Raw genomic sequence first — 55,167 nt, forward strand, 5'->3', positions numbered from 1 at the left:
GACCTGAGCGGTGCCGACCTGGGCGGTGCCTACCTGCGCGATGCCTACCTGAGCGGTGCCGACCTGAGCGGTGCCGACCTGGGCGGTGCCGACCTGCGCGACCTTGCCGGCCTCTGGGGCGCCAGAGGCAACCTGCGCGAAATCAAGGCCATCCAGTGCGATACGTGGCCGGTCACCTACACCGCGACGCATATGCAGATCGGCTGCCAATTCCACGAACTGGAGCGCTGGTGGTCGTTCACCGATGAGCAGATCGGCCGGATGGATTCGTCGGCGCTGGCGTGGTGGCAGAAGTGGAAGCCGGTGCTGCACACGATCGTGACGATGTCGCCGGCCGTGCCTGGCGGCGAGAAGCCGGCCGAGCAGCAAGAAGCCGCCTGACCTTCCCCACCCGCCCCGGGTGCCGGGGCAAGGAGACCACCATGGAACAGCAAACCAAGCCGACGGCGACCGATGGCGAAGCCGTGCACGTCATGCGTCAGTACGGCGGTTCGTTCATCAAGCAGTTGGCGCAGTTGTGGCTGACGGCTGACCCGATCAATCAAGCCCGCGTGGCGGAGGCGTTCCGGCCGGAATTCGACCGTTACCGCGTGGATGCCGCGGCCCTGGCGCATTACCAGGGCCTGGCGCGTGAGGCTGAACTGGCGGGGAGGAACTGACCATGGGTGCCTATCACGCTGAACTGATGGACGACCTGCTGCGCGTGGCGCCGCCCTTCTCCCTGCCGCACGAGGTGGACCAGGACGCGCCGACGGTAACGAAGGCGCAGGCCGTCGCCGCCGTGGCGGCCTGCCTGGGCAATGACGAGCCGACCGCCTTCGGCCTGACGGCTGCCCAGTGGGCGGAATACCTGATGGACGAGCTGGCCGACAACCAGGGCGCGGTGCTGCTGGTGCTGCTGATCGGCTCGACCGTGCCGAGCGTGGGCGCGTTCCTGGCCGGGCACCTGGGCAACTGCATTGAGGCCGAGGCCAACCGCCTGCTGGCCGAAATGGACCCTGACGAAGCCGAGGCCTACCTGTGATCGTCCTCGTGATCCTTGGCGCTGTGGTGGTGGCGGACGCCCTCTACGACCTGTGGAAGACCCGCAAATGACCACCGCCCTTTTCATCCTGGCCGGCCTGTGCGCCGCCTACTTGATTGGCCGCGCGAGGTGCCCAATGATCCGCCGCCTGCTGAGCGACCGCGACAACCGCGTCGCCGCCTACGTGGTGGCCGGCCTGCTGACCGCGCTGATCTTCGGCTATGGCGAGCGCCAGCAGACCGACGCCCAGTCCACCCCCTACCCCACCTGCGAAGGCTGCGGCAAGACCGCCGTGACCGCCAAGGAATGACCATGCTCCGCATCTACCACGGCGGTCCCGGCGAGATTCCGCCCATTGACGAGCGTGTCCCCGCCGACGTCTTCGAGAACGCCATCCGCGCGTTCGGCGTCGTCGCCGCATGCGAATGGTTCGGCCACTCGCCGGACAGCCAATTCACTGCCGACACCATCCGCGAGCTGCGGTTGCGGTCGGGCATCCCCCAGGAATCAGCATGAACAACCTACAAGTCATCACCCAGGACATCTACGACAGCCGTGCGACCTTCGCCGCGGTGCTGACCGATCCTTCGATCAACTTCGAGAAGGAAGCCGGGTTCGCCATCCAGGTGCTGCAGAACAACGACTTCGCGCTGAAGGTCGCCACCGGCAACCGCCAGTCGGTGATCAACGCGGTGACGAACGTGGCCGCGATCGGCATCAGCCTGAACCCAGCGAAGCGCCAGGCGTACCTGGTGCCGCGCGATGGGCGCATCTGCCTGGACATCAGCTATATGGGCCTGATCGACCTGGCCGTGGCCACCGGCTCGATCCGCTGGGCCCAGGCCGAACTGGTGCGCGCTGGCGACAACTTCGCGCTGAACGGCTTCGACGGTCCGCCCACGCACGTTTTCAACCCGTTCAGCAAGGACCGCGGCGAGATCGTCGGCGCCTACGTTGTGGTCAAGACCGCCGACGGCGACTACCTGACCACGCCCATGAGCAAAGACGAAATCGACGGGATCATGAACCGGTCGCAGTCGGTGAAGTCCGGCAAGTCGTCGCCCTGGAAGACCGACTACGGCGAGATGGCCAAAAAGACGGTCGTGAAGCGCGCCTACAAGTACTGGCCGAAGAACGACCGCCTGTCGGAAGCGATCCACCACCTGAACACGGACGGCGGCGAAGGCCTGGCCACCACCGCCAGCGCGCCGGCCGACCCCGACCTGCTGCCGCGCCTGCGCAAGGCCGTCGACGCCGCCCGGGATGCCGTCGCCCTGGAACAGGTCTGGAAGGACGGGTTGGCCGAGGTGCGCGCCACCAAGGACATGGGCATCTACAACGCGTTCAAGGCCGCCGTGGCAGCGCGCGGCGCGGTGCTGCGCGGCGAGGCCGTTCCCACCGAAACGCCGCCGGACGACGGCAAGACCATCGACGAAGCGCCGGCCACCACCGCGCCGGCAGACGACGGCTTCGGCCGTGACGACAACAGGAGCGAATGATGCTGATCGTCAACTGCGAGCAGGGCAGCGAGGAATGGCACGCCGCGCGCGCTGGAGTGATCACCGCCAGCATGTTCTCGGTGGCCCGCAAGCGCGTGGGCGTGCTGGACGAGCGCCAGGCGCTGTACGTGGCCTATGTGAGGGCCGGCATGGACACCAAGGAAGCGGCGGCGAAGGCCGGCTACAAGTCGGCGCCGCGTGCCGAAGGCGTCGAGCGCGCCCTGGCCGGCCTGCCGGTGGGTAACTTCTCGGGCGAGGCCAAGGACTACGCGTTCCGCCTCGCGGTCGAGCGCATCGCTGGCCAGCCGCTGGACGAGGGCTACCAGAATTGGGCCATGCGCCGTGGGCACGAACTGGAGCCCGAGGCCCGCATGGAACACGAAATGCAGACCGGCCTGCTGGTCGAGCGTGCCGGCTTCGTGCTTACCGACGACCGCCTTTTCGGCGCCAGCGCGGACGGCCTGATCGGCGACCCCGGCGGCAGCGAATACAAGTGCTTCCTCGCTCCGGACAAGCTGCGCGCCTTCCACATCGACAACGATCCCAGCGAAGTAATGGACCAGGTACAGGGCTGCATGTGGATCACCGGCCGCGCCTGGTGGCACCTGGGCCTGTACTGCCCCGCCCTGGCGCCGATCGGCAAGCAGCTTTGGCTGCGCGAATTCAAGCGCGACGACGACTACATCGACCGCCTCGTTGACGACCTGATGCAGTTCGCCGGGCTGGTCGACCAATACGAAACCACCCTGCGCCGCAAGGCCGCCTGACGGAGAAACCTGTGTACATACCCTACGAAAACGAACGCGAGCTGTCCGTCTTGATCGGGCAGGTTCTGCTCGAAGTCGTCGCGACCGATAAGCAAATCGACTTCACGACCACCGATGGCAAGCAGTACCGCATGTTTCACAACCAGGACTGCTGCGAAAGCGTCTCCATCGAATCCATCGTTGGCGACCTGAAAGACCTGATCGGCGAACCAATTCTGGTGGCCGAGGAAGTCAGCAGCGAAGGCGTGCCGCCGCCCGAAAGCGAAGTCAGCGAATGGGGTGGGCCCGAGTCTTTTACGTGGACCTTCTACAAGCTCGCGACCCGCAAGGGCTACGTCGACATCCGCTGGTACGGCTCTTCCAACGGCTACTACAGCGAGAGCGTCGACTTCTACGAAATCCATCCCGAAGCCTAACCCTTCCCCAGCAGCACAACCTAGGAGACTGACGAATGTTCAGCCTGGAAAGCCAGAAAGTCACCCTCGCGCACCTGAACGTGCGCCCCGAGAACCACGGCGACGAGAAAGTCGGCGGCGCGGACCTGAAGATCGCCTTCACAGAGAGCAATGGCCTGCTGGCCATGTTCCACCCTGTGCTGCGCGATGCGCTGTATCGCCGCGAAGAGACGCCGCCTGAACAGGAAGAAATCTTCGAAGGCAGCCCGGCTGATGCGCTGACCGTGCGCAAGTTCGGCGACCTGATCGGCGCGCTGCGCCTCAAGCACGAACTGAAGGGTGCGCAGGTCGTGATCGGCTTTGGCCTGGGCGGCGCGTCCGACATCGACTTCGAGACGGCCGACGTTGACCACTTCTCGGTGGACCTGATGGAAGGCGGCAGCGCTCGCTATGGCTTCCGCGTCAAGTGCAACCCCACGGGCGAGCAGATCAAGCGCCTGTACGAGGTCCTGGGTGGCGAGGTCGATATCAGCGTCACGCCCGCCGTCGACAAGCAGGGATCGCTGGGCCTGAACCTGGAACCCGAAGCGGCGTAACCCCACGGCCGGCGCGGCGCTGCCCGCCGGCCACCTATACAGAGCACACGATGAGCAAACGGTACGGAAGGAATCAGCGGCGCCGCGCACGCGAACGCGTCGCGCAGCTGGAGCTATCGAACAGCATGGGCCAGGGCTTGCTTGAGCAAGCTCACCGCAGGCTTGCAGAGGCGGAAGCAGTGATCGACCACGCAAGAAGCGTTCTCGGCCATGACGTGGCGCTGCCGCCGGTCATGCGCGGCGATCACCCGAATCCGCTGGGTGGCGACTTTGTGCTGGCACAGCCGACCGCTATCAACGCGCTCCCCTACCTTGGCGACGAGTCGATGCCGCTGACCCTCGACATGAAAGTTATCCAGATGCGGCAGCTCTTGGCTAGCCTGGATTATCAGGACTACCGCGGCGCCTTGCACTTCCACGTGAAGCTAGATGACGGCCACGTGGCCTATGCGATTGACGAGCGAGCCTTCGCACAGATGCCCCGCGAGGCACTTGCCGCCACGCTGCACGGGCCTATCGCCAAAGCCCTGGCCAATTTGCTCGCCGTCCACCTGAAAGGACGTTGACCATGATCCCCGCCATGAACCGCCAGCAGCGTCGCATGCTCGAAAAGCAGCAGGCCCGCGTGCGCGCCACTCGCAGGCCGGACCGCCCGGCCCGCCTGCCGATGCTGATCAAGGCCCAGCAGACCCTGGCGCCGCTGGAAGCGATCATTGACCAGATCGAGCGCGACGGCACGATCACCACCGACGCCCGCGGCACGCCGATTTTCCACTGCGTCGCCGACGGCGAATGGTACGCCAGCGCGCCGGCTATCTCGGGCATGGCCGACTTCTTCGATATGTGGGCCACCCGCCACGGCAGCCCGTTCAAGGCCGCGGCGCTGCGCCAGCTGGCCAACCGCCTGGACGTGGGCATGCCCATCGACGGGCCCCTGATGGCCGCCCTGCAGGCCGAGATACCCGCCCTTCGCCGCATCGGCGCCGGCCTGACCCAGGCTGACGCGTCCGACCTGCTGCGCCAGACCCAAATCCTTGCTGAATTGGACGCCGCGCGCGCCACTGGAGCCTGACATGACCACCATACCCGCCGGCTGGAAGCTGGTGCCCATTGAGCCGACCGAGCCGATGCATGTTGCCGCGGTGCGTACCATCAGAAACTGCACCGGCAACGATGACTTCCCGCCGCGCGTCTACGCCGCCATGCTTGCCGCAGCCCCTGCTGCGCCGGCCGATGGCTGGCTGCCCATCGAGAGCGCGCCGAAGGATGGAACCCATATTTTGGCGTGGCGCGAAGATTGCGGCCAGTTCATCGCCAGCTACACGTCGGCGGACGGGTTCCCGCTGACGCAAGCCGAACTTGACGCCTACGACGAAGACACGCTGTTCCAAAAGGATTGGTTCACGCAGTGGCCCGACGCCACCCGCCTGGATGGCAGCGAGGTGCCCACGAAGTGGCAGCGCTTGCCGGCTGATCCCGGCGCCGCCCCCGCTGCTGGCGATGCGCTGGCCGATCCTGCGTTGCAGAAGCTGTTCGGCGACGCAATCACCGGCGCGCTGGGATTCGGCGCCCAGGGTGTGAACCCGCCGCCCGTAGGCCATTGGCTGGAACCATTCTGGAACATGGCACGGGCCGACGCTGCTTTGGCCGCCGGCCTGGCGCTGCTCGACCACCCCCTGTTGCGCGACGTCTTGGGCTATGTCGAGGATGCCGGCCCGGCTGATGTATGGGGCGCCGCTCAATCCTGGATGGGCCTGCGTGACGCCGCCATTGCAGCCCAATCCGGAGGAAAAGATGGCGATCACTAAAACCGGGGTGCACCTTCTTGAACTGGATGGCATCCGCATGCCCTTGCGCCACTTTGCCCGAGTGTATGGCATCCACGAAGCCACACTGCACGGCAGAATCAAGCGCGGCATGTCATTGCGAGCTGCGTTGGAGACGCCTGTTGATGCGGTCCAGTCACACAAGAACAAGCTCATGGTGGACAAACGCTGGAGGGGTATCCAGCAGCCAGAATGGTCGGATGGAAAGAAGCGCGCATACGCCACCCATGAATCCATGAAGCGCCGCTGCCTAGTCAGCACGTGCGCTGTATACAAGTATTACGGCGCGCGGGGCATAACGGTATGCGAGCGCTGGTTGGATTTCGCAAACTTCCACGCAGACATGGGAGACAGGCCGTTGGGCACAACGCTTGATCGGATCGACAACTATGGCAACTATGAGCCTGGAAACTGCCGCTGGGCTACGCACAGGGAACAAAGCCACAACAAGCGCCGGCAAGTCCTTTTCCTTGAATACCAGGGAAAGAAGATGACGGTCAAGGAATGGGCGGATGAACTTGGCTTTGACGTGACCACAATCAGGGACCGCATAAGAGGCGGCCATCCGATTGAGCGAGTTCTAAGCCGCGAACCGTTGAAGCCTAATTCTCGGCACCGCCCCATCCAATCGAGCGGCCAGGGCGCGGGGAGCAAATCATGAACTGGCTGCACTTCGCCATTGGCTTCGGTGTCGGCTGCGCTTACTGCTCGGCTGTCACCTTCATCAAGGCTTACCTCGAACGGCGAGACGACTTGCGCCAGCAGGGCGCGGGGAGGTGAGCATGATCGCCCCAAAGCCTGCACCCCTGCTGGCTCGCCTGCAAGCTGCTATCAAGTGCGCTCACCAGGAAGCCCCTGGCTGGCTTGCCCCCGTTATGCGTGAAGCCCGGGACGAAATCAAGCGTCTCCGCCGAGAACTGGCCGCCGAGAAGCGGCGTCCGAAAAGGAATGGAAAGACATGACCGACCAAAACAACGCCACCCAGCCCGTGCTGACGGATGACGAAATCAGGACTGCCGCGAAGGCAGCGATTCGTGACGCCAAAGAACAGGGACTAGCCAATGCCGGTCCGCACGAATACATCGCTGCCGGCGCCGCCGCCCTGCTGTCCAAGCTGCGCGCGGAGGGCGTGCCGGTGGACGATGAGGTAGTGCCCCCGCCGATAGCCCCGGACGATGAAGCAATCTCGGAATGCTGGATCAGCGCCAGCGACTGCGACGGCATCGCCTACGACGGGCCTTCCTTCCAGCGGGGCTACAGGGCAGGGGAAATCGCTGAACGTGATCGAGCGACCGGCGCCGCTCCCGTGGCAAGCGCCACTGCCGATGAGCGGGCGCTGACGACGGAGCAGCGGAAAGAATTCATTCGCCGCGCCAGCTTCATCAGCGAGGCCGACCACGACACCAGAGCGGCCTTCGTGGACGAGATTGCCAGCGCCACCCTGGCAAGCGCCCCTGTAGCCGGATGGAGCCTGCGTGGCCCGTCGGCCGGAAGTTGGCGCGGGGAATTTTCCCGCCGCGTGTACGAGAACTTGGCCGCCGCCGACAATCAGGACGTGCCGCTGGAAGAATACCCGGCGCGCATCCTGGCCGTGCTGGATGCCATGGGCGCCCCTGTAGCCGGGGAGCTTGTGACCGTTGAGGTCTACGTGTATCGAGAGGGCAATCGGTATCTGGCGAGTGCGCTTTTGCCTAACGACACGCCGTTGCGCCCCGGCCTGAATACGCTCTATGCCGCGCCCCAGGCCAGCGAGGCGGCGGCGGCCGTGCGCACGCTGCAAGCCAAGTGTTACACCTACCACGGCGGCGAACAGTGGAAACCGCCACTCGGGGATGCGGCTGCCACCGTGGCACGACTGGATAAGATCGACGCCTATCGCATCGAAGCGATGTACCTGCTGCGTGAGGCCGGTGCGCTGCTGCCGACCTTCACCACCGCCGAAGAAATCGGCGCCTGGCGGGAAAAGGTGCGCAAGTTCGGTGCCGGCGATGTCATCGACGTGCCGCCCCAGACCAGCGAGTACGAGCGCGGCCATGCTGCCGGCTGGGCGGCAGGATGGGATCAGGCTATCAAGCAGCCCCAGGCCAGCCAGGCGGTGCGCAACGCAGCCCTGGAGCTGGCGGCGGGGATTGTCGGTGGAACCTGCTGGGCTGGCTATCCGATGTGGGTCTCTGAACTGATCGCCAAACATATCCGCGCCCTCAAGCAGCCCCAGGCGGACAAGGACGGCGGGCAGCAGCACGCCAGGAATGTCGAGGCAGCGTGGGCGGAATGCCGCGCCGACGTCGGCACGGGAGGATGGACCGTGTCCGAGACGATCAACTATCACGGTTTCTTCTTGCACGGCTGGCGCGCCGCCCTTTCTGCCACCCAGACCGAACAAGGAGAGCGGGATGCGTGATTCAGCGATCCTCGATCCTTGCTGCGGCGGCCGCATGATGTGGTTTGACCGCCAGGACCAGCGCGCGCTCTTTGGCGACATCCGCAGCGAGGAACACACCCTATGCGACGGCCGGGCCTTCAACATCACGCCCGACCTGAACATGGACTTCCGCGCCATGCCTTTCACCGCCGACTCGTTCAGCCTGGTGGTGTTCGACCCGCCGCACCTTCGCCGCGCCGGCCGAGATTCCTGGCTCCGCGCCAAGTACGGAATCCTGGGTGACGACTGGCAGCAGGATCTGCGCCAGGGCCTGGCCGAGTGCTTCCGCGTGCTGAAACCTGCCGGCGTGCTGATCTTCAAGTGGGCCGAGGTCCAGATCCCGGTCAGCCAGATCCTGGCCCTGACCGAACATCGGCCACTGTTTGGCCACAAGTCCGGCAAGCGCGAAAAGACCCACTGGCTGACGTTCATGAAGCCGGCCGACACCGACAAGAAGGAGATGTGATGGCTTCCCCGTACCTCACGCCGGATGAGGTCAAGGCGCTGACCGGCTATGTCACGCGCGCCGCGGCCTGCCGGTGGCTTGAGCGCAACGGCTGGCCCTTCGCCCGCGCCGCTGGCGACGGCTGGCCGCGCATCCTGCGCGAGTACCATGATGCCCGGCTATCGGGCGAAGAGAAGCGGCGACCGAAAAGCGGCGCCGAGCCGAATTGGAGATGCGCGGCATGATTGCCAAGCGAACAAAGAACCTGAAACTGGGCCTCTTGCCTCGTATGGAGGCGCGGCCGCGCGCCAAAGGCGGTTGGACTTTTCGGTATTACACCTATGACCGGAAATACATCAACCTGGGGCACGACCGCGCCGAGGCCATCAAGCGCGTGCTGGAGATGGAACGCCGCGCACCGGACACCGGCACCGTCGGCGAGCTGATCCGCGAGTACATGGCCAGCGGCAGCTTCAAGAACGACCTGGCGCCGAAGACTCAGGACGACTACATCACAGCCAGCAAGCAGGTCCTGGAGCGCTTCTCGGCCATGCAGGTCGATGACATGAAGCCGCCGCACATTGCGCGCTATCTGCGTGTGGAACGCGCGTCAGCGCCGGTGCGAGCCAACCGTGAAATGGCGTTCTTGGCGTCAGCGTTTCAGTTTGGAATCGAGCAGGGCTATGCAACCGCCAATCCCTGCCGCCAGGTGCGCAGGAACAAGGAGCGCCCGCGATCGCGCTGTCCGTCCTGGGAAGAGATCGAGTCTTTCTGCGCCACAGCGGCAAAAAAAGGGCCGTCCTCGCACGTCATTGGCCTTATGGCCAAGTTCATCGCGCTCACCGGGCGCCGCCGCGTGGAATTTCTGGAGCTGCGAAAGGTCGACATGGGGCCGGCCGGCATCACAGTGGGCTTTGCCAAGGCCAAAGCCGGCGACGCGCTACGCAGGGGCTTGATCGAATGGACACCGGCATTGCGCCAACTCTTCGCTGAGCTCGCCCAGATGGATCGTCGCGCTCGGGATGGAAAGTCGGCCATCCCGGAATCCATGTTCGTGTTCACCAACCGTGACGGGCAACCGTATTCCGAGCAAGGCTTTAAGGCCCTGTGGTCGAAGATCATGAAGGATTGGATGGCTGTGCCAGGTCGAGAGCGCTTTACGTTTCACGACCTGCGCGCCTATTACGTCACGGTGTTGGTGGGCCGGGATGAGAACCCGGAAACGCATGCCAACCCAGCAACGACCAGGCGCGTCTATGACCGCCGGCGCGTGGTCAAGATCAAGGGCAGCGCCTGACGGTTGCCACCAATCCCGGTTCTTGCCACCATTCGGAAATGAAAAAAGGCACCCCGCTTTCGCGTAAGTGCCTGATTTCATTTGAATTCGGTGGGGTGGCTGATGGGACTCGAACCCACGACAACTGGAATCACAATCCAGGACTCTACCAACTGAGCTACAGCCACCACTGGTTTCTTTACTGCTGAATCATTGCTGCCTTCGCTTTCAAAGCACCCACCTTGCGAGTGTTTTTCCTGCGGCTTCAATGTGTTCAACAGCGAAGAGGCCGAATTCTAGCACGTTTTTTTCGCGTGTGTAAAACGGGCTGTTTGAATACCTGTTCTGTGCCCCTGCACTCCCGCCAGGCCCCCCGTTGCGGGCCCGCCAGCCTTGCTATCCTTGCCGCTTGGAACACCCCTTGGACCAACCCTTCGGAGGCCCGCCCGCGCTGGCGCTATGGATCGCATACACGAATTACTGATCGCCTACTGGCCGCACATGGTGTTCGGCGTCAGCCTGGTTGCCGGGGCCGGCGCGGCGGTGCATGCGGCCATGACCAAGCAGGATGTGCGCTCGGCCATCGGCTGGGTCGGGCTGGCGCTGTTTTCACCGCTGTTTGGCGCGCTGGCCTATTTCGTGGCGGGGATCAACCGGATCCGCAAGACCCGGATGACGCAGCAGCGCGACGAGGCGATGCTGGTGGATGCCGCCCTGGTGGAGACGCCCAGCGTGGATGTGGCGCCGATCTCGGGGCCGCAGTTCGCGTCGCTGAAGGTACTGGGCGACCAGGTCAGCCGCTTCCGGTTGCTGGGTGGCAATACCGTGCAGCCGCTGGCCGGCGGCGACGAGGCCTATCCGGCGATGCTGCAGGCCATCCGCGGCGCCCGCCATGCGGTGGCGATGCAGAGCTACATTTTCGACAACGACGCGATCGGCCGCGAGATGGGACAGGCGCTGATCGAGGCGCAGGCGCGCGGGGTGCAGGTGCGGGTGCTGATCGATGCGATCGGGTCCAAGTATTCGCACCCGCCGATCGTGCGGATGCTGGCGCGCGGCGGGGTACCGGTGGCGCGCTTCATGACCAACCCGCTGGGCGTGCTGCGCATGCCCTATGCCAATCTGCGCAGCCACCGCAAGGTGCTGGTAGTGGACGGGCGCATCGGCTTTACCGGCGGCATGAATGTACGGGCGGCGTTCGTGACGGCGCTGTCGGGCGCGGCGACCAATGTGGACACGCATTTCCGGGTGGAAGGGCCGATTGTGACGCAGCTGATGTCGGTGTTTGCCCACGACTGGAATTTCACGACGCACGAATCGCTGCCGGCCGCGCCCTGGTTCGACCCCAGCGCGCAGCCGCCGCACGGCAACGTGCCCATGCGCTGCGTGCCGTCGGGTCCGGACCGGGCGATGGGCAGCGCCCACAGCATCCTGCTGGGTGCGCTGGCGGTGGCGCAGCGGCACGTGCGCATCCAGTCGCCCTACTTCCTGCCCGACCAGCCGCTGATCGGCGCACTGGCCACGGCGGCGCGGCGCGGGGTAGTGGTGGACATCGTGATTCCCGGCAAGAACAACCTGCGGCTGGTGGACTACGCCATGACGGCGCAGCTGGACCAGGTGGTGCGCACTGGGTGCCGCGTGTGGCGCTCGCAAGGCATGTTCGACCATTCGAAACTGATGACGGTGGACGACGGCTGGGCCTATGTGGGTTCGTCGAACCTGGACCCGCGCAGCCTGCGGCTCAATTTCGAGCTGGATACGGAAATCTACGACCCCGCCGTGGCGCGCTGGATCGGCGCGAAGATCGACGCGCTGGTGGGCAACGCGCGCCGCGAAACACTGGAAGCCCTGCAGCAGGCGCCATTCGCCAAGCGCCTGCGCAACAAGGTGATCTGGCTGGCCACGCCGTATCTGTAGGCGTGCCCGATCAACCGTCCGACGTCGGCGTGGCCGCCTGACGCACGGCAAAGACCGCGCTGGCCTTGAGCACCAGGCGGTCGTCGACCTGCAGCCGGCAGGTGGCGTAGATCAGCCGCTTGCCGCGCTTGTCGATGGTGACGTGGGCTTCGAGCCAGTCGCCGGGCATGACGGCGTTAAGGTATTCCACCGACATCTGGGCGGTCACGACCGAGGCCTGGCACTGGTGGGCAATGACGAATCCCAGGGCGCTGTCGGCCAGGGTGGCCAGAAAGCCGCCGTGCGCCATGCCGTGCATGTTGCCGTGGACCTGGCCCACGCGCAGGGCCAGCACGTCGTCGGCCGCGCGCCGGTAGAAGCCGCTGAGATCGTCCAGGTGCTGCATGAAGGCGCTGCTGGGGCGCCAGGGCGCAAAGCCGGTAGGAATGGAATCGGTCATGGCAAAGGGGGAAATCCGCTGCGGAACCTGCAACGGTAGCGCAAACCGGCCGTGCCGCGCAGGCGCGGCGGCCGGGCGACCGGTGAACGGACAATATCGCCGCCGGCTGGCGCGGCCGTCGCGCCGGCGCTACAGTCTGGCCATCAACCGCCCGGCACCCAGTTTTACGCATGAACTCCATCAAGACCTACGGCATGGCCGAGCGCGCGGACTATTTCGATTTCGATATCCGCGCGCAGCAGGTGCGCGAGCCGCTCGAGCAGCCGCACCGCCACGAGTACTTCCAGATCCAGGTGAACCTGGACGGCGATACCCGCCAGACCATCAGCGGCACGGTGCGCCCGTTCAAGCGCGGTTCCTTGAGCTTTGTGCTGCCGTACCGGGTGCACCTGGTGCCGCATCCGCCGGGCGCGCGTTACGTGATCATCAATTTCGCGCAGCGTTTCCTGTGGCCGGAACTGACGGTGGACCCGCTGGACCTGGAAGAGGTGCCCGTATCGCAGGCGCCGGCGCTGGCACCCTTTCTGTTCCAGGAATACCTGGATTTCGAGCTGGACGACGCCGGTTTTGCGCAGGTGCAGGACCTGATCCAGCGCCTGACCGAAGAAAACCAGCGCCGCGGTTTTGGGTCGCTGACGACGATTCGCGGGCTGATCCTGCAATTGATCGGCCTGGTGTGCGAGCGCCATGAAACCGACCTGCTGCACATGGCGCGCCATCACGCGGGCAGCAGCCGCCGCGGCAGCGTCAAGCGCGTGCTGGCGCACATCGGCGCGCACATCACCGAGAACCTGACGCTGAACGATGCAGCCGCGGCCGCTTTCCTATCGCCCAATTACCTGGCGCATCTGCTGAAGAAGGAAACCGGCAAGACCTTCACCGAACTGGTGGCCGAACGCCGCATGGCGCTGGCCCGCGACCTGCTGGCGCATTCGGCGCGCAAGGTCAGCCAGGTGGCGCACGCGGCGGGCTTCGCGGACGAGGCGTACTTCTCGCGCCGTTTTCGCCAGCTGGAAGGCATCAGCCCCACCGAATACCGCGAACGCCTGCGGGCGGGCAACGCGGACGGGTGAGCCGGACGGCCGCGCCAAGCGTGGCCTCACGCGGACTCGGACGGCGCCGCCCTGCAAATCACGGAATCGTCCAGGGATTGCGTAATCGTCTCCAGTGCGCCGGGGCGCGGCCACCGTAAAGTGGCTGCAACCCTCGCAACCTTCAGGAGACCCGCGATGAACCCGCCCGTCCAGACCCCTTTTGCCGTGGCCCAGACCACGGTGCCCATCGCCGGCAGCGCGCAGCGCTTTCCGGTGCGGCGCATCTACTGCATCGGCCGCAACTACGCGGCCCACGCCATCGAGATGGGTTCGGACCCGACGCGCGAGCCGCCGTTCTTTTTCCAGAAGCCGACGGACGCGATCCAGGTGGTGCTGCCCGACAGCGTGACGGACCACCCCTACCCGCCCCTGACCCAGAATTACCACTACGAGGTGGAACTGGTGGCGGCGCTGTCCAAGGGCGGCCGCGACATCGCGCCGGAAGACGCGCTGCAATGCGTGTACGGCTACGCGCTGGGCCTGGACATGACGCGGCGCGACCTGCAGCGCGGCATGGGCGACCAGAAGAAGCCGTGGGAAATCGGCAAGAGCTTCGACCATGCCGCCCCCATCGGGCCGATCCACCCCGTGGCCCAGACGGGCCACTACCGGGAAGGCGAGATCTGGCTGTCGGTGAACGGCGAACGCAAGCAGCAGGCCACGCTGAGCCACATGATCTGGTCGGTGGCCGAGCAGATTTCGCGGCTGTCGCAAGCGTTCGAGCTGTTCCCTGGCGACCTGATCTATTCGGGCACGCCCGAGAACGTGGGGCCGGTGGTGCGTGGCGACGTGATCCGCGCGCATGTGGACGGCCTGCCGGAACTGAGCATCCGTATCGTCTGACGCGCAGGCGGTGCGGGCGGCCCGCCAGCCGCCTCGCGTATCGGCATCCCTGCCGCTGCCGCCGCAAATCTGAGAGTAAGATTTACGCCATAACAAACGCCCGTGAGGCAGGAGCAGTGGAAGATGGCGAAAATCGGTATGGTTGGCATCGGCCTGATGGGCCATGGCATTGCAAGCAATCTGGTCAAGCACGGTCACGCGCTGACCGTGCTGGAACACCCGGGCAACCAGCCCCTGGATGCCCTGAAGGCCGCGGGCGCCACCAGTTGCGCCGACGGCGCGGCGCTGGCGGTGCAGGCGGACGTGATCATCCTGTGCGTCACGGGCAGCCCGCAGGTCGAAGCCGTGCTGCTGTCGCCGGGCGGCGTGCTGGAAGGGCTGCGCCCGGGTACCGTCATCATTGATTGCTCGACCGCCATCCCGTCGTCCACCCTGAAGGTGGCCGAGGCGGTGACGGAACGCGGCGGCCGCTTCCTGGACGCGCCCATGACGCGCACGCCGAAAGAGGCCGCCGAAGGCCGGTTGAACCTGCTGGTGGGCGGCGATGCCGCGCTGTTCGCGGAATGCCGGCCGATCCTGGCGTGCTTTGCCGAAAACATCACGCATGCCGGCCCCATCGGCGCCGGCCACCGCATGAAGCTGCTGCACAACTACGTGTCGCTGGGCGCAATTGCGCTGCTGTCCGAAGCGGCCGCCTGCGCGCTGCGCGCGGACATCGACCCGGCCGTGTTCGCCGAGGTGCTGACCAAGGGCGGCGGCGGCGGGGTGGCGCTGGAGCGCCTGAAGCCCTACCTGCTGGAACAAGACCCGTCGTCGCTGCGCTTTTTCATGTCGAACGCGCAGAAGGACCTGTCTTACTACAACACCATGGCCGCGGAAACCGGCGCGGTGCGCGAGATCGGCGCGGCCGTGCTGCACACCTATGACCAGGCGGTGGACCAGGGCGGTGGCGACCGCTACGTGCCGGAACTGGTGTCGTTGCTGAAAGACCGCTAAGCGGAAAAGAACGGGCCCGGTCATCGACCGGGCCTGCATGCCGGCTGAACGCCGGCCTATGGGTCAAAGCCCGGACAGGGCCCGCCTAGGGCCGACCCGCCGCCATCGCCGGCACCACGCGCAAGGCGCCGCGGCGCGGCAGTTGCATCGAGATGATCGCGGCCAGCAGCAGCAAGGCGCCGGCCGCGCCGAACGCCACCCAGTGCGTGTGGAACCGTTCAAAGGCCCACCCGCCCAGCCACGAACTGATCATGCCGCCGACCTGGTGGCCCAGGTAGGTCAGGCCATACAGCACGCCCACCAGCCGCACGCCGTAGACGTCGGCGAGGATGGCGGACGACAGCGCGATACTGCCCGCCCAGACCACGCCGCCGATGGTGGCGGCCAGGTACAGTTCCCAGTGCGCGCCCACCATGACCAGCGCAAAGAAGCCCAGCCCGCGCACCAGGTAGATGGTGGCCAGGATGTTGCGGCGCTCGACCTGATCCGACATGCGGCCCAGCACCAGCGTGCTGAAGATCGCGACCAGTCCGATGAGGCCTATGCCCAGCGAACTGGTGGTGGCGTCAAAGCCATGATCCATCAGCATGGGCATGCCATGCGTGCCGAGCAGGTTCATGCTGAAGCCACAGGCGAACAGGCCCAGCGCCACCTGCCAGAACGGCAGCGTGCGCACGGCGTCGCGGACCTTGGCGTCGGGCGCCTTGGCGGCTGCTTTGGCCGAGGCCTTTTTCTCGACGATCTGGTGCGGCAGCAGGTCGGTGTGTTCAGGCGCCTGGTCGCGCATGACGAACAGCGCCACGGGCACGTTCAGCAGCGCGAACAGCACGGCAAAGCCCAGCAGGGTTTCCTGCCAGCCCACGGCCGAGATCGCAAAGGTGAGCGTGGGCGTCATCAACGCGATGCCCGCCATGGATCCGGTGGACAGGAAGAACAGCGCCATGCCGCGCTGGCGCGTGAACCAGCGGCTGATCACGGGGGTCAGCGCGACAGGGCTGGTGAACGCCAGGCCGATCGACAGCGCCACGCCGAAGGCGAGCAGGAATTCGATGGGGCCGCGCGCGAACACGGTCCAGATGGACGAGGCCACCACGATGGCCGTGCCGGTCAAGAGCACGAAGCGGGTGCCGCGCGTGCTGACCAGGTAGCCGGCCAGCGGCATGCCCAGGCCATAGCACAGCATGCCGACCGCGACGATGCCCGACAGCAGGCTGCGCGAAAAACCCAGGCCGTCGGCCATGGGCAGGAAAAACGGCCCGATGCCCATGCGCAGGCCCACCGTCAACAGGGTGAGCACCGTGGCGGCACCGACGATGTTCCAGCCGAAATACCAGCCGCCTGATTCTTGCTTCTCCACTTGCCTCGCTCCTTGATGTCTTTTTATTGGTGAATTCTTGTCGCCCGGGGCGCTTCAAGATTTCAGACATCGCAGGGGATGCGCGCAAACGGAAGCCGGCCGCCAGACGCGCCATATTACTCCCGGCTATATGGGCTGCGGGCGGCGGCGGCAACAAGCTGTCCGGTGACCGGTCGGCGGGCGCCGGGTTCGCAATTTTCGGCGGACCAAATATAATTGAGTGTTATTTTCATTACCAAACCCCTTCCCGAACGGCTGCCCTGGCGGCTCTTTTCCCACCCGCCTCTGCGCGTTTTCGATGCCCACGGCCGCGTCCCGCCCCGATCCCGACCTGCATGCCTGGTATGTCGACCACGGCGGCTGGCTGCTGGGCTGGCTGAAGAAGAAGCTGGGCTGCCCGCACAACGCCGCCGACCTGGCGCACGACACGTTTGCACGCATCCTGGCGTCGCGCGATGCGCTGGCCGCCGTCAACGAACCGCGCGCCTATCTATCGGTCACGGCCAGCCGGCTGATCATCGACCAGGCCCGCCGCCGCGAGGTCGAAGCCGCCTACCTGGCCGAGCTGAGCCTGGCGCTGCGCGACCAGCCGGGCGCGCCGACACCCGAACAGATCCTGATGACCTCGCAGGCGCTGGCGCAGATCAGCGCCATCCTGGACGGGCTGGCCGAACGGCCGCGCCAGGCGTTCCTGCTGCACTACCTGGATGGCGAGACCCACGCCACGATTGCGGCGACGCTGGGCGTGTCTGACCGCATGGTGCGCAAGTACCTGGTGGCGGCGCTGGTGCATTGCCACGAGCAGGTGCAGGCATGAGCGCGGCCGGCACGCCGTCCATCGCGCACGAAGCGGCCCAGTGGCTGCTGCGCCTGACCGAAGACGACGCCAGTCCGGCCGAACGCGAACGGCTGCGGGCGGACTTTGACGCCTGGAAGCGCGAGCATCCGCAGCACGAAGCTGCCGCGCGACGCATGGAATCCGTGCTGGCGCAGCTGGGTGCGCTGCGCGACGACGCAGCGGGGCAGACGCAGCCGCTGCACGCGGGCTTGAAGGCGGGCTGGGCAGCCGGTCGGCGGCGCCGCGTGCGCCGCGCCATGGCCGCCCTGGCGCTGGCGGGCGTGCTGGCCGCGCCGCTGGCGGTGTTCCTGCATTTCTATCCTTCTTCGTATCTGCTGGCCGACATGCGCAGCGGCGCCGGCCAGTGGCAGACGCACGTCCTGTCGGACCAGAGCCGCGTGACGCTCGAACCGGGCACGGCGCTCAACCTGCATTTCGATCCGCAGCGCCGCGAGGTGGAACTGGTGCGCGGCGACATTCTGGTGGAAGTCGCCAAGGATGCCGCCCGACCCTTCACGGTGCGCACCGCCGAGGGCACGGTGCGCGCGCTGGGCACCCGCTTCGTGGTGCACGCCGAGGCCGGCGTGACCGTGCTGACCATGCTGGAATCCAGGGTGCTGGCCACCCCGCGGCAAGCGGCGGGCGGCGCGGGGCGCGAGGTGTCGGCCGGACAGGCCTTGCGCATCACCGCGCAGGGCCTGGGCGAACCGACGGCCGTGGACGCGGCCGCGCTGGAAGACGCCTGGAAATACCGCCGCCTGGTGGTGCAGGACCAGCCGCTGGCCGACGTGCTCGATACCCTGGCGCGCTATCGGCCGGGCGTCATGCGCATCGACCGCGAGGCGCTGGCCGGCTTGCAGGTCAATGCCGTGCTGCCGCTGGACGACCCGGAGCGCGCGCTGCAATTGCTGGCCAGCAGCTTCCCGATCCGGGTGCGCACCTTGACACCCTGGCTGGTGATGATCGACCGGGTGGCGCCCGCCCGCTGACTTTTTCACTTTTTTTTCGCTGCAACGGTTCCGCTTTTTCCGCGTGGCGCGTCATAGCAATCAGGACACTCACGCACACGGAACCCGCTATGCCCTTGCCGACCCTGACCCACCGCCTGACCCCGCTGGCGCTTTGCCTGGCGCTTGCTGCCCTGGGAGGCGCCACCGCCCTGCCCGCCCACGCGCAGCAGCAGACCGACGCCGCGTTGCAGTACGACATACCCGCCGGGCCGCTGGCGCCGGCACTGAACCGCTATGCCCAGCAGGCGGGCGTGGCGATCTCGGTGGACGCCAGCCGCATCCAGGGCCTGACCACGCCGGGCCTGCGTGGCCGCTATCGGGTGGACGAAGGTTTTCGCGCGCTGCTGGCCGGCAGCGGTTTCGCCGCCACCCGCAGCGCGGGCGGCTATGTGCTGACCTCGCAGCCGCAGCCCGGCGCCACTACGCTGCCGGCGGTGCGCGTCAGCGGCCAGGGCGTGCCCGGCGCGCTGGACCCGACCACGGGTCTGCTGGCCTCGACCAGTTCCAGCGCCACCAAGACCGACACGGCCCTGATCGAAACGCCGCAATCGGTGTCGATCATCACCCGCGAACAGCTGGACGAACAGAAGCCGCGCAGCGTGTCCGAAGCGCTGCGATACACGCCGGGCGCCTTCACCGGCCTGGTGGGCGCCGCCGACCGCTACGACTACGTGGCATTGCGCGGCTTCATCGAGAACAGCACCGACAACACCATCTACGACGGCCTGAAACTGCTGAGCGATTCGGGCACGTTCAGTTCGATCCAGATCGACCCGTACTTCGTCGAGCGCATCGACGTGTTCCGCGGCCCGTCGTCGGTGCTGTTCGGCCGCAGCGCGCCGGGCGGCCTGGTGCAGCTGACCAGCAAGCGCCCGCTGTTCGAGCCGTATCGCTCCGTTGAAGTGTCGTACGGCACGCAGGGCCAGAAAAGCGCGGGCTTCGACCTGGCCGGCCCGGTGGACGACAACGGCAAGGTGGCCTACCGCGTGACCGGCCTGGGCCGGTCCACCGACACGCAGTTCGACAACACTCGCGAAGAGCGTTACGCGATCGCGCCGCAGGTGATGTTCAAGTTCACGCCCGACACCAGCCTGCTGCTGCAGGCCTACTTGCAGCGCGACCCCAGCGGCGGCTTCCATAGCGGCGTGCCGGCTGACGCCAGCATCACCAACGACCACGCCGGCCAGCGCATTTCGCGCCACTTCGTGGATTCGGACCCGGACGACAATCAGTTCAAGCGCAACGAGCGCATCTTCGGCTACCAGTTCGACCATCGCTTCAATGATCGCTGGACGTTCCGCCAGAACGCGCGCTACGTGTCGTCCGACGTACGCCTCAAGCAGGTCTACGGCTATGGCTGGGCCAACGATACCGAGCTGACGCGCTATTACTCGGGCGCCCGCGAAACGCTCAGCGCCTTCGCCATCGACAACCAGTTGCAGGGCAGCTTTGAAACCGGCGCGGTCAAGCACACGCTGCTGCTGGGCATGGACTACCAGCATCGCCACGCCGATGGCCGCTGGGATTCGGGTTCGGCGTCGAACCTGGATGCGTTCCACCCCGACTATGCCAATGGCGACGTGCAGATCACCAGCCGCACGTTCTTTGACCGCAAGCTGGAGCAAACGGGCTTTTACCTACAGGACCAACTGGCCTACGACCGCTGGCGCCTGACGCTGAGCGGCCGCCAGGACGAGGTGCGCACCACGGATTCGAGCCGCACCGGCGCCTACCTGTCGGACAAGAACTGGAACGGCTCGAAGTTCACCAAGCGCGGCGGGCTGGTCTATCTGTTCGACAACGGCGTGTCGCCGTATGTGAGCTACAGCGAATCGTTCAACCCCAACGCCTATGTCGACCGCCAGGGCAACCTGCTGCCCCCGACCCAGAGCAAGCAATACGAAGTGGGCGTGAAATACCAGCAGCCCGGCACCGAGAACATGGTGACGCTGGCTGTCTTCGACCTGACGCAGGACAACGTCGCCAACCGCGTGCTGGCGCAGACCTACTACACCGCGGCGGGCAAGGTGCGTTCACGCGGGATCGAGCTGGAAGGCAAGACCCGCCTGACCGACAACCTGACGATGCTGGCCGCCTATACCTTCACCGACATGAGCTATCGCGAGTCGGCCGAAGGCCTGGCGGGCAAGACGCCCTATCAGGCGCCGCGCCACATGGCGTCGCTGTGGGGCGACTATCAGTTCGACAACGGCCTGGGCGTGGGCGCCGGCGTGCGCTACGTGGGCACCAGCTGGGCCGACAACGCCAACACGCTGAAGGTGCCGGCGTACACGCTGCTGGACATGTCGGTGCGCTACGACCTGGGCCGGCTGTCGTCCTCGCTCAAGGGCATGAGCGTGCGGGTCGCGGCCAACAACCTGCTGGACAAGACCTACGTGGCCTCGTGCGCCAGCCTGAACTACTGCTACTACGGCGAAGAACGCAATGTCGTGGCGACGCTGAAATACGAGTTCTAGCGCACGGAACCTGAGGCAGCGGCCCCGCGCCGTGCGCCGCGTGGCGCTTTGGGCCTGGCCTGCCCCGGCGCGGCGGCAAGCAGCGCATCCACGCTTTGCAGCTTTTCCGCCGCCACCGCCCGCAGATGCCGGATCAGCAATTGCGCGGCGGGCGACGGCGGGCGCGCCTTGGGGTAGATCAGCCCGTACTGCAACGGCGTTTCGGGTTCGAAGCGCCGTATCTGCGCCCCCAGGTGCGTCTGGGTCAGCGCGGTAAGCGGATCGCTCAGCGCCGCGCCGCAGCCGCGCACCGCCAACTGGCAGGCAATGAAGCCGAACGACACATCGAACTGGGCCTCGGGCTGGTAGCCGACCTTGGCAAAGGCGCGCGCGTAGCGGTGGTACAGCGCGCCGCGCAGCGGCAGCCCGATGAAGCGGCCCTGCCCCAGGATCTGCGGCGTGATCACCGCCTGCGCCGCACGTGGATCGTCGGGCCCCAGAATGGCGACGGCGCGCGATTCGGCCAGCACTTCGGTGGTAAGCAGCGCGTGTTCGACCGGCAACTGCGCCAACGCCAGGTCGAAATGCTGCTGGCTGATCCAGGCATCCACATTGGGCGGCATGCGCGCATTGATGGTGACGCCGAAGGCGTTGTCTTCCTGCACCGCACGGGCCACGGCCTCGACCAGCAGGCCTTCGATCAGGTGCTGGGCCACCAGCACGTTGACGTGGGTGCGGTTCTTGCGCCGCGCGCCGCGGGCGTATTCGGTGACGGCGTCGCCGGCCCGCAGCATCTCGTCGATGCGCTGGTAAAAGCCCTGGCCCTGCTCGGTCAGGGACAGCCGCCGCCCTTCCTTGACCAGCAGCGGAAAGCCCGCTTCTTCTTCCAGCGTCGCCAGCAGGCGGCTGACCTGCGACGCGCTGCGATGGATGCGCAGCGACGCCTCGGCAATGCTGCCGCCTTCGACAAAGGCGCGCAGCGCCTCCAGGGCCATGAAGTTCAAGATGCGCCTCCAGACAGTTGCGACATATGCAAGTTTTACGCCGAATTTCGACATTGACGCACATTACCCCTCGTCCTGACAATGGCCCTGCCGATGGCGCTCGATGATGGCGCCGTCGTAAAAACAGCAAGGGGAATTCCATGAACGCAGTACACCGACTGGCCGCCGCGGCCGCGCTTTGCCTAGGACTGGCTGGCGGGGTGCAAGCCGCCGACGCCTACCCGTCCAAACCCGTCAAGGTGATCGTCCACACCTTGCCCGGTGCGTCGTCCGACGTGCTGGCGCGCGCCGTCAGCAAGGCCATGGGCGAGCAGCTGGGGCAGTCTTTCGTGGTGGAAAACCGTTCGGGCGCAGGGGGTGCCATTGGCGTGGATGCCGTGGCCAAGGCGGCGCCCGACGGCTATACGCTGCTGGCCGGCGCGTCCAGCGCGATGGTGATGCTGCCCATCGTGCTGAGCCGCAAGCTGCCGTACGACGAGAACAAGGACTTCGCGCCGATCGGCATCATTTCGCGCTCGCCGTTCGTGCTGGTGGCCAGCAAGGCGTCGGGCATCCGCAGCGTGCAGGACCTGATCGCCCGCGCCAAGGCCGAACCGGGCAAGCTCACCTACGGCAGCGCCGGCCCCGGCACCAATCCGCACCTGCTGGGCGAACTGCTGAGCCAGCTGGCGGGCATCCAGCTGTCGCACATTCCGTACAAGGGGCCGGCGGCGGCCGAATCCGACCTGATCGGCGGCACCATCGACATTCTGTTCGATACCCCGTCGTCCGCCCTGCCCTACGTGAAGTCGGGCAAGACGGTGGCCATCGCCGCCACCAGCGACGCCCGCGTGGCCGACGCGCCGGACGTGCCGACCGTGGCCGAGCTGGGCTATCCCAGCCTGACGCTGTACGGCTGGACGGCGCTGTATGCGCCGGCCGGCACGCCGCCCGCGGTGGTGGAAAAGCTGCAGGGCGCCCTGCGGCAGGCGCTCAAGACCCCGGCGCTGCGCGAGTTCATCCTGAATTCGGGCAACGACATCCTGGACCTGTATGGCGATGACCTGCTCAAGATGCAGGTCGGCATGCAGACTTTCTGGCGCGACATCGTCAAGGCCCGCGGCATCCGCCTGGATTGAACGGCCCCGTTTCCCTACCCTGAACCGCGGCCGTCCGGCCGCGAGGACTGCTCCCATGAAGATCAAGATCCGGCTCGCCGTGCGCGACTGGGATTACATCGTGCCGCTCGCCCTCGGCGACGTCACCGCCCCCGGCATCGACCTGGACGTGCATCGCGTCGGCACTTTGCCCGACGACCTGGCCAGCGACCCGCGCTTCGATGCGGGCGAGATGTCGATGAGCCGCTACAGCCTGGGCCGCGCGCGGGGCCGCCACGACATCGTCGGCGTGCCGCATTTCCTGATGCGCGGCTTTCGCCACCGCTGCATCATCACCGCGCGGTCCAGCGGCATCACCCGGCTGGACCAGCTGGCCGGCGCGCGCATCGGCATGACGGGCTGGCAGGATTCGGGCAACACCTGGACCCGCGCGCTGCTGCGGCGCGTAGGCATCGGCGTGGACGACGCCCTCTGGCAAGTGGGCCGCCTGACCGAGGCGCATCCCGTCACCGACCGGCTGGGCGGCTTTGGCCGACCCGGCGTGATCGAGGCGGCGCCCGGCGAGCGGCCGCTGGTGGACCTGCTGCGCGCAGGTGAACTGGACGCGGTGTTCACGCCGTTCATGCCCGACGGCTTCTTCGATGCCGGGTCGGACCTGCGCCAACTGCTGCCGGCCTGCCGCGACAGCGAGGTGGATTACTTCCATCAGGTCGGTTACGTGCCGGGCATTCACCTGCTGGGCATCAAGCCCGCGCTGGCCGAGGCCCACCCGTGGGTGGCGCAGGCACTGAGCGAAGCCCTGGACGCGTCCGCCACGATGTGGCTGGACAAGCGCCGCAAGTACGCCGACACCACGCCCTGGATGCTGGACGAACTGATCCAGACCTCGCGCGACCTGCCCGCCGGCTGGAACCGCAACGGGCTGGAACCGAACCGCAAGATGATCGCCGACTTCGCCACTGAATTGCATGCGCAGCAACTGGCCGACCGCGTCATGACGCCGGCCGAACTGTTCCCGCATGCGTCCTGAACGCGTACCGACGCTTCAACCCATCACCGCCAAGGAATCGCCATGAAAATCGCCCTGGGGCAATTCGCCGTCCATCCGACCTGGGAAGACAATGCCCGCCTTTGCCAGGACCTGATCCGCCGCGCGGCCGCCGCCGGCGCCGACCTGCTGGTGCTGCCCGAAGGCATCCTGGCCCGAGACATCGCCGACCCCGACCTGGTGCGCCGCGCCGCCCAGCCGCTGGACGGCCCGTTCCTGTCGCAACTGCTGGACGTCTCGCGTGCGCTGGACCTGACCGTCATCATGACCGTGCACACGCCGGCCGACGGTGGCCGCGTCTGGAACACGCAGGTGGCGCTGCGCCGCGGCGAGATCATCGCCCAGTACCGCAAGCTGCACCTGTACGACGCATTTTCGATGCAGGAGTCCGTCAACGTGGTGCCGGGGTCGGACGTGCCGCCGCTGGTGCCGGTGGCCGGCATGCAGGTCGGCATGATGACCTGCTACGACCTGCGCTTTCCCGAGCTGGCGCGCCGCCTGGCGCTGGACGGCGCCGACGTGCTGGTGGTGCCGTCGGCCTGGGTCAAGGGGCCGCTGAAGGAGGCGCACTGGGCGGTACTGAGCACTGCGCGGGCGCTGGAGAACACCTGCTACGTGGCCGCGGTGGGCGAATGCGGGCCGCGCAACATCGGTGCGAGCATGGTGGTGGACCCGCTGGGGGTGGTGATCGCCCAGGCGGGCGAGCAGGCCACGCTGCTGTTCGCCGACCTGGACCCCGAGCGCATCCGCCATGCGCGCGAGGTACTGCCGGTGCTGAAGAACCGCCGCTTCGCGCGGCCGGAACTGGCGTAGCGATCGCCAGCAGGTTTCCAGGCGCGAATCCCGGCCTGGGCCCGCGCCGCGCTACCTCAAGACATTGCGCACGAACCGCAGCGGCGACTCGCCGTCGTTGCGGTACACGTACGGCTGGGCGCTGCTGTAGATGACGAAATCGTTGGCCGCCACCTGCTGGGCCACGCCCGACAGTTCCAGCTGCAGCGTGCCTTCCATGACGTAGACCATTTCGTGCCAGCCGGGCGGATCGGGCTCGGCCACGTAGGTCTCGCCCGGCGCCAGCACCCATAGCCACAACTGCGCTTCGCAACTGGCCGGCGCCGCGCCCAGCAGCACCGCCTGGCTACCCGCCCGCTTGCCGCGCCAGGCGCGGGCCTCGATGCGGCGGCGTTCTCGCGCCGGATCGCTGACCAGGTCCACGAACCCCACTCCCAACGCATGCGCCAGCTTGTCCAGGCTGGACAGGCTGATGTTGGCCGTACCGGCTTCCAGCCCCGCGATCATGCGGCGGCTGATGCCGGACGCGTCGGCCAGCGCGGTCTGGCTCAGGCCCGCCGCCTTGCGCAACCGTTTCAGATTGGCCCCGACGTGGGTGAGGACATCGCTGTCGGAATTCGTGATGTGCAGTATATTGCTCAAATTAGTGACGCCCTGAAGTCTGCCGTGAAGCCCAAATCGATGTTCGCCCTGTCGCGCCAGGAAATCGCCCTGGTGCTGGTCACCATGCTGTGGGGAAGCACCTTCCTCATTATCCATATCGCCATGCAGCATAGCGGACCGCTGTTCTTCGTGGGGCTGCGCTTCACCATTGCCGGCGCGCTGTCGATGCTGCTGTTTCGCAAGCATATGGCGGGCCTGACGCGGCACGAGGCTGGCGCGGGCATCGCGATCGGCTGCGCGCTGTTCCTGGGCTATTACCTGCAGACAGTCGGACTGCGCACCATCAGCAGCAGTCAGTCGGCGTTCATCACGGCGCTGTACGTGCCCATCGTGCCGCTGTTGCAATGGGCGGTGCAGAAGCGCCCGCCCGGCCTGATGAGCTGGGTCGGCGTGACGCTGGCCTTCGCCGGCCTGGTGCTGCTGGCCGGGCCCCAGGCCGGGTCGCTGCATTTCAGCCCCGGCGAAATCGCCACCCTGGCCGGCGCCGCAGCCATTGCCGCCGAGATCATCCTGATCGGCCATTTCGCCCAATCGGTGGACAGCCGCCGCGTCACCGCCGTGCAGTTGCTGACGGCGGGAATGGTGTCGTTTGCCCTGATGCCGGTGCTGGGCGAAGGCGTGCCCGCGTTCTCGTGGCTGTGGGCCGGTGCGGCCATCGGCCTGGGTCTGGCCAGCGCGGTGATCCAGCTGACGATGAACTGGGCGCAGAAGTCGGTATCGCCCACCCGCGCCACCGTGATCTATGCGGGCGAGCCGGTGTGGGGCGGCATCGTGGGCCGGCTGGCGGGCGACCGCCTGCCCGCGCTGGCGCTGGCGGGCGCCGCGCTGATCGTGGCCGGGGTGCTGGCCAGTGAAGTGAAGTTCAAGCGCAAGCCGAAACGCAAGCTGCGCGAAGCGTGATGGTGGCGGCGACGAGCTTGGGGCCGAGGTCTGGCGCCGGGATCTTGGCGCCGGGGCCGTCGCCCCTGTCCGATCAGCCCGCCTGTTCCAGGAACGCCTGCAACGCCGGCACGGTATTCAACACATGCTGGCGCATCGCCGCTTCGCACTGGTCGGGATCACGCGTTTTCAGCGCGTCGATCAGTTCCTGGTGCGACTCGCGCACCCGCAGCACGCGGCCCGGCTGGGCGGCCCACAGGCGCATATAGGGTTCGACCACCGAATGCAGTTCTGAAATCTGGCGCAGCAGGCGCGGCTGCTGGCAGAAGCTGCACAGGTATTCGTGGAAATCGCGATGTGCGGTGGTCCAGTCCAGGTAGTCGCCCGACCCTTGTTCCAGCTGATCCAGCATGCTGGCCAGGCGGCGCACGTGTTCGGCGCTCATGTTCAGCACGGCGTTGCGCATGGCCAGGCCTTCGAGCACCGAACGCATTTCGAAGACTTCCCGCATTTCCTGCTGGTTCAGGCCGCGCACCACGGCGCCGCGGTTGGCGCGGATGTCCACCAGGCCTTCGGATGCCAGCCGGCGCAAGGCGCCGCGTACCGGCATGCGGCTGGTGCCGATTTCGCTGGCGATGACGTCCGGGACGAGCCGGTGCCCGGGCGGGTAATTGCCCAGCCGGATTTCACGCTGCAGGTGCAGGTACGCCTCTTCTTCGGCGCTGACGGCTGTCTTCTGGAATTGCAGCATCTTCGTCCCCGGGGTTTTGCAAAGCCGCCATGATAGATAAACGCAAAAATAACACAAATTGGATCCAGTGATCCATGGATGCAAATCCCTATGGCCGCAGCCGGCCGGGTCGCGTCAAATCCAGTCCTGGCGCGCCGGCCGTGCGCGCCCGCCGCAACCGCAACGGGCGACAGACCCGTCCGGCGCAACCGCCTGACCAGATAGCCTGACTACACAGCGATCAAGGGGAATCCATGCAATTTCGTCTCATCCGGGCCTTGGGCTGCGCCGCCGCCCTGGCCCTCACCGCCCAGGCGGGCGCCCAAAGCGCCCCCGCCGCCACCGACTGGCCGCAGCATCCGGTGCGCATCGTGGTGCCGTTCCAGGCCGGGTCGGCCACCGACCTGATTTCGCGCCAGCTGGGCGCGGCGCTGTCCACCGAACTGGGACAGCCCTTTGTGGTGGAAGCGCGCCCCGGCGCCGCCGCCGCGATCGGCAGCGCGTCGGTGGCGCGTTCGGCCCCCGACGGCTACACGCTGCTGATGGGCGGCCCGGCCGCCATCGTCACCAACCGCTTCCTGCAAAAACGCCTGGCCTACGACCCGGACGCCTTCGCGCTGGTCTCGATGGTGGCCTACACGCCCAACATCCTGCTGGCCAATCCGCAGCAGCCGTTCAAGACGCTGCCCGAAATGGTGGCCTACGCCCGCGCCAACCCCGGCAAGCTGACCTATGCCTCGTTCGGCACGGGCACCACGTCGCACATGGCCGGCGAAATGCTCAAGTCGGTGGCTGGCATCGACATCCTGCACGTACCGTACAAGGGCGCCGGCGAAGCTATTCCGGCGCTGCTGAGCGGCCAGGTGTCGATGTACTTCGACACCATCATGACCGGCCTGCCGCAGGTCAAGAGCGGCGCGCTGCTGGCGCTGGGCATGTCGAATTCGCAGCGCTCGGCGCTGGCGCCCGACATTCCCACCATCGCCGAGCAAGGCTACGCCGGCTACGACATCGCCCCCTGGTACGGCCTGGTGGCGCCGGAAGGCACCCCGGCCCCCGTGCTGGACAAGCTGAACCGCGCCGTCAACAAGGTGCTTGCAGACCCCGTGCTGCGCGGTAAGCTGGCCGAAGCCGGCGCCGAGCCCCGGGGCGGCAGCCGTGAGGAATTCGCCGCCTTCATCAAGGCCGAAATCCCGCGCACCAAGCAACTGATCGACCAGGCCGGCATCACGCCGCAGTAAACCTTCTTAAAAAACCTTGCCCATGTCTTCCCCCTTCGATTGGTCTTTCCCCTACGCCTCCCGAAAAATGCCGGTGCTGGCCGCCAACGCGGTCGCCACCAGCCAGCCGCTGGCGGCGCAAGCCGGGCTGCGCATGCTGCTGGCGGGCGGCAATGCCGTGGACAGCGCCATCGCCACCGCCATCGCGCTGACCGTCGTCGAACCCGTGATGAACGGTATCGGCGGCGACATGTTCGCGCTGGTCTGGCACGAAGGGCGGTTGCATGGCTTGAATTCCAGCGGCTGCGCGCCGGCCGCCTGGACGCCCGAGTACTTCGCCGGACGCGAGGCCATGCCGGCCACGGGCTGGGGCACGGTCACCGTGCCGGGCCAGGTGGCGGGCTGGAAAGCCCTGTCGGACCGCTTCGGCAAGCTGCCGTTCGCCACGCTGTTCGAACCGGCCATCGCCTACGCCGAGAACGGCTTTCGCGTCAGCCCCACCATTGCCCGCCAATGGGCCAACCAGATGCCCAAGCTGGCGAATGAGCCGGGCTTTGCAGAGGCCTTCCTGCCGCAAGGCCGGGCGCCGTTGCCCGGCGAATGGTGGCGCTTTCCCGACCAGGCCCGCACCTTGCGCGAGATCGCCGAAAGCGGCGGCGACAGCTTCTACCGCGGCGCGCTGGCCGCCAGGATCGCCGACTTCGCGGCCCGCTCGGGCGGCGCGCTGACGGCCGACGACCTGGCCGAACATCGCCCGGAATGGGTCGAGCCGATCTCGCAATCGTTCCGCGACTACACGCTGCACGAAATCCCGCCCAGCGGCCAGGGCATCTCGGCGCTGATGGCGCTGGGCATGCTGGAACAGTTCGACCTGGAATCGATGGGCCGCGACAGCGCCGACTACTACCACGTCAGCATCGAGGCCATGAAGCTGGCGTTCGCCGACCTGCACCATCACGTCGCCGACCCGCGCCACATGCGCACCGACGCGCGCGCCCTGCTCGACCCGGCCTACCTGGCCGAGCGCGCCCGCCTGATCTCGATGGACCGCGCCGCCGTGCCGGTGGCCGGCACGCCCGCCACCGGCGGCACGGTCTACCTGACCGCCGCCGATGCCAGCGGCACCATGGTGTCGTTCATCCAGTCCAACTACCACGGCTTCGGGTCGGGTGTGGTGGTGCCGGGCACCGGCATCAGCCTGCACAACCGTGGCCTGAACTTCGTGCTGACGCCCGGCCACGCCAACCAGGTCGCGCCGCGCAAGAAGCCGATGCACACCATCATCCCCGCCTTCGTCACGCGCGGCGGCGAACCGGTGATGTCGTTCGGCGTCATGGGCGGATCGATGCAGGCGCAAGGCCACCTGCAGATGGTGACGCGCCTGGCGGCCTTCGGCCAGAACCCGCAGGCCATGAGCGATGCGCCGCGCTTCCGGGTCGAGAAGGGGCCGGTGGTCAACGTCGAAGCGCACCTGCCGGACGACGTGGTGCAGACGCTGCGCCAACGCGGCCACAACGTGGCGGTGGCGCCTGCCGACAGCCTGGAATTCGGCTCGGCCCAGCTGATCTGCCGGCTGCCGCAGGGCGGCTACCTGGCAGCGTCGGACTCGCGTCGCGACGGACAGGCGGTCGGGTTCTAAAACGGAAGGCAGCGATACCGGCCACGAAGCGGGCTTTATCGGTCATATGGGCGACTCGGCGCGCGGCGATACTGGCGCGCTGATCCCCACACAGGCGCTGCCTGCCGGTTCCATGACGTTGCTTTCACCCGCCTGCGGCATCACACGGCAGGCCATCCGCGCTTGCCGACACCTGGCGCTGGCCGCCGCACTCGCCGCCACCTTGCCCGCCTGGGCCGCCCTGCCCATGGCCGTGGACGGCCAGCCGCTGCCATCACTGGCGCCGATGCTGGAACGCGTCACCCCCGCCGTCGTCAACATTTCCGCCCAGGGCGACAGCCGCCAGGCGCCGGGCCTCGGCCAGGCCGCCGGGGCCGGACGCCAGAGCATCGGCTCGGGCGTCATCGTCGATGCCACCCAGGGCAACATCCTGACCAATCACCACGTAGTGCGCGGCGCCACATCCATTCGCGTATCGCTCCAGGACGGCCGCAGCTTCACCGCCACGGTGGTCGGCAGCGACCCCGACACCGACCTGGCCGTGCTGCGCATTCCGCCCGACAAGTTGCAGGCGCTGACCCTGTCGGATTCCAGCGACCTGCGGGTGGGCGATTTCGTGGTCGCCATCGGCGACCCCTACGGCCTGGGCCAGTCGGCCTCGTCGGGCATCGTGTCGGCGCTGGAACGCTCCAGCCTGCGCGCGGCCGGCTACCAGAACTTCATCCAGACCGACGCGTCCATCAACCCCGGCAACTCGGGCGGCGCGCTGGTCAACCTGAATGGTGAACTGGTCGGCATCAACACCATGATCTACACGCCGTCCGGCGGCAACGTCGGCATCGGCTTCGCCATTCCGTCCAACCTGGCCGGCGAAGTCATGCGCCAGTTGCTGCAACATGGCCAGGTGCAGCGCGGCGGGCTGGGGCTGGACACGGTTGATGTCACGCCGCGCAACGCTCGCCAGCTGGGCCTGGCGCCGGGCACGACGGGCGTGGCGGTGGCGCGCGTGGCGGACGGCTCGCCCGCGCAGCAGGCCGGCGTGCAGGCGCGCGACCAGATCCTGGCGGTGGATGGCAAGTCCATCGGCACCAGCGCCCAGCTGCGCAATGCCGAAGGGCTGCTGCCGGTGGGCAAGCAGGTGCGGCTGACGCTGCTGCGCGCCGGCCAGCGCACCGAAGCCGTGCTGCGCATCGAGCCGGAAAAGAACGAACGGCTGCACGGCGGCTCGCTGGATGCGCGGCTGAACGGCGTGGAGTTCACCGAGATCGGCCGCGAACAGCGCTTGAAGGGCAACGACGGCGTGGCCGTCAGCGCCACCTACCCCGACCGCGGCCCGGTCGCCGCGCGGATGCAGCGCGGCGACGTCATCATCGGCGTCAACCAGCGCCCGGTCAGCCGGCTCGCCGACCTGCGCGGGCTGCTGGCGGGCGCGGCACCGGGGCAGCCCCTGCTGCTGACGCTGGTGCGCGGCCAGGCCATGTACACCTTGCAGATCAACTAGCGCCGACCGTCGTACGGCGGCAACGAGCCGCCTGGCTGCCGGTCGGCCGGCTCACGCTTGAGCGCCCGGGCGGGCGATAATCCGGGCTTCCCCGTCCTGCCGTTGCCGTTCCGATGCCCTTTTCCGACGCCACCCTTGCCCTCTGGGCCATTTCCGCCCTGGCGATCGTCGGCATCCTGCTGCGCCCCGGCAACCTGCCCGAGTACGTCTGGGCCGGCGGCGCGGCCCTGCTGGTCACGGCGACCGGCCTGATTCCCTGGCAGGCGGCGCTGGGCGCGGTCGGCAAGGGGCTGGACGTCTACCTGTTCCTGATCGGCATGATGGTGCTGGCCGAACTGGCCCGCCAGCAGGGGCTGTTCGACTGGCTGGCCATGGTGGCCGCGCGCCACGCCCGCGGCTCGGCGCGGCGGCTGTTCGACCTGGTGTTCCTGGTGGGCATCCTGGTCACCGTGTTCCTGTCCAACGACGCCACCGCCGTGGTGCTGACCCCGGCGGTGTACGCGGCGGCCAAGGCGGCCGGCGCACGGCCCCTGCCCTACCTGTTCATCTGCGCCTTCATTGCCAACGCTGCCAGCTTCGTGCTGCCGATCTCCAACCCCGCCAACCTGGTGGTGTACGGCAGCCAGATGCCGCCGCTGCTCGACTGGCTGCGGCAGTTCACCCTGCCCTCGGTGGCTGCCATCGCCCTGACCTACCTGGTGCTGCGCTTTACCCAGCGCGACGCGCTGCGCCAGCCGTTGCGGGCCGACATCGCCGCGCAGCCACTGGGCGCCGGGGCCCGCCTGACGGGCCTGGGCATCCTCTTGACCGCCGTGGTGCTGATGCTGGCGTCGGCCTTCAATGCCGACCTGGGCCTGCCCACCTTCATCGCCGGCCTGGCCACCGCGGCGGGCATCCATCTGCGCCAGCGCATCAGCCCGATGCCGGTGCTGCGCCATGTGGCCTGGGGCGTGCTGCCGATGGTGGCGGGCCTGTTCGTGCTGGTCGAAGGCTTGGCCGAAAGCGGCGCGATCGACGCGCTGTCGCGCGCGCTGGTGCAACTGGCCAGCCAGTCCGCCGGGCAGTCGCTGTGGGGCGCCGGCATCGTGTCCGCACTGGCCAGCAACCTGATCAACAACTTGCCCGCGGGCCTGATCGCCGGCTCGGTCGGCCAGATCGCCCACCTGCCCGCGCAGACCACCGGCGCGCTGCTGATCGGCGTGGACCTGGGGCCCAACCTGTCCATCACCGGCTCGCTGGCCACGCTGCTGTGGCTGATCGCCGTGCGGCGCGAAGGCCAGCACGTCAGCGGCCTGAGTTTCCTGAAGCTGGGCGCGCTGGTGATGCCGCCCGCGCTGCTGGGTGCCTTGCTGGCCCTGGCGCTGGCGGGTGGCTAGCGGCATCGCGCCGGGCTGACCCGGATAGCCAGGGCCACCGTTGCCTTGCCGCCCCTGCCCCCGCCACCGCTTACGGTTGCGCCAGCAAACGCTGGATCTCGGCCTCGGTCTCGGCATAGCGCCCCTCGCCGAAATGGCGATAGACGACGTTGCCCTGCTTGTCGATCAGGTAGAACGCCGGCCAGTACTGGTTGCGGTAGGCGTCCCAGGTCTTGTACTGGTTATCCTGCGCCACCGGGTATTCGATGCCGAAACGCTTGATGGCATCCGCCACGTTCTTGGTGCTGCGCTCGAACGGAAATTCCGGCGTGTGCACGCCCACCACCACCAGGCCCTGGTCCTTGTACTTCTGGTGCCACTGCTTCACGTACGGCAGGGTGTTGATGCAGTTGATGCAGGTGTAGGTCCAGAAGTCCACCAGCACCACCTTGCCGCGCAGGCCCGCCTGCGTCGCCGGTTCGCTGTTCAGCCAGGTCTGGATGCCGGTGAATTCCGGCGCGGGGGCCGACGCCGGGGCTGCGGCCTGGGCGGCCGAGCCGATCAACAGGCCGGCCAGCGCCAGCTTGACGGAAACGAGGGCCCGGCGGGCGGGCAAGCGTATGGACATCATGGTGACTCTCCTTGCAGGGTCGCGAGCCCCCGGGGGACGCGAGGACTCGGTGGGGAAGCGAAGACCCGGTCGGGTCAGGAAAACAGACGGCTGATCCAGGCATAGGCCAGCACGTCATACTGGAAATAGATGGCGGCGGCCGAGGCCACCAGCAGCACGCCGAAGGCACGCTGCAAACGCACGGCATGGCGGGCGATGGCGCGCACACGCCCGGCGGCAAAGCTGCCGCCGTAGGCGATCGCCAGCATGGGAATGCCCGCGCCCAGCCCATAGGCCAGCAGCAACAGGCTGGACTGCCCCAGGTCTTCGGCACGCGCGGCCAGCACCAGGATCGACGCCAGCACCGGGCCGGCGCAGGGCGTCCACACGGCGCCCAGCGACATGCCCAGCACGAAGCCGCCGGCATTGCCGTCACCGCCCTTGCCGCCCAGGCCGATCAGGCCCTGCAACGGCCCCGCCAGCCGCGCCGCCAACCGGTCATAGGGCCGCGGCCAGATGCGCGCCAGGCCGAATAGCGCCAACAGCGCCACCGACACCGAACGCACCGCTTCCTGGGCCGATTCGACGGCATGGGTCAGCAGGCTGAGCGCAATGCCCAGCCCCGAAAACGCCAGCACGAAACCCAGCACGATGCACAGGGGCCGCCACCGGCCCGACCGCTCGACGGCACTGCCCAGCAGAATGGGCAACAGCGGCAGCACGCAGGGCGAGGCCACCGTCAGCATGCCGGCGCCCAGCGCAAGAGGGGTGTTGATCAGGGTCATGATGCCGCGGTCCGTTCGATGTCGATGACCGCATTGGACGCGCCGTGCGTATCCGTCCTGTGCCGGCAAGCGGGCTTTTTGCACCGGTTTTGTATCGCCCCCCGGCCTGCATACACTACGACACACTTGGCCCCGCGGGCGGCGCTATAACGTGCCGGACACCACTGCCCGAGCCGCCCCATGACCGCCGCCCCCCTCCCCCTGGATTCCACGAAAAAGCCGCCCGCCGGCAAGCGCCTGTGCCGCCTGTTCGCCGTGCTGGCATTGCTGGCCGGCGGCCTGGGCGCCGAAGCCGTGCAGCCCGGCCCCTGCCAGCTGATCCACAACAGCCAGGCCCGCCGCCGCGAGCAACCCGATGAGTAGAATGAGCCCACTGTCGAAAGGCCGTCAGACGGCCCTTCCGTTTCATCCGCACGGGTAAGCCATGGACCCCATAGACCACATCCTGATCGTCGACGACGACCGCGAGATCCGCGAACTGGCCGGCAATTTCCTCAAGAAGAACGGCCTGAACGTCACCCTGGCCGCCGACGGCCGCCAGATGCGCTCGCTGCTCGAAAGCCTGACCGTCGACCTGATCGTGCTGGACATCATGATGCCCGGCGACGACGGCCTTGTGCTGTGCCGCGAGCTGCGCGCCGGCAAGCACCGCCGCACCCCCATCCTGCTGCTGACCGCGCGCGACGAAGACATGGACCGCGTGCTTGGCCTGGAAATGGGCGCCGACGACTACCTGGTCAAGCCCTTCGTGGCGCGCGAACTGCTGGCGCGCATCAAGGCCATCCTGCGCCGCACCCGCATGCTGCCGCCCAATTTCCAGGTCACCGAGCCCGGCCGCGAAGTCCGCTTCGGCACCTGGACGCTGGACACCACCGCGCGCCACCTGCTCGACGCCGAAGGCACCATCGTGTCGCTCAGCGGCGCCGAATACCGGCTGCTGCGCGTGTTCCTGGACCACCCGCAGCGCGTGCTCAACCGCGACCAGCTGCTGAACCTGACGCAAGGGCGCGACGCCGACTTCTTCGGCCGCTCGATCGACCTGCTGGTCAGCCGGCTGCGCCAGCGCCTGCGCGAAGACGCGCGCGAGCCCCTGTACATCAAGACCGTGCGCAGCGAAGGCTATGTGTTCGCCGCGCAGGTCGATGTGTCCGAGGCGCCGTAGATGGCCTGGGTCCCGGCGCTGCGCCGCTGGCCTCGCACCCTGGCCAGCCGGCTGTTCCTGATTTTCCTGGTGGGCCTGGTGCTGGCCCACGCGCTGTCGTTCTCGCTGCTGTTCTACGAACGCTACCAGTCCGCCAAGAGCGTCATGCTGGACAACCTGGAACGCGACGTGGTGGTGGCGCTGGCCATCCTGAACCGCCTGCCCGCTGCCGAGCGCGCCGACTGGCTGCCGCGCCTGGCCAGCAGCAACCGCCAGTACCTGCTGGGTCCCGGCGATTTCGACCGACCCTTGCAGACGCCGGCCGCCGAAGGCGTGCGCGATTCGATCCAAACGGCGCTGAACGGCGCCTACCCGCTGACGTTCGGCACCGTGGGCGACGATCCCAAGCACATCCAGGTACGCGCCCTGCTGGCCGACGAGCAGCCGGTCACGCTGGACATCCACATGGCCATCATGCCGCTGGCGGTATGGCTGCCGGTGGTGCTGGCGGCGCAACTGGCGCTGCTGATCCTGTGCGCGTGGCTGGCCGTGCGCCTGGCCATACGCCCGCTGACCCACCTGGCCGGCGCGGCCGACGCCATGAGCCCCGACCGCCAGAGCCCGCGCCTGGCCGAAGACGGGCCGGCCGAAGTGGCGCAGGCGTCCGCCGCGTTCAACGCCATGCAGGACCGCATCGCCGCCCACCTGGCCGAACGCATGCAGATCCTGGGCGCCATCTCGCACGACCTGCAAACGCCGATCACCCGCATGAAACTGCGATCCGAGTTCATGGACGATTCGATCGACCGCGACAAGCTCACGCACGATCTGCAGGAAGTCGAACAGCTGGTGCGTGACGGACTGGCCTATGCCCGCAGCGCAGGCGCGGCCACCGAACCCGCCGTACGCATCGATCTGGATGCCTTCCTGGACAGCCTGGTGTGCGACTACGCCGACATCGGCAAGCCGGTCACGCTGCAAGGCCACTGCTCCGCGCCCTGGCAGACGCGGCCGCGCGCCTTGCGCCGGGTGCTGGGCAACCTGATCGACAACGCCCTGAAATTCGGCGGCGCGGCCGAGGTGGTCATGGGTCCGGCCGAAGGCGGCGGCGTGTCGATCCGCGTGCTGGACCGCGGCCCCGGCATTCCCGATGATCAATTGCAGGCAGTGCTGCAGCCGTTTTACCGGCTGGAAGGCTCGCGCAATCGCGACAGCGGCGGCACCGGCCTGGGGCTGGCCATCGCGCAGCAGCTGGTGGGCATCCTGGATGGCGAACTGCGCTTGAGGAACCGCGAGGGCGGCGGGTTGGAAGCGGAAATACGGCTCAAGCCGTCGGCTTGAGCCTTCGATCAGGCGATCGAGAATTCCACGTCGATATTGCCGCGGATGGCGCCCGAATACGGGCAGGTCTGATGTGCCGTTTCCACCAGCTGGCGCTGCTGCTCGGCAGGCAGGCCCGGCAGCGAGATGTGCAGGTTGACGCCCAGTGCGTAGGTCGCGCCGCCATCGGTTTTGCCCAGCGACACTTCGGCATCCACCGCCACCTCGCGCGGCACGGGGATGCCCAGCTTGGCGCCGGCCAATTGCATGGCGCCGATGAAGCAGGCCGAATAGCCGATGCCGAACAATTGCTCGGGGTTGGTGCCCGGGCGGCCCGAGCCCGGCGGGCTGAGCGGCAGCGTCAACGCGCCGTCGTCGGTGCGGCCGGCGCCATCGCGCCCGCCGGTGGTGTGGGTGCGGGCGGTGTACAGAACGGTTTCCAGCGGTTTGGCCATGAGGGGCTCCTTGTGGGACATGCAGGGGAAAGGCACGGCGTCGTGCAAACTGAGAGCCTGCATTCCAACAAGCCGCTGTATCCTGCATGTGTCCGCACCCAGCGGAGTTTGCGTCGTACTGTATCGGCGCCCCTATTCCCGTCCCGCCAACCCACCCCATGAAACGAGCGATCATCATCGGCGCCACCTCCGGCATCGGCCGCGCCCTGGCCAAACAGCTGGCCAACGAAGGCTACGCCCTGGGCCTCACGGGCCGCCGCGGCGAACTGCTGGACAGCCTGCGCGCGGAACTGCCGGGCACGACGGTGCACACCCAGGTGCTGGACGTGGCCCGCGACGCCGACGCCATGGCCGCGCTGCGCGACCTGATCGCCCGCATGGAAGGCCTGGACCTGTGCATCATCAGCGCGGGCGTGGGCTTTCTGAACACGGACCTGGACTGGGACAAAGAATCAGACACCATCGGCATCAACGTGCACGGCTTCGCGGCCATGGCCAACGTCGCGCTGCGGCATTTCATCCTGCATCGCAAGGGGCACCTGGTGGGCATTTCGTCGGTGGCGGCGCTGCGCGGCAGCGGCGCGGCGCCGGCCTACAACGCCTCCAAGGCGTTCGTGTCGAACTACCTGGACGGATTGCGGCAGAAGGTCAGGCATTTGAAGCTGCCGATCGCGGTGACCGACGTGCGCCCCGGGTTCGTGGCCACCGCCATGGCGCAAGGCAGCGGCCTGTTCTGGGTGGCGTCACCTGAAAAGGCCGCCAAACAGATCGCCCACGCCATCCGGCTGCGCAAGCGGCGCGTCTATGTCACGCGGCGCTGGGCGTTGATTGCCGCGCTGCTCAAGCTGATGCCGTAAGCGGCGCGTCGCCCGGTTCGGGCGGCACCACCGAGAACGCGCCGGGCCCGGCGCGTTGCGTCATCGCAGCGAGAATGCGCGCGGCCAATTCCGGCACCAGCGCATGCGGCGGCTGCCCCGCCAGCGTGGCCATGCCCACGTAGTAATCGATGCGCGGGCGAAACGGCCGGCGCTCGATGCCCATGTCCAGGCACAGGCCGGCAAACAGGCCGTTCACGATCGACACGCCCACGCCCTGCGCGGCCAGCCGGCAGGCCATTTCCACCGAGTGCACCTCGGCCTTGATCTGCGGCATCATGCGCCCGGCGCGAAAGGCCTGGTCGATCTGCTGGCGCAGCGAACGCTGGCGGCCCAGCAGCACCAGGTCGACGCCGATCAGGTCGGCCGAGGTGACCTCGTCCAGCGCCTGCAACGCGTGGCCCGGCGGCATCACGCAGACGGCTTCGGTAGCCAGCCGCAAGATCATCGACAGCCCCGAATTGACGGGCGGCGAACGCACCAGCGCCAGGTCGGCCTCGCGGCCCAGCACCGCGACCTCGCTGGCTTCATAGGTGCCCACCAGCACTTCCAGCGCCACGTCGGGATGGTCGGCCAGAAACGCGTCGGCCACCGACGGCATGACCGACTGCGCCACCGTGCTGGGCAGCTGCACCCGGATCAGCGTGCGCCGCTGCCCGCCCAGCCGCAGCTGGTTGACGTGGCGGTGCAGCGACTCGGCATCCGAGATCATGTTCTGCACATCGGGCAGCAGCGAATCGGCTTCGGCAGTGGGATGCAGGCGCCCCTTGCGCCGCACGAACAGCGCCAGCCCCAGGTCGGCTTCGAACTGGCTCAGAAGACGGCTGACGGCGGGCTGGGACGCACCCAGCCGCTGGGCCGCCTCGATCGTCGAGCCCGTGGTCATGAAGGCCAGAAATGCCTCTAGCTGCTTGAAGTTCATCCTGTCGTGCACGGTCCGCATTGCGGCCGCCCGCAATGCGCGCGGCCTAGGGTTAACACCAAATTTCTCGTAAATCACATAGCCGCATGCCGGCTTGGCATACGGTTGCCAGCGCGGTGGGATGGATCGAACATTCCGCCCATCAAGGATTCTCGCCATTCATGAATCCGTAATCAATACGCGATATCGCCGATTTTTCCGGCAAGGAGCCCCCGATGCGCGCCGCCCCCTTCCCCGATTCCTGTCGCCACGGCACATCATGACCGCCTTCATCATCCGCCGGTTGTGCCAAAGCGTGGTGATCCTGGCCATCACGTCGCTGATCGTGTTCGCCGGCGTCTACGCCATCGGCGACCCCATTGAAATCCTGGTGCCCGCCGACGCCACGCCCGCCGAAATCGCGCAGGCCGTGCAGTCGCTGGGCCTGGACCTGCCGCTGTACCAGCAGTACCTGAAGTTCGTCGCCAACGCGCTGCATGGCGACCTGGGCAATTCGTTCGTCTTCAACCAGCCCGCCATCCAGCTGATCCTGCAACGCCTGCCGGCCACGCTGGAACTGGCCTGCGTGGCGCTGCTGCTGGCGCTGGCCATCGGACTGCCCCTGGGGCTGGTGGCGGGCCTGAAGCCCGATTCGGTGCTGGACCGCGGCATCATGACCGGGTCGATCCTGGGCTTCAGCCTGCCCAACTTCTGGCAGGGCATCATGCTGGTGCTGATCTTCTCGGTCACGCTGGGCTGGCTGCCTTCCACCGGGCGCGGCCCCACCGGCGAATTCCTGGGCATACGCACCAGCCTGGCCTCGTGGGACGGCATCCGCCACCTGATCCTGCCGGCGCTGAACCTGGCGCTGTTCAAGATCGCGCTGATCGTGCGCCTGACCCGCAGCGGCGTGCGCGAAACCATGCCGCTGGACTACGTGAAATTCGCGCGTGCCAAGGGCCTGCGCGAATCGCGCGTGATCGGCATGCACGTGCTCAAGAACATCCTGATTCCCATCGTCACCGTGGTGGGCATGGAATTCGGTTCGCTGATTGCCTTTGCCACCGTCACCGAGACCATCTTCGCGTGGCCCGGCGTGGGCAAGCTCATCATCGACAGCATCATGAAGCTGGACCGCCCGGTGGTGGTGGCCTACCTGCTGATCGTCGTCACGATGTTCATCGTGCTCAACCTGCTGGTCGACATCCTTTACTCCATCCTGGATCCCCGTGTCCGCGTGGGAGCCTCGCAATGACCGCCTCCGTTTCCAAGACCTGGCTGCCCAGCCGCGACACCACGCTGGGCCAGGCGCTGCACGGCGTGCTGGACAGCCGCCCCGCCACGATCGCCGCGGTCGTGTTCCTGCTGCTGGTGCTGGCCGCGCTGCTGGCGCCATGGATCGCGCCGCAGAACCCCTATGACCTGGCCGCCATCACCATTCTGGACGGGCGCATGCCGCCCGGCAGCCACGGCATCTATGGCGATGTCTACTGGGCCGGCACCGATGCCCAGGGCCGCGACATGCTGTCGGCCATGATGTATGGCCTGCGCACCAGCCTCAGCGTGGGCGTGCTGAGCGGCCTGTTCGCCATGGCCGTGGGCACGGTGCTGGGGCTGGTGGCCGCGTACTTCGGCGGCCGCATCGACGCGCTGATCATGCGGCTGGTGGACCTGATGCTGGGCTTTCCCACCATTCTCGTGGCGCTGATGATGCTGGCCATATTGGGCCAGGGCGTGGACAAGGTAATCCTGGCGCTGGTGGTGGTGCAGTGGGCCTACTTCGCCCGCGCCGTGCGCGCCACCGCCGTGGTCGAGCGGCGCAAGGAATACATGGAGGCCGCCCTGTGCCTGGGCCTGAGCCATCGCCGCGCGCTGTTCAGCCAGCTGCTGCCCAACTGCATACCGCCGGTCATCGTCATCGCCATGATCCAGACCGCCAACGCCATCGCCGCCGAGGCCACGCTCAGTTTCCTGGGCATCGGCCTGCCCGTCACCGAGCCGTCGCTGGGCCTGCTCATCGCCAACGGCTATCAGCAGATGCTGGCCGGCCTGTACTGGATCAGCGTATTTCCCGGCGTGCTGCTGCTGACGGTGGTCTTCACCATGAACATCGTGGGCGACCGGGTCCGCGAGGCGCTCAACCCGCGCCTGCAGAAATAGGACTCGTCCCATGACAAGCACCCCCACTCTTTCCGTGCGCAACCTGCGCACCTGGTTCCATACCCGCGCCGGCCTGGTGCGGGCGGTGGACGACGTCAGCTTCGACGTGCATCCCGGCGAAATCCTGGGCCTGGTCGGCGAGTCCGGTTCGGGCAAGTCCATCACCGGCTTTTCCATCCTGGGCCTGATCGACCCGCCGGGACGCATCGACGGCGGCCAGATCCTGTTCAAGGGCACCGACCTGGCGACGCTGTCGCGCGAAGAACTGCGGCAGCTGCGCGGCAACCGCATCGCCATGGTGTTCCAGGACCCGATGATGACGCTGAACCCGGTGTTCCGCATCGAGACCCAGATGGTCGAAACGGTGCAGACGCACGAACGCTGCAGCCGCAAAGCGGCCTGGGCTCGCGCCCGCGACACGCTGGCGGCCGTGGGCATCCCGTCGCCCGACGAACGCCTGAAGGCCTATCCGCATCAGTTGTCCGGCGGCATGCGCCAGCGCGTGGCCATCGCGATTGCCATGCTGCACAAGCCCGACCTGATCATCGCCGACGAACCCACCACCGCGCTGGACGTCACGATCCAGGCGCAGATCCTGGCCGAAATGCAGAAGCTGTGCGCCGAAACGGGCACCGCCATGGTCTGGGTCAGCCACGACCTGGCCGTGGTGGCCGGGCTGGCCGACCGCGTCTGCGTGATGTATGCCGGGCGGGTCGTCGAATCCGGCCCCACCGACGACATCCTGGATCGCCCCCGCCACCCGTACACCATCGGCCTGATCGGATCGGTGCCCAGCAACGAACACACGGGCGACCGCCTGTACCAGATTCCCGGCATGGCGCCGTCGCCGCTGGCCTTGCCCGCCGGCTGCGCCTTCAGCCCGCGCTGCGGCCATGCATCCGACCGCTGCCGCACCGAACAGCCGCCCATCGACGCCGCCGGCAGCCGCAGCCACCGATGCTTTCATCCCCAGACAGGAGCCTTCTCGTGAACCCGCCGATCCTGATGCAGGCCAACCAGGTGTCGCGCCTGTTCGTCAAGCGGCCCGACTACGCCGAACGCCTGGCCGGCCTGCTGGGCGCCAAGGTCGGCACGCAGACCGTGCACGCGGTGGACAGGATCGACCTGACCATCCGCCAGGGCGAAGTCGTGGGGCTGGTGGGCGAATCCGGCTGTGGCAAGTCCACGCTGGGCCGCGTGCTGGCCGGCATTCTGCCCGCCACGTCCGGCACCATCCAGACGCCGGCCGGCGAACTGTCCACGCTGACCGGCCAGGCCGCGCATGCACAGCGCATGGCCACGCAGATGATCTTCCAGGACCCGATGTCCTCGCTCAATCCGCGCAAGCGGGTGCGCGACATCATCGGCGAAGCGCCCTTGGCCAACGGCATCATCGCGCGCCGCGACTACGACGACTACGTGGTGCAGGTGATGCGCCGCGTGGGGCTGGACCCCGACTACCGCAACCGCTTCCCGCACCAGTTCTCGGGCGGCCAGCGCCAGCGCGTGGGCATCGGCCGCGCCCTGGCCGTGAAGCCCCAGTTCCTGATCTGCGACGAATCGATCGCGGCGCTGGACGTGTCGATCCAGGCGCAGATCCTGAACCTCTTCATGGACCTGCGCCAAGACCTGGGCCTGACCTATCTGTTCATCAGCCACGACCTGGGCGTGGTGCGGCGCATCAGCGACCGCACCGTCATCATGTACCTGGGCCGCGTGGTCGAATCCGGCCCCACGGCCGAGGTCTTCCGCGCGCCGCGCCATCCGTACACCCAGGCGCTGCTGGACGAAGTGCCGCGCCTGTCGAACCGCAAGCGGCGCTTCCATGCCATCCAGGGCGAGATCCCGTCGCCGCTGCATCCACCGTCCGGCTGCCACTTCCACCCGCGCTGCCCGCAGGCGATGGCGCGTTGCAAGACCGAAGCGCCCGCGCTGCAAGCCACGGCCGACGGGCATCAGGCGGCCTGCCACTTGTTGGACACCCCGATGCCCACCTCGCCGAACGCGCCCGGGGTTAACCCGTTGCCTGCCCCGCCGAACACGCCCCCCGCCGCACAACAAGGAACCCGCGCGTCATGACTGCCTCTTCATTCTCGATGCACGGCGCGCGGCGCGGCTTGCCCGCATTGGCGCTGGCCGCAACGCTCACCCTGTCCCTGGCGCTGGCGGCGTTGCTGCCCGCCCCGGCCGCCGCCCGGCCGCTGCTGACCATCGGCCATTCCAGCGAGCCGTCGTCGATGGACCCGCTGTTCTCGCGCACCGGCAACAACCAGGCGGCCGCCGAAAACATCTTCGAACGCCTGATGTCCACCGACGAAAACATGCAGAGCCAGCCCAGTCTGGCGCTGTCCTGGCGCGTCGTGGCCCCTGATACCTGGGAAATCCGCTTGCGCCCTGGCGTGCACTTTCATGACGGCACGCCGTTCACGGCCGACGACGTGGTGTTCTCGCTGGCCCGGGCGCCCAAGGTGCCCAACAGCCCGGCGCCCTTCAGCGGGGCGGTGCGGTCCATCGCCGATGTGCAGGTGATTGATCCGCTGACGCTGCGCATCCGCACCAAGGAACCCACGCCCGACTTCATGGAACAGATCGGTCAGGTCTACATCGTGTCGCGCCATGCCGCCGAGGGCAAGCGGTCGGAAGACTTCAATTCCGGCGTGGCCGCCATCGGCACCGGCCCCTACAAGTTCAAGCGCTGGCAGCCCGGCGACAGCCTGGAGCTTGAACGCAACGACCACTACTGGGGCCGCCGCCCCGATTTCGACCGCGTCGTCATTCGCTACATCGCCAACGACGCCGCGCGCATCTCGGCGCTGCTGTCCGGTTCGGTGGACCTGATCGACAGCGTGCCGCCGACCGACGCGCGCAACATCAAAGGCAAGCCCGGCTACACGCTCTACAGCTCGCCGTCGGCCCGCCTGATCTACCTGGCGCTGGACTCGGCCCGTGACATCAGCCCGTTCATCACCGACGCGCAGGGCAAGCCCCTGCCCGTCAATCCCCTGAAAGACGTGCGCGTGCGCCAGGCGATATCCAGGATGTTCATGCGCGGCCCCATCACCGAGCGCCTCTTGAGCGGCGCCGGCGTGCCGGCCGGCCAGATGGTGCCCGAGGGGCTGGGCGGCTACAGCCCCAACCTGCCGGCGCCCGCCTACGACCTGGACGGTGCGCGCGCCCTGCTGGCCCAGGCCGGCTACCCCCACGGCTTCGGCCTGACGCTGCATTCCTCCAATGACCGCTTTGCTGGCGACAGCGACCTGGCCCAGGCGCTGGCGCAGATGATGGCGCGCGCCGGCCTGCGCATCAACGGCGTGGTGACGCAGCCCTACAACGTCTATGCCGGCGCCAGCGGCAAGCAGCAGTACAGCGCCTTCATCTTTTCGTACGGCAACAGCACCGGCGATTCGGCCGGCGGCCTGACCAACGTGATGGCCACCTACGACAAGGCCGCCGGCACGGGCGCCTTCAATCGCGCGCGCTATTCCAACCCCGAACTTGACCGCCTGCTGGCGCAGGCCGCCGTGGAATTCGACCCCGACGTGCGCAACGCGCTGCTGCGCCAGGCCGCCGAAGCGGGATTCAACGACGTCGGCATCGTGCCCCTGTATTTCCCCGTGGCCTTCTGGGCCGCCCGCGACGGCACGGTGCTGCGCGCCAACAAACTCGAACGCACTTCAATGCTCTACATCCAGGAAGCCAAATGACTGCTCCCGACGCTTCTATCCCCGCCCCCGCCGCTGCCCACGTATTGGCAGACCAGCGGGTACGCATGCGCGACGGCATCCACCTTGCCACCGACGTGCACCTGCCCGCGGGTTACCGCCCCGGCGTCGATGCGCCGCTGCCCGTCATCCTGGAACGCACGCCCTACGGCAAGACCGAGGTGTCGCGGTCCGAACAGATCGGCGGCAAGCTGGGCGTGCCGCGCCCGGAAGTGGCCCGACACCTCGTGGCGCATGGCTTTGCCGTGGTGTTCCAGGACTGCCGCGGCCGGTATGGTTCCGAAGGCCACTTCACCAAGTACCTGTCCGAAGGGCCGGACGGCTTCGACACGCTGGCCTGGATCATGCAGCAGCCGTGGTGCAATGGCCGCATCGGCACCATGGGCCTGTCGTATGCCGCGCACACCCAGATGGCGCTGGCCTGCCTGAACCCGCCGGGCCTGGCCTGCATGGTGCTGGATTCGGGCGGCTTTTCCAACGGCTACCAGTGCGGCATCCGCCAGTCGGGCGCCTTCGAACTGAAGCAGGCCACCTGGGCCTACAAGCAGGCCAAGCTCAGCCCGGCGGCCCAACAAGACCCGCTGGTGCTGGCCGCGCTGGAAGCCGAAGACATCCGCCAGTGGTTCACCCGCATGCCGTGGCGCCCCGGCCATTCGCCGCTGGCCAGCGTGCCCGAATACGAAGACTATCTGTTCGAGCAGTGGCGCGCCGACACCTTCGACGATTCCTGGCGCCAGCTGGGCATCTATGCCCAGGGCTACTACGACGCGATTCCCGACATTCCCGTGGCGCTGATGTCCAGCTGGTATGACGCCTACGTGCGCACCACCATGGAAAACTACGATGGGCTGACCCAGGGCCGGCAATCGCCCGTGCGGCTGATCATGGGGCCCTGGCTGCACGGTGACCGCAATACCGTGCACAGCGGCGATGCCGACTTCGGCCCCCGCGCGACCTTCGACGGCAACCTTGCGTCCGACTGGCTGGCATTCCGGCTGGCGTGGTTCCAGCGCTGGCTGCAGGATGCGCCCGCGGGCCAGGCGCAGGCGGGCATGACGCAGCAAGGCGAGGCATCGCAAGGCCCGACGTCCTCACCCCCGGCACACGACCCGGTCGCACGCCTGTTCCTCATGGGCGGAGGCAGCGGCACACGCAATGCCGCGGGCCGCTTCGACCACGGCGGCGCATGGATCCAGGCCGACGCCTGGCCGCTGCGCGAAGCCCGCCCCACCGCATTTCACCTGCACGCCGATGGCCGCCTGGACACGCAGCCGCCCACCGTCCCGGATGCCCGCATCACGTATCAGTACGACCCGCGCAATCCGGTGCCCACGCTGGGCGGCGCGCTCACGTCCGGCCAGCCGGTGTTCGAAGGCGGCGGCTTCGACCAGCGCGAAGACCCGCGCTTTTTCGGCGTGCGCCAGCCCGGCCTGCCGCTGGCATCGCGCGACGACGTGGTGGTGTTCCAGACCGCGCCGCTGGACCAGGACCTGGCCGTCATCGGTCCGGTCACGGTCACGCTGCACATCTCGTCCGACTGCCCCGACACCGACTTCACCGCCAAGCTGGTGGACGTCTATCCGCCCAGTGCCGACTACCCGCAGGGCTATGCCTTGAACCTGACCGACGGCATCTTCCGTTGCCGCTTCCATCAGTCCTGGAATCAGGCCAATGCGTTGACCCCGGGCAAGGTTTACGAAATCATGATCGAACCCTTTGCCACCTGCAATCTGTTCAAACGAGGCCACCGCATCCGGCTGGATATCTCCAGCAGCAACTTCCCGAAATACGACGTCAATCCCAACAGCGGCGAGTCCGCCGCCGATGCCCGCGAAAAGCGTATTGCCCTGAACACCGTGCATGCCTCGGCCGCGTATCCGTCCCGCGTCACGCTCTGCGTGGCGTCGCCCCAAGACCTGACACCGTTGCCCGCATCCGCCGCCCCGGGCTAGCCCGGCGCACCGCACGCGGTCACATCAGCGTCAGCGTCCACATCGCCTTGACCGGTTAACGGCTGGTCAGGCCACACCCGGTTCCACCCTTAGCCGCCCGCACTGCGCGGGCGGCCGGGGATGCTTTTGTCCAACGCAATACCAATAGAGGGGATAGCACCATGAAAAGAATCATCCGCCACCGCCGCACGCTGGGCGCCGCCCTGGCGCTCAGTTGCGTCAGCCCGGCCCCGGCCGCCGAAACCAGCAGCGTCACGCTGTACGGCCTGATCGACCTGGGCACGACCTACGAGCGGCGCGATGGCGAATCCAGCCTGCGCCAGAAAAGCGGCAACCAATCCGGCTCGCGCTGGGGCCTGCGCGGCGCGGAAGACCTGGGCAACGGCTACAAGGCGGTGTTCCGCCTGGAAAACGGCTTCAATGCCAACAGTGGCGCACAGACGCAGGGGCGTCTGTTCGGCCGTTGGGCCTACGTGGGGCTGGCCGGCGGCTTCGGCGAAGTGCGCCTGGGGCGCCAATGGATCTACGGCTTCGAATGGAGCGGCGTGGGCTCGCCCTTCGGCACGGGCTGGGGACAATCGTCCAACAACGTCACCCTGGGGTTCAACGACGGCGACTTCGGCGCCGCCGGCCGCGTCAACAACGCCGTGTTCTATGCCACGCCGCGCATGAACGGCTGGCAGGCCGGCCTGGGTTATAGCTTCGAAGCGCACGACAACGACGCCTTCGCCACCGACGCACACGACCGCGTCATGACCGCCGGCCTGCGCTACAACAGCGGCCCGGTGGCCGCCGCACTCACCTACGACCGCCTGAACCCCGACGCGCGCCTGCCCAACAAGAAAACCACCGGCAACTTGCAAGTGGCGGGTTCGTACGACTTCGAATGGATCACGCTGCACGGCACCTACGGCAACCTGCGCAACGCCAACACGGGGCCGTCCGCCGGCTACGACAAGGTCAATTCGTTCATCGTCGGCGTCACCGTGCCCACGGGCAAGGCGTCATCGGTGCTGGCATCGGCGCAGCGCGCCACGGGGTCGGACATCACCGGTTGGGCGCTGGGCTACCAGTACGATCTGTCCAAGCGCACCAATCTGTATGCCTACGTCAACCGCGTCGACATCCGCGAATCGCATACGCTGCAAACGTCGGTAGGCATACGGCATCAGTTCTAGGCCAGCATCCAACGCGGCACACGGCGTGCCGCGCGCCGGCCGCCGCTTGCCGCCCGGCCTACAGGAACGTGCGCGTTCCCCACCAGCCGGGCAGCAGCAGCGCCGCCGCCCACAAGAAAGCCGAGGCCCAGTTCGCTGCCTGAAACGCCGCCGCCCGCATGCCGCAGATGCCGGCGATCATCGGCACGGTGGCGCGCAGCGGCCCAAAAAAGCGGCACAGCACAATGCTCAGTACGCCCCATTTCTGGATGAACAGCGTACTGCGATGCAGTAGCTCGGGGCGCTTGCGCAGCGGCTTGCTGCGCATCAGGCTGGGCCCGAACCAGACGCCCGCCGCGAACTGCACCCAGTCGCCCAACGCTGCCCCCACCGAGATCGCCAGCCATACCGCCACGAAGTTGGCATCGCCCAGCCCCAGGATGGCGCCGATCGACAGCAGCAGCGCCGTGCCGGGGATCACCAACGCCACCAGCGGCAGCGATTTCAGGAAGGCGAAGGCAAAGCCCATCGGCGCCAGCCAGTTCGCGTGGGTCTTGGCGAAGTCCACCATCGAATCCTGCAAGGCATGGAACGTCTCGAACAGCATCGCGCGTCACCTAGACGATGACATCGCGCAGCCCGCGCGGCCGGCGCCGCACCAGGCCCGCCAGGTGCTCCAGCGCCTGCCCCAGTTCCTGGCGGTCGGGAATGCTGCCCAGCGAAATGCGGATGGCGTTGGGCGCGCCCGGCCCCTGGTGGAACACCTCGGATGACGTCACGCTCAGGCCTTCGTCGCGCGCCACCCGTTCCAGGTCCGATGCCGTCCAGCGGTCGGGCAGCGCCTGCCACAGATGGATGCCCGCCGCGGCGGACGGAAACGGCCCCGGCAGCAATTGGCGCGCCAGGCGCTGGCGTGCGTGGGCTTCCGCGCGCACGCCGTCCAGGATCTGCTGCGCCATGCCGCTGGCGATCCATTGCGTGGTCAGCACGCCCATCAACGGCGCGGCCATCACCGCGAACGACCGCATGGCGGCCAGCACGTTGCGGCGGCCGTCCAGGTCGGGCGTCAAGACAAAGGCCGTGCGCAGCCCGGGCGTCAGCGTCTTGGCCAGCGTGGCGATGTAGAACACCGACGCAGGCGCCAGGCTGGCCAGCGCGGGGGGCGCGTCGTGCAGGAACAGCGAATACGGGTCGTCTTCGATGATGCGCACGCCACAGGCCGCGGCCGCCCGCAGCAGGTCGCGACGACGGGCGACGCTCATGGTGTGCGCCGTGGGATTCTGCAGCGTGGGGTTCAGATAGACCAGGCGGCCACCCTCGCGGCAGGCACGTTCCAGGCCGGCAGGCGTCATGCCATCTGCATCGGTGTCGGCCACCAGTATCCGGCGGCCGAACTGCTGGGCCGCCGTCAGCAGGCCGGGGTACACCAGCGGCTCGGCCACGATGCCGTCGCCGGGTCGGCTGTAGGCCAGCATCACCGCGGCCAGCGCGGCCTGCGCGCCCGGGCACACCAGCACCCGGTCCGGGTCCACCCGGCCCACCGACTGCGCCAGCCACTCGGCTCCCGCCTCGCGTTCAGCTGGACCGCCGCCCGCCTGGTGGTAGGTCATCATCACGCCGACGTCGTGGCGTTCCATCGCCTTGGCCAGGCCGCGCCGCAGCAGGTCCTGCAGATCGCACCCCAGCGGCAGCGGCGGCATGTTCATGCCCAGGTCCAGCATCTGCAACAAGGGTTCGTCGGTGGGCCGCGCGATGAAGGTGCCCAGCGGGCCGCGCGGTTCGATCAGCCCGCGCTGGCCGGCTTCGGCATACGCGCGTGTCACCGTCGTCAGGTCCACGCCCAGGTGCTGCGCCAGGCCGCGCTGCGGGGGCAGGCGGTCGCCGGGCTGCATGCGGTTGTCTGCCACCGCGCCAGCGATGAAATCGGCGATCTGGCGGTAGCGGGGGCCTGCGCCGCGCACGAACTTCAGCGGCCAGGATGCATACATTTCGTCGTTATGCATGGGTCATATTGCGAAAAAATGTCGCAATGTAGGGGTGATATCAATCGACGAGTATGGCAACAAACAGGCATTACGTCCATACATGCCGAATCTTGTACGGCTCGGCGCCATCCGGGGCGCCGTTCGCTCGATGCCTTACCGCACGCCCGGGTCGGGCTGCACCAGGTGGCGCCAAGGAAAGACATCCTGGCGAAAGTGGCTGACATAGCCGCCGCGCGGCGACTGCACCACCATCATCCCCAGCTTGGGCCGCAGCGCTTGCAGCGCCTGCAACTGCTCCAGGCTCAGGCAGGTATTGCGCAGGGTGAGCGCCCGCAGTCGCTCACCGGCCTCGCTGCGGAGCAACTGTTCGTAGGCCGAAAACGGCGTGATGCAGCCGGCTTCGCGCGCGTCGGCCCAGGTCGAGTGCAGCTCGGTGGATTCCGTGAAATCCAGCGACCGCAGCGCCGTCAGATTGGTCGAGGACGCCAGGTTCTCGATGAAGGCCTGCGTATCGAACCCGCTTTCGACCACCAGGGTCTGCAAGTACGGCAACGGCACGTCAAAGAAAGACGCATCCGGCGCATTGGGCACGGTCAGCTGGGTCAGGGCGGGCGCCTTGGCGGCGAACCGGGCGATCTCGCCCGACTCTTCCATGATGGTGCCAGCCCGCTGAATCAGCACGACATTGTGGTCGGCCTGACCGCTGGGGCGGATGGCCAGCGACTTCAGCACGGGAAAGCGCACAGCCGAATCGACGAGCGGCGTGAACTCCCATTCGCGCGTGCCGTTGGCGCCTTCGTCCGGTCCGGTGAACGACAGCGCCACGATCGCATCGGCGACCTCCTGGTCCGCCAGGCAGGCCAGCGTCCAGGCAAAGGGTTCTTCCCACAGTTCGCCGAAATATTCCACCTGCAGGCCGCCGAGCAAGGGCGCGATGGACAGATACTGGTACGCCCGGCTCCACAGCGGCAGGTCCGGGGCGCGGATGTCCACGTCGTCGTCGACGCAGGCCAGAAGCGTGAATTCATGAATGCGGCGCTGCAGGTCAAGCAGCTTGCGATAGCCGGGGGTCGACAGAGGATGAACCATGCGGGCGCTCGTAGTCAGAAAAAAGGTCGGATGCGGCCTGCCACGATACCGCAGCCGCATGCCAGGCGTGCGCACCGCGCACGTCCAACCGGTGCGGATGAAACCGCCAGACGTTGCATAATTGAACGGTTCCGCCACGCACCAAACCGTCTCATGCGCCCCGACCTGAACCTGCTGTACGCGCTGCAAGCCTTGCTGGAAGAAGGCAGCGTGGTGGGCGCCGCCCGCCGCATGAACCTGAGCGCGCCGGCCATGAGCCGCACCTTGGCCCGCATCCGCGAAACCACCGGCGACCCGATCTTCGTGCAGTCCGGACGCGCGCTGGTGCCCACGCCGCACGCCCTTCAACTGCGCGATCAGCTGCAGGACGCCATCCGCCAGGCCAGCGGCGTGCTGGCCAAGGGCGAACAGGCCGACCTGAAGCAGCTGGACACGCGCTTCAACGTGCGCGCCCACGACCTGTTCATCGGCATCTACGCCGGCCGCTTGCTCGATGCGCTGCAAAACGACATGCCGCGCGCCACGCTGTGCTTCACCCCCGAAGAAGACGACATCGACGATGAGGCGCTGCGCGGCGGCCGCGTCGACCTGTTCATCAGCGCCGCGCGCCCGCTGGGCCACGAGATCCGTGTGCAGCCGCTGTTCACCACCCGCGTCGTCGGCGTCGCCTGCGACGATCATCCGCTCTTCAAGGACGGCATCACCGCCCGCCGGATCGCGCGCTGGGGTCACATCGGCGTTTCGCGCCGCGGCAAGACGCACGGGCCCATCGACACCGCGCTGGCCGCGCAGGGGCTGGACCGCCAGGTCACGCTCATCGTGCCCACGCCCAGCGCGGCGCTGCTGGCGTTGCATGGGTCCGACCTGATCCTGCCGCTGCCCGAGCAACTGGCGCGCGCCGCCGTGCAGATGGGCATGAAGGTGCGGCTGTTCGACCTGCCGCTGGCGCTGGACCCGATCCTTATCACCCAGGCCTGGCATCCGCGTTTTCAGCACGAGCCGGCCCATCAATGGCTGCGCCGGACCATCCGCGTCTTGACCGAAGACGCGCGCCCTCCCGCCTGACACGCCCCCGCCCTGCGTCGCCGGCACGTGCGCGCCGCGCACGCCAGCCGTGCAGGCTTTCGACTTCTCCTCGCGTCGCTCCACTCCTAGACTTTCTTATCGCCAGTTTTCAGGAGCGATCAGAATATGTCTTGCCCTGCGGCACCGCCCGCGAACCCGCCACGCGCCTGGACCCGCCGCGTATTGACGGCCCTGGCCCGCTTCGATCCCGCCACCCCGCGCAGCGCCTATATCGCGCGCTCGATCGCCGCCGCCGCGCTGGCGCTGGGGGTGGCCTACCTGCTGGAACTGGAAACGCCCTACTCGGCCGCTTCCACCGTGCTGCTGGTCATCCACCCCGTGCAAGGCGCCGTCATCGGCAAGGGCGCCTGGCGCATCATCGGCACGCTGGCAGGCATGCTGGCCGCCGTGTGCCTGATGGCGGTTGCCGGCCAGATGCCCCTGCTGTTCATCCTGGGCTTCGGTGCCTGGCTGGGCCTGTGCGTCGCCGCCATGACGCTGCTGCGCCACTTTCGCGCGTCCGGCGCGGTGGTGGCGGGCTATACCATCGGACTGGCCACTTATGGCGCCATGGGCCATCCCCAAACCACCTTTGAACACGTGATGGGCCGCGGCTCGACCGTGGTCATCGGCGTCGTCTGCCTGGGTCTGATCAGCAGCCTGGCCAGCAGGCGCGGCCTGCGCGCCACACTGCAGGCGCAATACGCCCGCCTGGCCGCCGCGGTGGCTGGCGTGATCGCCCGTCAACAAGGGGCAGCCCCCGCCGACGCCCGGCAAACGCGGCAGGACCTGCTCGCCGACATTTATGGCATGGACGATCTGCTGGCCGCGGGCAAAGCTGAATCCGAAGACCTGGCGCAGCGCGCTGCCGCGGTCCGCAACGGCATGGCTGCATTGTTCAGCGCCCTGGTGGGCGGCGTGGCGCCGTTGGTCGATGTTGGCGTGACCGTCCTGCCCCCTCCCGTCCCGGGTGACCAGGCGCCATCGGCGCAGCACCGTGCATTGGCCGCCCTGCAAGCGCCCCTGCGCAAGGCCTGGGAAGACGCCGCCCGCGCCGTGGCCGATGACAATGCCGCGCTGGCCGCGCGAATCCTGCGTGACGCCGACCAGCGCCTGGGCGAAACGCTGACGCCACTGCGCCTGGCCAATGCCCGCGATGAAGCGGCCGTGCTCATCGCTGCCGACCGGCTGCGCGAACAGCTGCACGCCTATCGGGTCGCGCTCGACGGCCTGGCCGCGCTGGCACGGCCACGGCCTGCGGCGGGCGGTGCGCCGGTGCGCTTTCACCGCGACTACGCCGGCGCGCTGCAGAATGGGCTGCGCTCGATGACGGCCATCGTGCTGGCCGGCCTGTTCTGGCTCTGGACCGGCTGGGACCACGGCGACATGATGCTATTGGTGCTGGGCCCGTATTGCGCCCTGCTGGCCACCGCCCCCAATCCCCCCGCGGGGGCCCGCCAGTTCCTCAAAGGCACGCTGCTGGCTGTGCCTGCCGCCGCCTTGTGCGCCTTCGGCGTGCTGCCGCAGGTGGACGGCTTTCCCCTGCTGGTCATCGCCTTGGCACTGTTCTGGCTGCCAGGCATTTATGCCACCAGCGTGCCCCGCCACGCACTGACCGGCCTGGCCTACCTGGTGGCCTTCAATACGCTGGCTGCGGCAGACAACCCCATGCACTATGCGCCGCTCGACTTCGCCAACAACGCGGTCGCCTGGGTACTCGCCACCGCGTTCGCCCTGCTGGCCTTCCAGGTGATCCTGCCGCGCAATCCCCGCCAGGACGTCGCCCGGCTGCAGCGTGCCCTGCGCGACGACGCGCTGGCGTTGCTGCGCGGCAAGCGGGTCGACCCGGCCGGTTGGCAGCAACGCCAACAGCATCGTCTCGCGCAACTGGGCGCCCACGTCAAAGGCCAGGCCGCGCAAGCAGATGCCCTGGCGCCGGGCCTGGCGGCGATCCATGTCGGACGCGAGGTCTTGCGTATCCAGCGCCTGCTCGCCAGCCGCACGCTGCCGCCGGCCGCGCAGCGCGCGGCGCAGCAGGGCCTTGACCGGCTGGCCGGCTCCGCCAGGCCCCTCTCGCGCCGCACGCGGTATGCGCAGCACGCCGCCCGCCAGCTGGCACGCCGCCTGGACGAGGCCCCGGCCTCGCGCCAGGTCGTGCAAAAGGCCATGGCCGCCTTTGCCGATATCCATCGCCTAGTCCAGGACCACGCCGCCTATTTCAACGCCTCCGCCGCTTCGGAGCCATCCCGTGCTGAGTGAATTCGCCATCGCCGGCATCTACGTGCCGCCCTTCTTTCTCTACGTCTGCATTGCGCTGCCGCTGTACTGGCTGCTGCGCGCCGCCCTGGCTCGTAGCGGCGTGCTGCGCCGAGTCTGGCATCCCGCCCTGTTCGAGTTCTCGCTCTCGCTTGCGCTGGTGTCGCTGCTGATCCTTGTCGCCTGATTCCCCATCCGACTCCCGTTCTCTTGCTGCCTTCCTTTGCCGTCCCCCATGTCACTGCCTTTGAAAACCCTTTCCCGTGCCGCACTGACGCTGGCCGCGCTTGCCATCGCCGGCGCACTGGTCGCCGCGCTGTGGAATGCCTACGTACTGGCCCCCTGGACCCGCGACGGCCGCGTCAGCGCGCACGTCGTGCGCATCGCCCCTGAAGTCTCGGGCACCGTCACCGAAGTCGCCGTGATCGACAACCAGTCAGTCAGGCAAGGCGACGTGCTGTACCGCATTGATCCCCGGCGCTTCGAGCTGGCCGTCGAACAGGCCCGCGCACAGGCTGCCGCGGCCGACGAAACGCTGCGCCAGCGCACGGACGAGGCGCGCCGCCGCGCGGGGCTGGACGATCTGG

General features: G+C 67.7%; 60 protein-coding genes and 1 tRNA gene (1 of these 61 only partly in view). 48 read left to right on the plus strand and 13 right to left on the minus strand.

All coding sequences use genetic code 11. The features are described 5' to 3' along the window. From U858_RS0113750 to U858_RS0113835, 18 genes are all read left to right on the plus strand, one after another. On the plus strand, positions 1-381 hold a 381-nt coding region (locus tag U858_RS0113750; protein WP_025137733.1), incomplete at its 5' end, for a pentapeptide repeat-containing protein. A 41-nt stretch (positions 382-422) separates the two neighbouring features. After that, positions 423-659, plus strand: a complete 237-nt coding sequence (locus U858_RS0113755) for a hypothetical protein (RefSeq protein WP_025137734.1) — start codon at positions 423-425, stop codon at positions 657-659. 2 nt (positions 660-661) lie between these two features. After that, positions 662-1,024: a hypothetical protein gene (locus tag U858_RS0113760; protein WP_025137735.1), complete on the plus strand. Its 363-nt coding sequence runs from the start codon at positions 662-664 to the stop codon at positions 1,022-1,024. Positions 1,025-1,091: 67 nt separating this feature from the next. Continuing rightward, positions 1,092-1,334 (plus strand): hypothetical protein, encoded by a 243-nt coding sequence (locus U858_RS0113765; protein ID WP_025137736.1) that lies wholly within the window; start codon positions 1,092-1,094, stop codon positions 1,332-1,334. Between the two features lie 2 nt (positions 1,335-1,336). Further along, positions 1,337-1,540, plus strand: coding sequence for a hypothetical protein (locus U858_RS0113770; protein ID WP_025137737.1), 204 nt, complete (start codon positions 1,337-1,339; stop codon positions 1,538-1,540). Continuing rightward, the gene (locus tag U858_RS0113775; protein ID WP_025137738.1) at positions 1,537-2,523 is read left to right on the plus strand and encodes a recombinase RecT; all 987 of its coding nucleotides are present in this window, start codon (positions 1,537-1,539) and stop codon (positions 2,521-2,523) included. The genes U858_RS0113770 and U858_RS0113775 overlap by 4 nt, the downstream gene beginning before the upstream one ends. Continuing rightward, positions 2,523-3,290 carry a lambda exonuclease family protein gene (locus U858_RS0113780; RefSeq protein ID WP_025137739.1) on the plus strand — a complete coding sequence of 256 codons (768 nt, stop codon included), beginning with the start codon at positions 2,523-2,525 and terminating at the stop codon, positions 3,288-3,290. Before U858_RS0113775 ends, U858_RS0113780 begins: the two co-directional genes overlap by 1 nt. Positions 3,291-3,301: 11 nt before the next feature. Continuing rightward, positions 3,302-3,706 carry a hypothetical protein gene (locus U858_RS0113785; RefSeq protein ID WP_025137740.1) on the plus strand — a complete coding sequence of 135 codons (405 nt, stop codon included), beginning with the start codon at positions 3,302-3,304 and terminating at the stop codon, positions 3,704-3,706. A gap of 35 nt (positions 3,707-3,741) precedes the next feature. Next, entirely contained in the window at positions 3,742-4,281 is a 540-nt protein-coding gene (locus U858_RS0113790) for a hypothetical protein (RefSeq protein ID WP_025137741.1), read from the plus strand. Between the two features lie 50 nt (positions 4,282-4,331). Then, entirely contained in the window at positions 4,332-4,847 is a 516-nt protein-coding gene (locus U858_RS0113795; protein WP_157838799.1) for a hypothetical protein, read from the plus strand. Between the two features lie 2 nt (positions 4,848-4,849). Continuing rightward, positions 4,850-5,353, plus strand: a complete 504-nt coding sequence (locus tag U858_RS0113800; RefSeq protein WP_029953836.1) for a hypothetical protein — start codon at positions 4,850-4,852, stop codon at positions 5,351-5,353. 1 nt (position 5,354) lies between these two features. Beyond that, the gene (locus U858_RS0113805) at positions 5,355-6,089 is read left to right on the plus strand and encodes a hypothetical protein (RefSeq protein WP_025137744.1); all 735 of its coding nucleotides are present in this window, start codon (positions 5,355-5,357) and stop codon (positions 6,087-6,089) included. Then, on the plus strand, positions 6,076-6,768 hold the full coding sequence (locus tag U858_RS34245) for a hypothetical protein (RefSeq protein WP_025137745.1): 693 nt from the start codon (positions 6,076-6,078) through the stop codon (positions 6,766-6,768). The genes U858_RS0113805 and U858_RS34245 overlap by 14 nt, the downstream gene beginning before the upstream one ends. Then, on the plus strand, positions 6,765-6,887 hold the full coding sequence (locus U858_RS36375; protein WP_255358787.1) for a hypothetical protein: 123 nt from the start codon (positions 6,765-6,767) through the stop codon (positions 6,885-6,887). Before U858_RS34245 ends, U858_RS36375 begins: the two co-directional genes overlap by 4 nt. 178 nt (positions 6,888-7,065) lie before the next feature. After that, a complete protein-coding gene (locus U858_RS0113820; RefSeq protein ID WP_025137746.1) occupies positions 7,066-8,508 on the plus strand; it encodes a hypothetical protein in 1,443 nt (480 codons plus the stop codon). After that, positions 8,501-8,995, plus strand: coding sequence for a class I SAM-dependent methyltransferase (locus U858_RS0113825; protein WP_025137747.1), 495 nt, complete (start codon positions 8,501-8,503; stop codon positions 8,993-8,995). Before U858_RS0113820 ends, U858_RS0113825 begins: the two co-directional genes overlap by 8 nt. Beyond that, positions 8,995-9,219, plus strand: coding sequence for a DUF4224 domain-containing protein (locus U858_RS33705; RefSeq protein ID WP_025137748.1), 225 nt, complete (start codon positions 8,995-8,997; stop codon positions 9,217-9,219). The genes U858_RS0113825 and U858_RS33705 overlap by 1 nt, the downstream gene beginning before the upstream one ends. Further along, the gene (locus tag U858_RS0113835; RefSeq protein WP_157838800.1) at positions 9,216-10,271 is read left to right on the plus strand and encodes a tyrosine-type recombinase/integrase; all 1,056 of its coding nucleotides are present in this window, start codon (positions 9,216-9,218) and stop codon (positions 10,269-10,271) included. Before U858_RS33705 ends, U858_RS0113835 begins: the two co-directional genes overlap by 4 nt. 91 nt (positions 10,272-10,362) lie before the next feature. Here U858_RS0113835 and U858_RS0113840 read toward each other — a convergent pair. After that, positions 10,363-10,438 (minus strand) — tRNA-His (locus U858_RS0113840). A 271-nt stretch (positions 10,439-10,709) separates the two neighbouring features. Here U858_RS0113840 and U858_RS0113845 point away from each other — a divergent pair. Next, positions 10,710-12,167: a phosphatidylserine/phosphatidylglycerophosphate/cardiolipin synthase family protein gene (locus U858_RS0113845; RefSeq protein ID WP_025137750.1), complete on the plus strand. Its 1,458-nt coding sequence runs from the start codon at positions 10,710-10,712 to the stop codon at positions 12,165-12,167. A gap of 10 nt (positions 12,168-12,177) precedes the next feature. Here U858_RS0113845 and U858_RS0113850 read toward each other — a convergent pair whose 3' ends face one another. Beyond that, positions 12,178-12,606 carry a PaaI family thioesterase gene (locus tag U858_RS0113850; protein WP_025137751.1) on the minus strand — a complete coding sequence of 143 codons (429 nt, stop codon included), beginning with the start codon at positions 12,604-12,606 and terminating at the stop codon, positions 12,178-12,180. 170 nt (positions 12,607-12,776) lie between these two features. Here U858_RS0113850 and U858_RS0113855 point away from each other — a divergent pair, with 170 nt between their 5' ends. The 3 genes from U858_RS0113855 to U858_RS0113865 all read left to right on the plus strand — a co-directional run bounded on the left by U858_RS0113855 (position 12,777) and on the right by U858_RS0113865 (position 15,539). Continuing rightward, entirely contained in the window at positions 12,777-13,679 is a 903-nt protein-coding gene (locus U858_RS0113855) for a helix-turn-helix domain-containing protein (protein ID WP_025137752.1), read from the plus strand. A 156-nt stretch (positions 13,680-13,835) separates the two neighbouring features. Further along, positions 13,836-14,543, plus strand: coding sequence for a fumarylacetoacetate hydrolase family protein (locus U858_RS0113860; protein ID WP_025137753.1), 708 nt, complete (start codon positions 13,836-13,838; stop codon positions 14,541-14,543). A 123-nt stretch (positions 14,544-14,666) separates the two neighbouring features. After that, a complete protein-coding gene (locus tag U858_RS0113865; protein ID WP_025137754.1) occupies positions 14,667-15,539 on the plus strand; it encodes an NAD(P)-dependent oxidoreductase in 873 nt (290 codons plus the stop codon). A gap of 85 nt (positions 15,540-15,624) precedes the next feature. Here U858_RS0113865 and U858_RS0113870 read toward each other — a convergent pair whose 3' ends face one another. Continuing rightward, a complete protein-coding gene (locus U858_RS0113870; protein ID WP_025137755.1) occupies positions 15,625-16,896 on the minus strand; it encodes an MFS transporter in 1,272 nt (423 codons plus the stop codon). A gap of 298 nt (positions 16,897-17,194) precedes the next feature. Here U858_RS0113870 and U858_RS0113875 point away from each other — a divergent pair, with 298 nt between their 5' ends. The 3 genes from U858_RS0113875 (at position 17,195) to U858_RS0113885 (ending at position 21,221) form a co-directional block, all read left to right on the plus strand. Then, entirely contained in the window at positions 17,195-17,713 is a 519-nt protein-coding gene (locus U858_RS0113875; protein ID WP_025137756.1) for a sigma-70 family RNA polymerase sigma factor, read from the plus strand. Then, positions 17,710-18,723, plus strand: a complete 1,014-nt coding sequence (locus tag U858_RS0113880) for a FecR domain-containing protein (RefSeq protein ID WP_025137757.1) — start codon at positions 17,710-17,712, stop codon at positions 18,721-18,723. The genes U858_RS0113875 and U858_RS0113880 overlap by 4 nt, the downstream gene beginning before the upstream one ends. 89 nt (positions 18,724-18,812) lie before the next feature. Then, positions 18,813-21,221: a TonB-dependent siderophore receptor gene (locus U858_RS0113885; RefSeq protein WP_025137758.1), complete on the plus strand. Its 2,409-nt coding sequence runs from the start codon at positions 18,813-18,815 to the stop codon at positions 21,219-21,221. On the opposite strand, the gene U858_RS0113890 is transcribed toward U858_RS0113885, so the two are convergent. Continuing rightward, positions 21,218-22,195 carry a LysR family transcriptional regulator gene (locus U858_RS0113890; RefSeq protein ID WP_232786537.1) on the minus strand — a complete coding sequence of 326 codons (978 nt, stop codon included), beginning with the start codon at positions 22,193-22,195 and terminating at the stop codon, positions 21,218-21,220. The two genes, U858_RS0113885 and U858_RS0113890, sit on opposite strands and share 4 nt — an antisense overlap. A 149-nt stretch (positions 22,196-22,344) precedes the next feature. Between U858_RS0113890 and U858_RS0113895 the strand changes: the two genes are divergently transcribed. Genes U858_RS0113895 through U858_RS0113905 form a run of 3 tightly spaced genes read left to right on the plus strand, consistent with a single transcriptional unit; the run spans position 22,345 to position 25,162 of the window. Further along, positions 22,345-23,322, plus strand: coding sequence for a tripartite tricarboxylate transporter substrate binding protein (locus tag U858_RS0113895; protein ID WP_025137760.1), 978 nt, complete (start codon positions 22,345-22,347; stop codon positions 23,320-23,322). Positions 23,323-23,377: 55 nt separating this feature from the next. Further along, positions 23,378-24,331, plus strand: coding sequence for a nitrate ABC transporter substrate-binding protein (locus U858_RS0113900; RefSeq protein ID WP_025137761.1), 954 nt, complete (start codon positions 23,378-23,380; stop codon positions 24,329-24,331). Between the two features lie 42 nt (positions 24,332-24,373). Then, the gene (locus U858_RS0113905; protein ID WP_025137762.1) at positions 24,374-25,162 is read left to right on the plus strand and encodes a deaminated glutathione amidase; all 789 of its coding nucleotides are present in this window, start codon (positions 24,374-24,376) and stop codon (positions 25,160-25,162) included. 51 nt (positions 25,163-25,213) lie between these two features. On the opposite strand, the gene U858_RS0113910 is transcribed toward U858_RS0113905, so the two are convergent. Then, positions 25,214-25,783, minus strand: a complete 570-nt coding sequence (locus tag U858_RS0113910) for an XRE family transcriptional regulator (RefSeq protein ID WP_025137763.1) — start codon at positions 25,781-25,783, stop codon at positions 25,214-25,216. A gap of 39 nt (positions 25,784-25,822) precedes the next feature. On the opposite strand from U858_RS0113910, the gene U858_RS0113915 reads away from it, so the two are divergent. After that, a complete protein-coding gene (locus tag U858_RS0113915) occupies positions 25,823-26,704 on the plus strand; it encodes a DMT family transporter (RefSeq protein ID WP_029953841.1) in 882 nt (293 codons plus the stop codon). A gap of 73 nt (positions 26,705-26,777) precedes the next feature. Here U858_RS0113915 and U858_RS0113920 read toward each other — a convergent pair whose 3' ends face one another. Beyond that, a complete protein-coding gene (locus U858_RS0113920; protein ID WP_025137765.1) occupies positions 26,778-27,434 on the minus strand; it encodes a GntR family transcriptional regulator in 657 nt (218 codons plus the stop codon). Positions 27,435-27,667: 233 nt separating this feature from the next. On the opposite strand from U858_RS0113920, the gene U858_RS0113925 reads away from it, so the two are divergent. The 4 genes from U858_RS0113925 (at position 27,668) to U858_RS0113940 (ending at position 33,128) form a co-directional block, all read left to right on the plus strand. After that, positions 27,668-28,654 (plus strand): tripartite tricarboxylate transporter substrate binding protein, encoded by a 987-nt coding sequence (locus U858_RS0113925; protein ID WP_025137766.1) that lies wholly within the window; start codon positions 27,668-27,670, stop codon positions 28,652-28,654. A gap of 22 nt (positions 28,655-28,676) precedes the next feature. Next, on the plus strand, positions 28,677-30,272 hold the full coding sequence (gene ggt / locus U858_RS0113930) for a gamma-glutamyltransferase (RefSeq protein ID WP_025137767.1): 1,596 nt from the start codon (positions 28,677-28,679) through the stop codon (positions 30,270-30,272). A 112-nt stretch (positions 30,273-30,384) separates the two neighbouring features. Beyond that, complete coding sequence (locus U858_RS0113935; RefSeq protein ID WP_051593575.1) at positions 30,385-31,752, plus strand: trypsin-like peptidase domain-containing protein; 1,368 nt, start codon at positions 30,385-30,387, stop codon at positions 31,750-31,752. A gap of 113 nt (positions 31,753-31,865) precedes the next feature. Continuing rightward, positions 31,866-33,128: an arsenic transporter gene (locus U858_RS0113940; protein ID WP_025137769.1), complete on the plus strand. Its 1,263-nt coding sequence runs from the start codon at positions 31,866-31,868 to the stop codon at positions 33,126-33,128. Between the two features lie 70 nt (positions 33,129-33,198). Here U858_RS0113940 and U858_RS0113945 read toward each other — a convergent pair whose 3' ends face one another. Both U858_RS0113945 and U858_RS0113950 read right to left on the minus strand, forming a co-directional pair. Then, a complete protein-coding gene (locus tag U858_RS0113945; RefSeq protein WP_115596966.1) occupies positions 33,199-33,738 on the minus strand; it encodes a thioredoxin family protein in 540 nt (179 codons plus the stop codon). Positions 33,739-33,812: 74 nt separating this feature from the next. After that, a complete protein-coding gene (locus U858_RS0113950; RefSeq protein WP_025137771.1) occupies positions 33,813-34,505 on the minus strand; it encodes a cytochrome c biogenesis CcdA family protein in 693 nt (230 codons plus the stop codon). 177 nt (positions 34,506-34,682) lie between these two features. Here U858_RS0113950 and U858_RS0113955 point away from each other — a divergent pair, with 177 nt between their 5' ends. From U858_RS0113955 to U858_RS0113965, 3 genes are all read left to right on the plus strand, one after another. Further along, complete coding sequence (locus U858_RS0113955) at positions 34,683-34,865, plus strand: hypothetical protein (protein WP_025137772.1); 183 nt, start codon at positions 34,683-34,685, stop codon at positions 34,863-34,865. Between the two features lie 61 nt (positions 34,866-34,926). Continuing rightward, on the plus strand, positions 34,927-35,664 hold the full coding sequence (locus U858_RS0113960) for a response regulator (protein WP_025137773.1): 738 nt from the start codon (positions 34,927-34,929) through the stop codon (positions 35,662-35,664). Next, complete coding sequence (locus U858_RS0113965; protein WP_025137774.1) at positions 35,665-36,984, plus strand: ATP-binding protein; 1,320 nt, start codon at positions 35,665-35,667, stop codon at positions 36,982-36,984. An 8-nt stretch (positions 36,985-36,992) separates the two neighbouring features. Here U858_RS0113965 and U858_RS0113970 read toward each other — a convergent pair whose 3' ends face one another. Then, a complete protein-coding gene (locus U858_RS0113970) occupies positions 36,993-37,418 on the minus strand; it encodes an organic hydroperoxide resistance protein (protein WP_025137775.1) in 426 nt (141 codons plus the stop codon). A 158-nt stretch (positions 37,419-37,576) separates the two neighbouring features. Here U858_RS0113970 and U858_RS0113975 point away from each other — a divergent pair, with 158 nt between their 5' ends. After that, entirely contained in the window at positions 37,577-38,275 is a 699-nt protein-coding gene (locus U858_RS0113975; RefSeq protein WP_025137776.1) for an SDR family NAD(P)-dependent oxidoreductase, read from the plus strand. Here the strand turns inward: U858_RS0113975 and U858_RS0113980 are convergent. Beyond that, positions 38,259-39,215: a LysR family transcriptional regulator gene (locus U858_RS0113980; protein WP_025137777.1), complete on the minus strand. Its 957-nt coding sequence runs from the start codon at positions 39,213-39,215 to the stop codon at positions 38,259-38,261. The two genes, U858_RS0113975 and U858_RS0113980, sit on opposite strands and share 17 nt — an antisense overlap. 259 nt (positions 39,216-39,474) lie before the next feature. On the opposite strand from U858_RS0113980, the gene U858_RS0113985 reads away from it, so the two are divergent. The 7 genes from U858_RS0113985 (at position 39,475) to U858_RS0114015 (ending at position 48,206) form a co-directional block, all read left to right on the plus strand. Further along, positions 39,475-40,449 carry an ABC transporter permease gene (locus tag U858_RS0113985; protein ID WP_025137778.1) on the plus strand — a complete coding sequence of 325 codons (975 nt, stop codon included), beginning with the start codon at positions 39,475-39,477 and terminating at the stop codon, positions 40,447-40,449. Next, positions 40,446-41,354 carry an ABC transporter permease gene (locus tag U858_RS0113990; protein WP_025137779.1) on the plus strand — a complete coding sequence of 303 codons (909 nt, stop codon included), beginning with the start codon at positions 40,446-40,448 and terminating at the stop codon, positions 41,352-41,354. Before U858_RS0113985 ends, U858_RS0113990 begins: the two co-directional genes overlap by 4 nt. A 10-nt stretch (positions 41,355-41,364) precedes the next feature. Further along, positions 41,365-42,345: an ABC transporter ATP-binding protein gene (locus U858_RS0113995; protein ID WP_025137780.1), complete on the plus strand. Its 981-nt coding sequence runs from the start codon at positions 41,365-41,367 to the stop codon at positions 42,343-42,345. Next, entirely contained in the window at positions 42,342-43,433 is a 1,092-nt protein-coding gene (locus U858_RS0114000; protein WP_025137781.1) for an ABC transporter ATP-binding protein, read from the plus strand. Before U858_RS0113995 ends, U858_RS0114000 begins: the two co-directional genes overlap by 4 nt. Then, positions 43,430-45,058 (plus strand): ABC transporter substrate-binding protein, encoded by a 1,629-nt coding sequence (locus U858_RS0114005; RefSeq protein WP_025137782.1) that lies wholly within the window; start codon positions 43,430-43,432, stop codon positions 45,056-45,058. The genes U858_RS0114000 and U858_RS0114005 overlap by 4 nt, the downstream gene beginning before the upstream one ends. Then, a complete protein-coding gene (locus tag U858_RS0114010) occupies positions 45,055-47,028 on the plus strand; it encodes a CocE/NonD family hydrolase (protein WP_025137783.1) in 1,974 nt (657 codons plus the stop codon). Before U858_RS0114005 ends, U858_RS0114010 begins: the two co-directional genes overlap by 4 nt. A 161-nt stretch (positions 47,029-47,189) precedes the next feature. Next, a complete protein-coding gene (locus U858_RS0114015; protein ID WP_025137784.1) occupies positions 47,190-48,206 on the plus strand; it encodes a porin in 1,017 nt (338 codons plus the stop codon). 58 nt (positions 48,207-48,264) lie between these two features. Here the strand turns inward: U858_RS0114015 and U858_RS0114020 are convergent, their stop codons facing one another. The 3 genes from U858_RS0114020 to U858_RS0114030 form a co-directional block, all read right to left on the minus strand. Further along, positions 48,265-48,792: a DedA family protein gene (locus U858_RS0114020; RefSeq protein ID WP_029953847.1), complete on the minus strand. Its 528-nt coding sequence runs from the start codon at positions 48,790-48,792 to the stop codon at positions 48,265-48,267. Positions 48,793-48,802: 10 nt separating this feature from the next. Then, positions 48,803-50,188, minus strand: a complete 1,386-nt coding sequence (locus U858_RS0114025; protein ID WP_025137786.1) for a PLP-dependent aminotransferase family protein — start codon at positions 50,186-50,188, stop codon at positions 48,803-48,805. 135 nt (positions 50,189-50,323) lie between these two features. Further along, positions 50,324-51,259, minus strand: a complete 936-nt coding sequence (locus U858_RS0114030) for a hypothetical protein (protein ID WP_025137787.1) — start codon at positions 51,257-51,259, stop codon at positions 50,324-50,326. A 153-nt stretch (positions 51,260-51,412) separates the two neighbouring features. Between U858_RS0114030 and U858_RS0114035 the strand changes: the two genes are divergently transcribed. From U858_RS0114035 to U858_RS0114050, 4 genes are all read left to right on the plus strand, one after another. Next, positions 51,413-52,324, plus strand: a complete 912-nt coding sequence (locus U858_RS0114035; protein ID WP_025137788.1) for a LysR family transcriptional regulator — start codon at positions 51,413-51,415, stop codon at positions 52,322-52,324. Between the two features lie 126 nt (positions 52,325-52,450). After that, on the plus strand, positions 52,451-54,583 hold the full coding sequence (locus tag U858_RS0114040) for an FUSC family protein (RefSeq protein WP_081821606.1): 2,133 nt from the start codon (positions 52,451-52,453) through the stop codon (positions 54,581-54,583). Next, on the plus strand, positions 54,573-54,767 hold the full coding sequence (locus U858_RS0114045; RefSeq protein WP_025137790.1) for a DUF1656 domain-containing protein: 195 nt from the start codon (positions 54,573-54,575) through the stop codon (positions 54,765-54,767). Before U858_RS0114040 ends, U858_RS0114045 begins: the two co-directional genes overlap by 11 nt. 54 nt (positions 54,768-54,821) lie before the next feature. After that, a protein-coding gene (locus tag U858_RS0114050) for an HlyD family secretion protein (RefSeq protein ID WP_025137791.1) crosses the window boundary here: on the plus strand, positions 54,822-55,167 show its 5' end (the start). 569 nt of this gene lie beyond the right edge of the window; 346 of the gene's 915 nt are visible here — the first part of the coding sequence; the start codon lies at positions 54,822-54,824; its stop codon lies off the right edge, out of view.

This window comes from Achromobacter sp. DH1f, assembly GCF_000633435.1.
GTDB lineage: Bacteria > Pseudomonadota > Gammaproteobacteria > Burkholderiales > Burkholderiaceae_B > Achromobacter > Achromobacter deleyi.

Excerpts from the sequence above, each read along its gene's own strand:
- U858_RS36375 (WP_255358787.1), top strand. The coding sequence starts at position 6,765 with ATGAACTGGCTGCACTTCGCCATTGGCTTCGGTGTCGGCTGCGCTTAC.
- U858_RS0113820 (WP_025137746.1), top strand. The coding sequence starts at position 7,066 with ATGACCGACCAAAACAACGCCACCCAGCCCGTGCTGACGGATGACGAA.
- U858_RS33705 (WP_025137748.1), top strand. The coding sequence starts at position 8,995 with ATGGCTTCCCCGTACCTCACGCCGGATGAGGTCAAGGCGCTGACCGGC.
- U858_RS0113990 (WP_025137779.1), top strand. The coding sequence starts at position 40,446 with ATGACCGCCTCCGTTTCCAAGACCTGGCTGCCCAGCCGCGACACCACG.
- U858_RS0113905 (WP_025137762.1), top strand. The coding sequence starts at position 24,374 with ATGAAAATCGCCCTGGGGCAATTCGCCGTCCATCCGACCTGGGAAGAC.
- U858_RS0113865 (WP_025137754.1), top strand. The coding sequence starts at position 14,667 with ATGGCGAAAATCGGTATGGTTGGCATCGGCCTGATGGGCCATGGCATT.
- U858_RS0113860 (WP_025137753.1), top strand. The coding sequence starts at position 13,836 with ATGAACCCGCCCGTCCAGACCCCTTTTGCCGTGGCCCAGACCACGGTG.
- U858_RS0113945 (WP_115596966.1), bottom strand. The coding sequence starts at position 33,738 with ATGATGTCCATACGCTTGCCCGCCCGCCGGGCCCTCGTTTCCGTCAAG.
- U858_RS0113805 (WP_025137744.1), top strand. The coding sequence starts at position 5,355 with ATGACCACCATACCCGCCGGCTGGAAGCTGGTGCCCATTGAGCCGACC.
- U858_RS0113880 (WP_025137757.1), top strand. The coding sequence starts at position 17,710 with ATGAGCGCGGCCGGCACGCCGTCCATCGCGCACGAAGCGGCCCAGTGG.
- U858_RS0113875 (WP_025137756.1), top strand. The coding sequence starts at position 17,195 with ATGCCCACGGCCGCGTCCCGCCCCGATCCCGACCTGCATGCCTGGTAT.
- U858_RS0113965 (WP_025137774.1), top strand. The coding sequence starts at position 35,665 with ATGGCCTGGGTCCCGGCGCTGCGCCGCTGGCCTCGCACCCTGGCCAGC.
- U858_RS0113940 (WP_025137769.1), top strand. The coding sequence starts at position 31,866 with ATGCCCTTTTCCGACGCCACCCTTGCCCTCTGGGCCATTTCCGCCCTG.
- U858_RS0113980 (WP_025137777.1), bottom strand. The coding sequence starts at position 39,215 with ATGAACTTCAAGCAGCTAGAGGCATTTCTGGCCTTCATGACCACGGGC.
- ggt (WP_025137767.1), top strand. The coding sequence starts at position 28,677 with ATGTCTTCCCCCTTCGATTGGTCTTTCCCCTACGCCTCCCGAAAAATG.
- U858_RS0113900 (WP_025137761.1), top strand. The coding sequence starts at position 23,378 with ATGAAGATCAAGATCCGGCTCGCCGTGCGCGACTGGGATTACATCGTG.
- U858_RS0113985 (WP_025137778.1), top strand. The coding sequence starts at position 39,475 with ATGACCGCCTTCATCATCCGCCGGTTGTGCCAAAGCGTGGTGATCCTG.
- U858_RS0113835 (WP_157838800.1), top strand. The coding sequence starts at position 9,216 with ATGATTGCCAAGCGAACAAAGAACCTGAAACTGGGCCTCTTGCCTCGT.
- U858_RS0113890 (WP_232786537.1), bottom strand. The coding sequence starts at position 22,195 with ATGGCCCTGGAGGCGCTGCGCGCCTTTGTCGAAGGCGGCAGCATTGCC.
- U858_RS0113755 (WP_025137734.1), top strand. The coding sequence starts at position 423 with ATGGAACAGCAAACCAAGCCGACGGCGACCGATGGCGAAGCCGTGCAC.
- U858_RS0113935 (WP_051593575.1), top strand. The coding sequence starts at position 30,385 with ATGACGTTGCTTTCACCCGCCTGCGGCATCACACGGCAGGCCATCCGC.
- U858_RS0114040 (WP_081821606.1), top strand. The coding sequence starts at position 52,451 with ATGTCTTGCCCTGCGGCACCGCCCGCGAACCCGCCACGCGCCTGGACC.
- U858_RS0114010 (WP_025137783.1), top strand. The coding sequence starts at position 45,055 with ATGACTGCTCCCGACGCTTCTATCCCCGCCCCCGCCGCTGCCCACGTA.
- U858_RS0113975 (WP_025137776.1), top strand. The coding sequence starts at position 37,577 with ATGAAACGAGCGATCATCATCGGCGCCACCTCCGGCATCGGCCGCGCC.
- U858_RS0113780 (WP_025137739.1), top strand. The coding sequence starts at position 2,523 with ATGCTGATCGTCAACTGCGAGCAGGGCAGCGAGGAATGGCACGCCGCG.
- U858_RS0113960 (WP_025137773.1), top strand. The coding sequence starts at position 34,927 with ATGGACCCCATAGACCACATCCTGATCGTCGACGACGACCGCGAGATC.
- U858_RS0113795 (WP_157838799.1), top strand. The coding sequence starts at position 4,332 with ATGAGCAAACGGTACGGAAGGAATCAGCGGCGCCGCGCACGCGAACGC.
- U858_RS0113770 (WP_025137737.1), top strand. The coding sequence starts at position 1,337 with ATGCTCCGCATCTACCACGGCGGTCCCGGCGAGATTCCGCCCATTGAC.
- U858_RS0113915 (WP_029953841.1), top strand. The coding sequence starts at position 25,823 with ATGTTCGCCCTGTCGCGCCAGGAAATCGCCCTGGTGCTGGTCACCATG.
- U858_RS34245 (WP_025137745.1), top strand. The coding sequence starts at position 6,076 with ATGGCGATCACTAAAACCGGGGTGCACCTTCTTGAACTGGATGGCATC.
- U858_RS0113765 (WP_025137736.1), top strand. The coding sequence starts at position 1,092 with ATGACCACCGCCCTTTTCATCCTGGCCGGCCTGTGCGCCGCCTACTTG.
- U858_RS0114035 (WP_025137788.1), top strand. The coding sequence starts at position 51,413 with ATGCGCCCCGACCTGAACCTGCTGTACGCGCTGCAAGCCTTGCTGGAA.
- U858_RS0113970 (WP_025137775.1), bottom strand. The coding sequence starts at position 37,418 with ATGGCCAAACCGCTGGAAACCGTTCTGTACACCGCCCGCACCCACACC.
- U858_RS0113800 (WP_029953836.1), top strand. The coding sequence starts at position 4,850 with ATGATCCCCGCCATGAACCGCCAGCAGCGTCGCATGCTCGAAAAGCAG.
- U858_RS0113925 (WP_025137766.1), top strand. The coding sequence starts at position 27,668 with ATGCAATTTCGTCTCATCCGGGCCTTGGGCTGCGCCGCCGCCCTGGCC.
- U858_RS0114015 (WP_025137784.1), top strand. The coding sequence starts at position 47,190 with ATGAAAAGAATCATCCGCCACCGCCGCACGCTGGGCGCCGCCCTGGCG.
- U858_RS0113995 (WP_025137780.1), top strand. The coding sequence starts at position 41,365 with ATGACAAGCACCCCCACTCTTTCCGTGCGCAACCTGCGCACCTGGTTC.
- U858_RS0113845 (WP_025137750.1), top strand. The coding sequence starts at position 10,710 with ATGGATCGCATACACGAATTACTGATCGCCTACTGGCCGCACATGGTG.
- U858_RS0113855 (WP_025137752.1), top strand. The coding sequence starts at position 12,777 with ATGAACTCCATCAAGACCTACGGCATGGCCGAGCGCGCGGACTATTTC.
- U858_RS0113850 (WP_025137751.1), bottom strand. The coding sequence starts at position 12,606 with ATGACCGATTCCATTCCTACCGGCTTTGCGCCCTGGCGCCCCAGCAGC.
- U858_RS0113760 (WP_025137735.1), top strand. The coding sequence starts at position 662 with ATGGGTGCCTATCACGCTGAACTGATGGACGACCTGCTGCGCGTGGCG.
- U858_RS0113920 (WP_025137765.1), bottom strand. The coding sequence starts at position 27,434 with ATGCTGCAATTCCAGAAGACAGCCGTCAGCGCCGAAGAAGAGGCGTAC.
- U858_RS0114030 (WP_025137787.1), bottom strand. The coding sequence starts at position 51,259 with ATGGTTCATCCTCTGTCGACCCCCGGCTATCGCAAGCTGCTTGACCTG.
- U858_RS0113895 (WP_025137760.1), top strand. The coding sequence starts at position 22,345 with ATGAACGCAGTACACCGACTGGCCGCCGCGGCCGCGCTTTGCCTAGGA.
- U858_RS0113790 (WP_025137741.1), top strand. The coding sequence starts at position 3,742 with ATGTTCAGCCTGGAAAGCCAGAAAGTCACCCTCGCGCACCTGAACGTG.
- U858_RS0113885 (WP_025137758.1), top strand. The coding sequence starts at position 18,813 with ATGCCCTTGCCGACCCTGACCCACCGCCTGACCCCGCTGGCGCTTTGC.
- U858_RS0113825 (WP_025137747.1), top strand. The coding sequence starts at position 8,501 with ATGCGTGATTCAGCGATCCTCGATCCTTGCTGCGGCGGCCGCATGATG.
- U858_RS0113775 (WP_025137738.1), top strand. The coding sequence starts at position 1,537 with ATGAACAACCTACAAGTCATCACCCAGGACATCTACGACAGCCGTGCG.
- U858_RS0114020 (WP_029953847.1), bottom strand. The coding sequence starts at position 48,792 with ATGCTGTTCGAGACGTTCCATGCCTTGCAGGATTCGATGGTGGACTTC.
- U858_RS0114005 (WP_025137782.1), top strand. The coding sequence starts at position 43,430 with ATGACTGCCTCTTCATTCTCGATGCACGGCGCGCGGCGCGGCTTGCCC.
- U858_RS0113955 (WP_025137772.1), top strand. The coding sequence starts at position 34,683 with ATGACCGCCGCCCCCCTCCCCCTGGATTCCACGAAAAAGCCGCCCGCC.
- U858_RS0114025 (WP_025137786.1), bottom strand. The coding sequence starts at position 50,188 with ATGCATAACGACGAAATGTATGCATCCTGGCCGCTGAAGTTCGTGCGC.